General features: G+C 64.1%; 55 protein-coding genes (2 of these 55 only partly in view). 34 read left to right on the top strand and 21 right to left on the bottom strand.

Annotated features, from left to right (window positions below):
- The 7 genes from F3K02_RS18980 to F3K02_RS18950 all read right to left on the bottom strand — a co-directional run.
- Window positions 1-201 carry the 5' portion of a S24 family peptidase gene (locus F3K02_RS18980; RefSeq protein WP_177137181.1) on the bottom strand. The gene continues 132 nt to the left of window position 1, outside the view, so the window shows 201 of its 333 coding nt (coding positions 1-201); its start codon is at window positions 199-201; its stop codon lies beyond the left edge, outside the window.
- Window positions 202-262: 61 nt separating this feature from the next.
- Window positions 263-1,762: a 2Fe-2S iron-sulfur cluster-binding protein gene (locus tag F3K02_RS18975; RefSeq protein ID WP_177137180.1), complete on the bottom strand. Its 1,500-nt coding sequence runs from the start codon at window positions 1,760-1,762 to the stop codon at window positions 263-265.
- Window positions 1,759-2,712 (bottom strand): TauD/TfdA family dioxygenase, encoded by a 954-nt coding sequence (locus tag F3K02_RS18970; protein WP_177137179.1) that lies wholly within the window; start codon window positions 2,710-2,712, stop codon window positions 1,759-1,761. Before F3K02_RS18970 ends, F3K02_RS18975 begins: the two co-directional genes overlap by 4 nt.
- A gap of 2 nt (window positions 2,713-2,714) precedes the next feature.
- Entirely contained in the window at window positions 2,715-3,323 is a 609-nt protein-coding gene (locus tag F3K02_RS18965; RefSeq protein ID WP_177137178.1) for a hypothetical protein, read from the bottom strand.
- A 9-nt stretch (window positions 3,324-3,332) separates the two neighbouring features.
- Window positions 3,333-3,662 carry a TusE/DsrC/DsvC family sulfur relay protein gene (locus tag F3K02_RS18960; RefSeq protein WP_177137177.1) on the bottom strand — a complete coding sequence of 110 codons (330 nt, stop codon included), beginning with the start codon at window positions 3,660-3,662 and terminating at the stop codon, window positions 3,333-3,335.
- A gap of 37 nt (window positions 3,663-3,699) precedes the next feature.
- Entirely contained in the window at window positions 3,700-4,320 is a 621-nt protein-coding gene (cas6, locus tag F3K02_RS18955; RefSeq protein WP_177137176.1) for a type I-MYXAN CRISPR-associated protein Cas6/Cmx6, read from the bottom strand.
- Window positions 4,317-4,544: a DUF6967 family protein gene (locus F3K02_RS18950; protein ID WP_177137175.1), complete on the bottom strand. Its 228-nt coding sequence runs from the start codon at window positions 4,542-4,544 to the stop codon at window positions 4,317-4,319. Before F3K02_RS18950 ends, cas6 begins: the two co-directional genes overlap by 4 nt.
- Before the next feature lie 329 nt (window positions 4,545-4,873).
- Between F3K02_RS18950 and dsrA the strand changes: the two genes are divergently transcribed.
- The 16 genes from dsrA (at window position 4,874) to cobA (ending at window position 18,600) form a co-directional block, all read left to right on the top strand.
- Window positions 4,874-6,172, top strand: a complete 1,299-nt coding sequence (gene dsrA / locus F3K02_RS18945) for a dissimilatory-type sulfite reductase subunit alpha (protein WP_177137174.1) — start codon at window positions 4,874-4,876, stop codon at window positions 6,170-6,172.
- A gap of 63 nt (window positions 6,173-6,235) precedes the next feature.
- Window positions 6,236-7,306, top strand: a complete 1,071-nt coding sequence (gene dsrB, locus F3K02_RS18940) for a dissimilatory-type sulfite reductase subunit beta (RefSeq protein ID WP_177137173.1) — start codon at window positions 6,236-6,238, stop codon at window positions 7,304-7,306.
- A 22-nt stretch (window positions 7,307-7,328) separates the two neighbouring features.
- On the top strand, window positions 7,329-7,688 hold the full coding sequence (gene tusD, locus F3K02_RS18935; RefSeq protein ID WP_177137172.1) for a sulfurtransferase complex subunit TusD: 360 nt from the start codon (window positions 7,329-7,331) through the stop codon (window positions 7,686-7,688).
- Window position 7,689: 1 nt separating this feature from the next.
- Window positions 7,690-8,046 carry a sulfurtransferase complex subunit TusC gene (gene tusC / locus F3K02_RS18930; protein ID WP_177137171.1) on the top strand — a complete coding sequence of 119 codons (357 nt, stop codon included), beginning with the start codon at window positions 7,690-7,692 and terminating at the stop codon, window positions 8,044-8,046.
- Between the two features lie 10 nt (window positions 8,047-8,056).
- Window positions 8,057-8,356, top strand: a complete 300-nt coding sequence (gene tusB / locus F3K02_RS18925) for a sulfurtransferase complex subunit TusB (protein WP_177137170.1) — start codon at window positions 8,057-8,059, stop codon at window positions 8,354-8,356.
- 47 nt (window positions 8,357-8,403) lie between these two features.
- On the top strand, window positions 8,404-8,736 hold the full coding sequence (locus tag F3K02_RS18920; protein WP_177137169.1) for a TusE/DsrC/DsvC family sulfur relay protein: 333 nt from the start codon (window positions 8,404-8,406) through the stop codon (window positions 8,734-8,736).
- Window positions 8,737-8,812: 76 nt separating this feature from the next.
- Window positions 8,813-9,541, top strand: a complete 729-nt coding sequence (locus F3K02_RS18915) for a respiratory nitrate reductase subunit gamma (RefSeq protein ID WP_177137168.1) — start codon at window positions 8,813-8,815, stop codon at window positions 9,539-9,541.
- 18 nt (window positions 9,542-9,559) lie between these two features.
- Window positions 9,560-11,089: a sulfate reduction electron transfer complex DsrMKJOP subunit DsrK gene (dsrK, locus tag F3K02_RS18910; RefSeq protein WP_177137167.1), complete on the top strand. Its 1,530-nt coding sequence runs from the start codon at window positions 9,560-9,562 to the stop codon at window positions 11,087-11,089.
- A gap of 50 nt (window positions 11,090-11,139) precedes the next feature.
- Window positions 11,140-13,092: an NAD(P)-binding protein gene (locus F3K02_RS18905; protein ID WP_177137166.1), complete on the top strand. Its 1,953-nt coding sequence runs from the start codon at window positions 11,140-11,142 to the stop codon at window positions 13,090-13,092.
- Between the two features lie 5 nt (window positions 13,093-13,097).
- Window positions 13,098-13,589, top strand: coding sequence for a hypothetical protein (locus F3K02_RS18900; RefSeq protein WP_177137165.1), 492 nt, complete (start codon window positions 13,098-13,100; stop codon window positions 13,587-13,589).
- Window positions 13,586-14,359 carry a sulfate reduction electron transfer complex DsrMKJOP subunit DsrO gene (gene dsrO / locus F3K02_RS18895; protein WP_177137164.1) on the top strand — a complete coding sequence of 258 codons (774 nt, stop codon included), beginning with the start codon at window positions 13,586-13,588 and terminating at the stop codon, window positions 14,357-14,359. The genes F3K02_RS18900 and dsrO overlap by 4 nt, the downstream gene beginning before the upstream one ends.
- Window positions 14,360-14,376: 17 nt before the next feature.
- The gene (gene nrfD, locus F3K02_RS18890) at window positions 14,377-15,549 is read left to right on the top strand and encodes an NrfD/PsrC family molybdoenzyme membrane anchor subunit (protein ID WP_177137163.1); all 1,173 of its coding nucleotides are present in this window, start codon (window positions 14,377-14,379) and stop codon (window positions 15,547-15,549) included.
- Window positions 15,550-15,554: 5 nt separating this feature from the next.
- Window positions 15,555-16,967 carry a cobyrinic acid a,c-diamide synthase CobB gene (locus tag F3K02_RS18885; protein WP_177137162.1) on the top strand — a complete coding sequence of 471 codons (1,413 nt, stop codon included), beginning with the start codon at window positions 15,555-15,557 and terminating at the stop codon, window positions 16,965-16,967.
- Complete coding sequence (locus tag F3K02_RS18880; RefSeq protein WP_177137161.1) at window positions 16,964-17,338, top strand: TusE/DsrC/DsvC family sulfur relay protein; 375 nt, start codon at window positions 16,964-16,966, stop codon at window positions 17,336-17,338. Before F3K02_RS18885 ends, F3K02_RS18880 begins: the two co-directional genes overlap by 4 nt.
- Window positions 17,339-17,353: 15 nt before the next feature.
- Window positions 17,354-17,752 carry an iron-sulfur cluster assembly accessory protein gene (locus F3K02_RS18875; RefSeq protein WP_177137160.1) on the top strand — a complete coding sequence of 133 codons (399 nt, stop codon included), beginning with the start codon at window positions 17,354-17,356 and terminating at the stop codon, window positions 17,750-17,752.
- Entirely contained in the window at window positions 17,749-18,600 is an 852-nt protein-coding gene (gene cobA / locus F3K02_RS18870; protein ID WP_177137159.1) for a uroporphyrinogen-III C-methyltransferase, read from the top strand. Before F3K02_RS18875 ends, cobA begins: the two co-directional genes overlap by 4 nt.
- 13 nt (window positions 18,601-18,613) lie before the next feature.
- On the opposite strand, the gene F3K02_RS18865 is transcribed toward cobA, so the two are convergent.
- Window positions 18,614-19,339 (bottom strand): response regulator, encoded by a 726-nt coding sequence (locus F3K02_RS18865; RefSeq protein ID WP_177137158.1) that lies wholly within the window; start codon window positions 19,337-19,339, stop codon window positions 18,614-18,616.
- Entirely contained in the window at window positions 19,336-20,538 is a 1,203-nt protein-coding gene (locus F3K02_RS18860; RefSeq protein ID WP_177137157.1) for a sensor histidine kinase, read from the bottom strand. The genes F3K02_RS18865 and F3K02_RS18860 overlap by 4 nt, the downstream gene beginning before the upstream one ends.
- Window positions 20,539-20,840: 302 nt before the next feature.
- Here F3K02_RS18860 and F3K02_RS18855 point away from each other — a divergent pair, with 302 nt between their 5' ends.
- The 8 genes from F3K02_RS18855 to F3K02_RS18820 all read left to right on the top strand — a co-directional run bounded on the left by F3K02_RS18855 (window position 20,841) and on the right by F3K02_RS18820 (window position 30,215).
- On the top strand, window positions 20,841-23,762 hold the full coding sequence (locus tag F3K02_RS18855; RefSeq protein ID WP_177137156.1) for a molybdopterin oxidoreductase family protein: 2,922 nt from the start codon (window positions 20,841-20,843) through the stop codon (window positions 23,760-23,762).
- Entirely contained in the window at window positions 23,759-24,487 is a 729-nt protein-coding gene (gene soeB, locus F3K02_RS18850) for a sulfite dehydrogenase subunit SoeB (protein WP_177137155.1), read from the top strand. Before F3K02_RS18855 ends, soeB begins: the two co-directional genes overlap by 4 nt.
- Before the next feature lie 18 nt (window positions 24,488-24,505).
- Window positions 24,506-25,447 carry a dimethyl sulfoxide reductase anchor subunit family protein gene (locus F3K02_RS18845; RefSeq protein ID WP_177137154.1) on the top strand — a complete coding sequence of 314 codons (942 nt, stop codon included), beginning with the start codon at window positions 24,506-24,508 and terminating at the stop codon, window positions 25,445-25,447.
- 39 nt (window positions 25,448-25,486) lie between these two features.
- The gene (locus F3K02_RS18840) at window positions 25,487-26,425 is read left to right on the top strand and encodes a sulfite exporter TauE/SafE family protein (protein WP_218179495.1); all 939 of its coding nucleotides are present in this window, start codon (window positions 25,487-25,489) and stop codon (window positions 26,423-26,425) included.
- A 13-nt stretch (window positions 26,426-26,438) separates the two neighbouring features.
- On the top strand, window positions 26,439-26,867 hold the full coding sequence (locus F3K02_RS18835; RefSeq protein ID WP_177137152.1) for a hypothetical protein: 429 nt from the start codon (window positions 26,439-26,441) through the stop codon (window positions 26,865-26,867).
- Between the two features lie 143 nt (window positions 26,868-27,010).
- On the top strand, window positions 27,011-27,832 hold the full coding sequence (locus F3K02_RS18830; protein ID WP_177137151.1) for a universal stress protein: 822 nt from the start codon (window positions 27,011-27,013) through the stop codon (window positions 27,830-27,832).
- 19 nt (window positions 27,833-27,851) lie between these two features.
- On the top strand, window positions 27,852-28,478 hold the full coding sequence (locus tag F3K02_RS18825; protein WP_177137150.1) for a Rieske 2Fe-2S domain-containing protein: 627 nt from the start codon (window positions 27,852-27,854) through the stop codon (window positions 28,476-28,478).
- An 84-nt stretch (window positions 28,479-28,562) separates the two neighbouring features.
- Window positions 28,563-30,215 (top strand): SulP family inorganic anion transporter, encoded by a 1,653-nt coding sequence (locus tag F3K02_RS18820; protein ID WP_177137149.1) that lies wholly within the window; start codon window positions 28,563-28,565, stop codon window positions 30,213-30,215.
- A 16-nt stretch (window positions 30,216-30,231) separates the two neighbouring features.
- Here the strand turns inward: F3K02_RS18820 and F3K02_RS18815 are convergent, their stop codons facing one another.
- Entirely contained in the window at window positions 30,232-31,218 is a 987-nt protein-coding gene (locus F3K02_RS18815; protein WP_177137148.1) for a 3'-5' exonuclease, read from the bottom strand.
- Between the two features lie 675 nt (window positions 31,219-31,893).
- Between F3K02_RS18815 and F3K02_RS18810 the strand changes: the two genes are divergently transcribed.
- From F3K02_RS18810 to F3K02_RS18790, 5 genes are all read left to right on the top strand, one after another.
- Complete coding sequence (locus F3K02_RS18810; protein WP_177137147.1) at window positions 31,894-32,148, top strand: helix-turn-helix domain-containing protein; 255 nt, start codon at window positions 31,894-31,896, stop codon at window positions 32,146-32,148.
- The gene (locus F3K02_RS18805) at window positions 32,145-33,503 is read left to right on the top strand and encodes a HipA domain-containing protein (RefSeq protein ID WP_177137146.1); all 1,359 of its coding nucleotides are present in this window, start codon (window positions 32,145-32,147) and stop codon (window positions 33,501-33,503) included. The genes F3K02_RS18810 and F3K02_RS18805 overlap by 4 nt, the downstream gene beginning before the upstream one ends.
- A gap of 395 nt (window positions 33,504-33,898) precedes the next feature.
- A complete protein-coding gene (locus F3K02_RS18800) occupies window positions 33,899-38,824 on the top strand; it encodes a hypothetical protein (protein ID WP_177137145.1) in 4,926 nt (1,641 codons plus the stop codon).
- Between the two features lie 44 nt (window positions 38,825-38,868).
- Complete coding sequence (locus F3K02_RS18795) at window positions 38,869-39,795, top strand: hypothetical protein (RefSeq protein ID WP_177137144.1); 927 nt, start codon at window positions 38,869-38,871, stop codon at window positions 39,793-39,795.
- A gap of 121 nt (window positions 39,796-39,916) precedes the next feature.
- The gene (locus F3K02_RS18790) at window positions 39,917-40,336 is read left to right on the top strand and encodes an HD domain-containing protein (RefSeq protein WP_177137143.1); all 420 of its coding nucleotides are present in this window, start codon (window positions 39,917-39,919) and stop codon (window positions 40,334-40,336) included.
- A 98-nt stretch (window positions 40,337-40,434) separates the two neighbouring features.
- On the opposite strand, the gene F3K02_RS18785 is transcribed toward F3K02_RS18790, so the two are convergent.
- From F3K02_RS18785 to F3K02_RS18765, 5 genes are read right to left on the bottom strand one after another with little or no spacing between them, the layout of a single operon-like run.
- Entirely contained in the window at window positions 40,435-41,238 is an 804-nt protein-coding gene (locus F3K02_RS18785) for a TauD/TfdA dioxygenase family protein (RefSeq protein ID WP_177137142.1), read from the bottom strand.
- Window positions 41,235-42,266 (bottom strand): zinc-binding dehydrogenase, encoded by a 1,032-nt coding sequence (locus F3K02_RS18780; protein WP_177137141.1) that lies wholly within the window; start codon window positions 42,264-42,266, stop codon window positions 41,235-41,237. Before F3K02_RS18780 ends, F3K02_RS18785 begins: the two co-directional genes overlap by 4 nt.
- 33 nt (window positions 42,267-42,299) lie before the next feature.
- Window positions 42,300-43,274: a Bug family tripartite tricarboxylate transporter substrate binding protein gene (locus tag F3K02_RS18775; RefSeq protein WP_177137140.1), complete on the bottom strand. Its 975-nt coding sequence runs from the start codon at window positions 43,272-43,274 to the stop codon at window positions 42,300-42,302.
- 20 nt (window positions 43,275-43,294) lie between these two features.
- Window positions 43,295-43,906, bottom strand: coding sequence for an RBBP9/YdeN family alpha/beta hydrolase (locus F3K02_RS18770; RefSeq protein ID WP_177137139.1), 612 nt, complete (start codon window positions 43,904-43,906; stop codon window positions 43,295-43,297).
- On the bottom strand, window positions 43,903-44,964 hold the full coding sequence (locus tag F3K02_RS18765; RefSeq protein ID WP_177137138.1) for a beta-keto acid cleavage family enzyme: 1,062 nt from the start codon (window positions 44,962-44,964) through the stop codon (window positions 43,903-43,905). Before F3K02_RS18765 ends, F3K02_RS18770 begins: the two co-directional genes overlap by 4 nt.
- A 141-nt stretch (window positions 44,965-45,105) precedes the next feature.
- Here F3K02_RS18765 and F3K02_RS18760 point away from each other — a divergent pair, with 141 nt between their 5' ends.
- From F3K02_RS18760 to F3K02_RS18750, 3 genes are all read left to right on the top strand, one after another.
- Window positions 45,106-46,158, top strand: coding sequence for an AraC family transcriptional regulator ligand-binding domain-containing protein (locus F3K02_RS18760; RefSeq protein WP_177137137.1), 1,053 nt, complete (start codon window positions 45,106-45,108; stop codon window positions 46,156-46,158).
- Window positions 46,159-46,225: 67 nt separating this feature from the next.
- A complete protein-coding gene (locus tag F3K02_RS18755; RefSeq protein WP_177137136.1) occupies window positions 46,226-46,756 on the top strand; it encodes a carboxymuconolactone decarboxylase family protein in 531 nt (176 codons plus the stop codon).
- A 1-nt stretch (window position 46,757) separates the two neighbouring features.
- Window positions 46,758-47,804, top strand: coding sequence for a YeiH family protein (locus F3K02_RS18750; protein ID WP_177137135.1), 1,047 nt, complete (start codon window positions 46,758-46,760; stop codon window positions 47,802-47,804).
- A gap of 254 nt (window positions 47,805-48,058) precedes the next feature.
- Here the strand turns inward: F3K02_RS18750 and F3K02_RS18745 are convergent, their stop codons facing one another.
- Entirely contained in the window at window positions 48,059-49,162 is a 1,104-nt protein-coding gene (locus F3K02_RS18745) for a hypothetical protein (protein ID WP_177137134.1), read from the bottom strand.
- 261 nt (window positions 49,163-49,423) lie between these two features.
- Here F3K02_RS18745 and F3K02_RS18740 point away from each other — a divergent pair, with 261 nt between their 5' ends.
- Window positions 49,424-50,047 carry a hypothetical protein gene (locus tag F3K02_RS18740; RefSeq protein ID WP_177137133.1) on the top strand — a complete coding sequence of 208 codons (624 nt, stop codon included), beginning with the start codon at window positions 49,424-49,426 and terminating at the stop codon, window positions 50,045-50,047.
- A gap of 112 nt (window positions 50,048-50,159) precedes the next feature.
- On the opposite strand, the gene F3K02_RS18735 is transcribed toward F3K02_RS18740, so the two are convergent.
- Window positions 50,160-51,749, bottom strand: a complete 1,590-nt coding sequence (locus F3K02_RS18735) for an MFS transporter (RefSeq protein ID WP_281362835.1) — start codon at window positions 51,747-51,749, stop codon at window positions 50,160-50,162.
- Between the two features lie 279 nt (window positions 51,750-52,028).
- Between F3K02_RS18735 and F3K02_RS18730 the strand changes: the two genes are divergently transcribed.
- On the top strand, window positions 52,029-53,000 hold the full coding sequence (locus tag F3K02_RS18730; protein ID WP_177137132.1) for a tripartite tricarboxylate transporter substrate binding protein: 972 nt from the start codon (window positions 52,029-52,031) through the stop codon (window positions 52,998-53,000).
- Window positions 53,001-53,112: 112 nt separating this feature from the next.
- Here F3K02_RS18730 and F3K02_RS18725 read toward each other — a convergent pair whose 3' ends face one another.
- The 4 genes from F3K02_RS18725 to F3K02_RS18710 all read right to left on the bottom strand — a co-directional run.
- Window positions 53,113-53,742, bottom strand: coding sequence for a GntR family transcriptional regulator (locus F3K02_RS18725; RefSeq protein ID WP_177137131.1), 630 nt, complete (start codon window positions 53,740-53,742; stop codon window positions 53,113-53,115).
- A gap of 121 nt (window positions 53,743-53,863) precedes the next feature.
- Window positions 53,864-54,676 (bottom strand): HpcH/HpaI aldolase/citrate lyase family protein, encoded by an 813-nt coding sequence (locus F3K02_RS18720; protein WP_177137130.1) that lies wholly within the window; start codon window positions 54,674-54,676, stop codon window positions 53,864-53,866.
- Window positions 54,677-54,683: 7 nt separating this feature from the next.
- Window positions 54,684-55,265 (bottom strand): cysteine hydrolase family protein, encoded by a 582-nt coding sequence (locus tag F3K02_RS18715; protein ID WP_343067110.1) that lies wholly within the window; start codon window positions 55,263-55,265, stop codon window positions 54,684-54,686.
- A 46-nt stretch (window positions 55,266-55,311) separates the two neighbouring features.
- A protein-coding gene (locus F3K02_RS18710) for a CaiB/BaiF CoA transferase family protein (protein WP_218179494.1) crosses the window boundary here: on the bottom strand, window positions 55,312-56,173 show its 3' portion. The gene runs 341 nt beyond the window's last position; the window shows 862 of its 1,203 coding nt (coding positions 342-1,203); its start codon lies off the right edge, out of view; the stop codon is at window positions 55,312-55,314.

Here is a 56,173-nt window from a genome sequence, read left to right as displayed (position 1 = left end):
CGCCTGCTGGCAGAGCTGGCGGAAGATCCACTCGCCGCCATGCTGGGCCAGCACGAAACTGCCGTCGCGCAGCAGGCCCTCGGGCTCGATGAGGATGATTTCGCCCTCCAGGAATTCGGGCTCCATGCTGGTGCCGAGCACGCGCAGGGCAAAGGCCTCACTACCGCTGCAGGCGGACTCCGCGTGCAAGGACTCGCTCACTGGACTACCCTCCGTGCTGCGCACTGCGGGGCTGAGCGCCTTCGGAACGGCCGGGCGGCGCTCATGCCATCTCCCCCACCGGCTCGGCCAGCATCAGGGTGAGTATCTGCGCCGCCGGCACGCCGGCGGCGCGCAGTTCGGCGTCGAGCGCCTCCACGAAGGCCGCCGGTCCGGCGAGGTAGAAGTCGCAGTCGATCTCGAACAGGTCGGCGCGCATGGCTTGCGCCAGTTGCAGCGCACCAAAGGTCACGTCGGGATCGGCCAGCAGCTCGTATTCGAACAGGTCCAGGGCTTCCGACCAGGCCCGGCACTGGTTTGCCAGGAAGTGCCCGTCCGGCCGCGTGGCGAGCCAGAACAGCGACAGCGAGGGCGCGTTGTCGAGCGCCAGGGCGTGTTCGATCAGGCTCTTGACCGGCGCAAAGCCGGTGTCGCAGGCGGCGAAGACCAGCGGCCGGGCGCTGTCGGCCAGCACGAAGTCCCCCACCGGCCCCCACACCGTGACGCTGTCGCCGGGCTGGATACCGTCGGAAAACAGCTGGCGCGCAAACGGGTCCCGTGCATGGCGCTCGATGAAGAAGTGCAGGTTGCGGTCGTCGCACGGGCAGCTGGCAATCGGGTAGAGGGCGTGCACGTCGCTGCCGTCCGTGCGGTTCAGGCCCAGCGTCACCGACTGACCCGCCAGGAAGCGCAGGCGGTGGCTGCGTGGCGTCTGCAGGTGCAGCAGCCGGGTGCCCGGCGCCAGCGGCGTGACGGCGCGCACGGTGGTCACGATCTGCTGCTGCGGGATGTCCTGCGGACCGCTGGCCTCCAGCAGTTCCAGCGTCAGTTCGCTGCTGGCCGCGGTGTGCGCACACGCCAGCGTGTAGCCCTGCGCGCGCTCGGCCTCGGACAGCGGGTAGTCGCAGGGCCGGGTGCGCGCCACCTCGCCCGAGATCACGCGCACCTTGCACATGCCGCAGGTGCCGTTGCCGCAGCCGTAGTTGAGCTTGAGGCCGGCGAGCAGGCCGGCCTGCAACAGGGTGGCGTGCCCCTCGACACAGAACTGGTGTCCGCTGGGGCGCACAGTCACCTGGGCTGTCATGACTTTGAGCATGTCGTCCATCACCGTGAGCAGGTCGGCCTGTTCGGTCGCGAGCGCCTGCGCCAGACCCTGGTCGACAAAATCCTGCAGTTCCGACAGCGCCAGCGGCGTGGCGCCGTCGTCCTGCAGGGCATGGATGCGCGCCTGCAGCGCAATCACCAGCGCGTGGTAGCGCTGCAGCCACCGCCGCACGTCGGCCAGCTCCTGCGTCTGGTGGAAGAGCCGCTGCGCGAGCACCTCCTGGCTGGGCAGCAGCCGCTCGCGCAGGCGCTTGCCGAAGGCCTCGTCGCGGATGTGGGCCACCCGCTCCAGCAGGCCAGATTCTTCGAGCTGCACGCCGGGGTACAGCCGCAGCAGCTCGTCGGTGGACACCAGGCCCTCGGTCAGCACCATCGCGCCCGAGCGCACCTGCTGCTGCAGCGTGCCCCGCGACACGCCCACGAGCTGGGCGGCGCGCCAGATGGTCAGCCAGTGGCTCACACCAGTAGCTCCGGTTGGTCCACCCGAGGCACAGGGCAATGGGACACGGGCGGCGCACCAACACGGTCGAGGAAACGCGCCCGGTACAGCAGGCGCGGGCGCAGCGGGTCGTCGGTGAAAGCGCTGCGCTCGTGCGGCACGTTGTTGCAGACCAGGCCCATGCCCGGCTGCAGCCGCAGGCGAAAGATCCAGGGCGCGTCGCTGGACAGCCACTGCTCCAGGAAGGCGACCGCCGCGCGCGTGTCGGGTTCGTCCTTCCAGGCGATGCTGCGCGTGCGCGCGGTGTAGCGCATGTGCAGCGCGGGGCCTCCGTCAAGGCCCGGCAACACGCTGAAAACCGGGCCGCTCTGCGCGGGGCGGGCCACGCCGTGGTCGTCGGCCCGCTCGGGGATGGTCATGGCATCGGGCGCCATGAGCGCGCGCACCCACGCAGGGTTGGCGTCGCGCAGCGCGATGTAGACCCGGTCGTGGTCCACCAGCCCGCTGATGCCGCCCTCACCCGCCGCGCGCACGCAGTGCAGCACCATGCCTTCGATGCGGCGCGAGAGTGGGTGGTAGTAACCGTCGGTGTGCCAGCGGATGGGTTTATCGGTGTAGGGAATGAAGTCGGGGCGGGCGCCAGGCCGCTGCGTCGACACTGCTATCGGTGAGATGCCGTCTTCGTCGGCCAGCCAGTTGGCGTCGAGCCGGTGCAGGCCCAGCTGCGCCCCGAGCAGGCGCGGCAACGACTTGTCTTCATCGACAACCGGGCTGCGGTAGACCACCATGTTGGCGCGCGCGCAGGTGTGCAGCAGCGCCGCGCGCTCGTCCTCGCTCAGGCGACGCGGATCGGCCACGTCCACGATCAGGTCTTCCGCGCACGTGGGCTGGGTGGCCAGCTTGGCCGCCCGCCACCGCGCATACGCCTCGGGCTGATTGAGGTCAAACGGACTGGGAGGGTTGGCTGCCATGTCTAGTCTCCGCTCATCGTTGCCCGGCGTTTGGGCCGCGGTTCGGTGGACAGGGCGCCGTGCATGCCCCGGCGCACCATCTCCAGCGCCTCCGGCACCTCGACGGCCATCAGCTGGTCTTTGACCCAGTGCCGGTCCTTGGCCGGCATGACGCCCTCGATGCGGCTGCCCAGGTAGCGCACAAAACCGAAGTCCGGCCCGTCGGGGCCGTGCCCGTAGTCGGCATAGGCCTCGCCGAGTTCGTTGTGGAAATCGATGAACTGGTTGCGCCAGCTGTCCGCACCCTCGGGCGGCGGCCCCATCCATTCCTGCTCGCTTTCCTCCAGGATCTCGGCCACACGGCGCACCAGCGCACCGGTGAACTCGCCGCGCTGTTCCGCGCCCATGCGCTCGAACGCCATGCGGTCCACCACCTGCAGCAGAAAGCCCAGGATCTCGCGCATGAAGGCGAAATACTGCGGGCCCACGTCGATGTCGAAACGGGCCTCGCGCATCTGCTTGACCATGTTCTGCGTCACGCGCCAGACGATGAAGGCCACGACGCTCGCGGTCTCCTTCGCGGACTTCGGTCGACCGTTGTCAAACCACTGGTTCTTGATACGCAGGGCCATGCGAACGTCTCAATATCCGCCCTTGCCAAGCGGCTGCGGCAGCCCTGCGACCTTGGCCGCCTGTTTGGCCGGCCCGAGCGGAAACAGGTCGTACAGGTACTTGCTGTCCACTCCCTGGCGGATCTCGCTGTAGCCCTTGAGCATGTTGCGGAAGTTGGGTGTGTGGCCGTGCTCGCGGTACTGGTCGCGCATGTAGCCGATGACTTCCCAGTGTTCGTCCGTCAGCACGATGCCATCGGCCGCAGCGATCACCCGCACCGCCTCTTCGCTGTAGTCGGGTTCGAGCAGGTAGCCCTCGGCATCCGTCTCAAGTTCAACGCCATTGATGTGGTAGCCCATGCTGGTGTCTCCGTGTTGGGGGTTGAAGAAATTGAAGCTATTCACCGACCGCTGCGGCCGACTTGTGCGGCACGAAGATGCCGCAGCCCAGCAGGCGGTGGCGACCGAGCCCGAGCGTCTGCAGGCGCAGCGAATCGGACGCAGTGAGCCCGTGTAGCATCAGGCTGAAGGTGGTCAGCGCACCGGTGGGCCAGGCGTGCTGCTGGCGCTTGCCGCAGATCAGCTGCGAGCGGACTTCCAGGGCCTGCAACTCGCGGTTCATGGCCTGCATGAAGTCGATCTCGTCGTCGCCCTCGGCGGCCACGGCATACGCGTACAGGGTGCGGTGCGGCAGCAGTTCGCGCGCATGCGGTTGACCCAAAGTCACCGCATGGCCGCCGAGCTGCAGGGTGCGCCCGGTGAGCCCGGCCGCGTCGTCGAATCGCACACGCGGCAAGCGCAGCAACAGGCGCGTGCGCTGCGACAGCAGGGCTTCGGCGTCGGTGCCCGGCACCAGCTTGAGGGGGTGGATGCCGGCCAGCGGCGCCTGGTCCAGCCAGGGCATTTCCCGCTGCAACGCAGCCCGCAAGGCCGGTGATGCATCGCGCGGCAGGCTGTGACCTTCCAGCGGAAAGACCATGTCGATCATGGTCGCGCGCAGCGGTTCGTCAAGGCTCATGAAGCTTCCGGCTGGCCAGGCTGTTCGCGCGCCCATTGCAGCAACGCCCGACCCCAATGTTCGGCGGTCTGGGGATCGATGTCGAAGATCGTGAAGCGGCTGCCTTCGCGGATGCGCGTGCGCAGCAGGCTCATGCCACCGGCGTCGTGGACGTGCTGCTGCAACTCGATCTCCTGCCCACCGAGGGGCACCCGGAATCGGTCTAGCGGGGTGATCTGGCTCATGTCTCCGTCACTCCTGGGGTCGGCGCCGGCTGGCGGGCTTTGCTCAACCTGGAGACGGCCGTTGGACATGCCGGAATGGGCTGTCCAACTGCCGTCTCCAAGTTCGTTCGCTATTGGCGCAATTCCGGGGCCGGCAGTCTATAGCCGGGACGGGTGGGGCCGCATAACCCATCTGGGTAGTCCCGCCTAGCCAACGAGGGGGATAGCAAGAAGACCACCCCGGCTCCTACGATGCACCCCACACCGGAACACGGGCCGACAGAGCCCCCGCAATGCCCACGAAGCGAGACCGCCGTTGTCGAAAACGGCACCCCGACAGGAGACAAGACATGGCCAAGAAAATGCACGACACCCCGATGCTCGACGAGCTCGAGAGCGGTCCGTGGCCCAGCTTCGTGACCGGCCTCAAGCGGCTGGCCGGCGAGAAGGACTACATGGTGGACCTGATGGGTCAGCTCGAAACCTCCTACCGGACCCGCAAGGGCTACTGGAAGGGCGGCACGGTGGGGGTGTTCGGCTACGGCGGCGGCGTGATTCCGCGCTTCACCGAGCTCAAGGACGCCGACGGCAAGCCCCAGTTCCCCGACGCCGCCGAGTTCCACACGCTGCGTGTGCAGCCGCCGCCCGGCATGCACTACGACACCGACGTGCTGCGCAAGATGTGCGACATCTGGGAGAAACACGGCTCGGGCCTGATTGCCTTCCATGGCCAGTCGGGCGACATCATGTTCCAGGGTGCCAAGACCGACAAGGTGCAGGACGCCTTTGACGAACTCAATGAACTCGGCTTCGACCTCGGCGGCGCCGGGCCGGCCGTGCGCACCTCGATGAGCTGCGTCGGCGCGGCGCGCTGCGAGCAGTCCTGCTACGACGAGGCCAAAGCCCACCGCCAGGTGCTCAACACCTTCCTGGACGACATCCACCGCCCGGCCCTGCCCTACAAGTTCAAGTTCAAGTTCTCGGGTTGCTCCAACGACTGCATGAACTCGATCCAGCGCTCGGACATGGCCGTCATCGGCACCTGGCGCGACAACATGCGCACCGACGAGGCCCTGGCGCGCAAGTGGTTCGACAAACACGGCATGAACGAGCTGGTGAACGACGTCATCAACCGCTGCCCGACCAAGACCATCCTGCTCAAGGAGGTCAAGGACGTGGCCCAGGGCCCGAAGATCTCCAGCGTGAAGATCAACGACACGCAGTGCCTGGAGATCGACAACAGCAACTGCGTGCGCTGCATGCACTGCATCAACGTCATGACCGGTGCGCTGGCCCACGGCACCGACACCGGCGCCACGATCCTGGTCGGCGGCAAGCGCACGCTCAAGATCGGCGACCTGATGGGCACGGTGGTGGTGCCCTTCATGCAGCTCAAGACCGACGAGGACTACAAGGGCCTGGTCAAGCTGGCCCAGAAGATCATCGATTTCTTTGCCGAAAACGCGCTGGAACACGAACGCACCGGCGAGATGATCGAGCGCATCGGCCTGGTGAATTTCCTCGAAGGCATCGAGCTGGAAGTGGACCCCAACATGGTGTCCACCCCGCGCACCAACCCCTACGTGCGCACCGACGACTGGGACGAAGAAGCCGCCAAGTACATGGCGCGCAAGCAGGCTGCGGCCTGACCGGCGCAGCGCTCTTTTCCCCGCCCGATTTCTTCTCAACCGTCCAACCCGGGAAGGCAACCCATGGCCCAAATGCGTACACCCATCGAGAGCGGCGTGCCGGACAACAAGCGGTACCTGCATCCGACCCTGCTGAAAAACTACGGCAACTGGCGCTACCACGACCGGCCCCGGCCCGGCGTGCTGCACCACGTTTCACACAGTGGCGACGAGGTCTGGTCGGTGCGCGCCGGCACCCAGCGCCAGATGGACGTGCACACGATCCGCAAGCTCTGCGACATCGCCGACACCTACGCCGAAGGGCATGTGCGCTTCACCATCCGCTCGAACATCGAGTTCATGGTGGCCGACACGAACAAGGTGGCGCCGCTGATCTCGGCCCTCACCGAAAGCGGTTTCCCCGTGGGCGGCACCGGCAACTCGGTGTCGATGATCGCGCACACCCAGGGCTGGCTGCACTGCGACATCCCGGGCACCGACGCCTCGGGCGCCGTGAAGGCCCTGATGGACGAGCTCTACACCGAGTTCATCCGCGAGGAAATGCCCAACCGCGTGCACCTGTCCACCAGCTGCTGCGAGATCAACTGCGGCGGTCAGGCCGACATCGCGATCGTGATCCAGCACACCAAGCCACCCAAGATCAACCACGATCTGGTGGCCAATGCCTGCGAGCGCCCGGCTGTGGTGGCGCGCTGCCCGGTGGCCGCCATCCGCCCGGCGCTGGTCAACGGCAAACCGTCGCTGGAGGTGGACGAGAAGAAATGCATCTGCTGCGGCGCCTGCTTCCCGCCCTGCCCGCCGATGCAGATCAACGACCCCGAGCACTCCAAGTTCGCGATCTGGGTGGGTGGCAAAAACTCCAACGCGCGTGGCAAACCGACCTTCATGAAGATGGTCGCCTCGGGCATTCCGAACAACCCGCCGCGCTGGCCCGAGGTGTCGGAGATCGTGAAGAAGATCCTCTACACCTACAAGGCCGACGCCCGCCCCTGGGAGCGCCTGTCGGACTGGGTGGAGCGCATTGGCTGGCCGAACTTCTTCGAGAAGTGCGAGCTGCCCTTCACCAAGTACCTGATCGACGACTGGCGCGGTTCGCGCTCCAGCCTGAACGCATCGACCCACATCCGTTTCTGATCAACGCCGACGGACCCAGCACATGAAATTCGGACTACTCGTCAGCGAGGGGCCCTACACCCACCAGGCCTCCGACAGCGCCTACCAGTTCTGCATGGCCGCGATCGCGAAGGGACATGAGATCCAGCGCGTCTTTTTCTACCACGACGGTGTCAACAACGCCACGCGACTGACCGAGCCACCGCAGGACGATCGCCACATCGTCAACCGCTGGTCGGCGCTGAAGGCCGAACACAACGTGGACCTCGTGGTCTGCGTGGCCGCCGCGCTGCGCCGCGGCATCAAGGACGAGGTGCTGGCCCCGGGCTTTCGCATCTCGGGCCTGGGCCAGCTGGTGGACAGCGGCATCAAGGCCGACCGGTTGGTGACGTTTGGAGATTGAGATGAAGAAGTTCATTTTCGTCAACCGCAAGGCCCCCTACGGCACGATCTACGCGCTGGAGAGCCTGGAGGTGGTGCTGATCACCGCCACGCTGGATCAGGACGTCAGCCTGGTGTTCATGGACGACGGCGTCTACGAGCTGGTCAAGGGCCAGCAGACCAAGGACATCGGCATCAAGAACTTCTCGCCCAGCTACCGCGCGCTGGAAGGCTACGACGTGGAGAAGCTCTATGTCGACCAGGCTTCGCTGGCGCAGCGCGGCCTGAGCGAGGCCGACCTGCTGGTGCCGGTGGAGGTGCTGGACACGGCGCAGATGGCCGAGCTGATGGCGCAGCAGGACGTGGTCCTGAGTTTCTGAGGAGAACCCCATGCTGCACATCGTCAACAAATCCCACCACCAGACCAGCTCGCTGGCGAGCTGCCTGCGCATGGCCCTGCCCGGCCACGCCGTGTTGCTGATCGAGGACGGCGTCTACGCCGCCACCGCCGGCAGCCCGCTGGAGGCCCGCCTGCGCGAAGACGGTTCACAAGTCAGGTACTACGCCCTCAAGCCCGACATGGATGCGCGCGGCATGGCCTCGCGCGCCCTGGACGGCGTGACGCTGGTGGACTACGGCGGCTTCGTGGACCTGGTGGCCGAACACAGCGTTTCGAACAGCTGGCTCTGAACCTTGAGCCGACCGCATTTTCATTCCGACAACCTGAGGACATCACCATGAGCATCGCAATCAATGGCGCCACTTACGAAACCGACGAAGAGGGCTACCTGATCAACCTGGCCGACTGGAACAAGGAGATCGCCGAGCACATCGCCGAAGAAGAGAAAGTCCCTCTGACCGACAACCACTGGGAAGTCATCAACTTCCTGCGCGAGTACTACAACGAGTACCAGATCGCCCCGGCCGTGCGCGTGCTGACCAAGGCCATCGGCAAGCAGTTCGGCGAAGAAAAGGGCAACAGCAAGTACCTGTACGACCTGTTTCCCTACGGCCCCGCCAAGCAGGCCTGCAAGATCGCCGGCCTGCCCAAGCCGACCGGCTGCGTCTGAAGCTGCAGCATCCACTCGGCCTGCCGGGTTGACCTGACTTCCTGACCCCTTCGCCACCCCGACCCAGGTCCATGTGATGAGCGCTCTCTCGATCTTCTTCGCTGCGCTGTTTTACCTGGCCACCGCCATCTTCGTGGTCGGGTTGGCGTTGAAAATCCGGCAGTACGCGGTCACGCCCGCGCCGCTGAAGATCGCCCTCACACCCGCACCGCTCACGACCACCGGCGTGGGCTTTCGCCTGACGCGCGAGGTGGTGTTTTTCGAGAGCCTGTTCCGCTCCAGCAAATGGACCTGGGCTTTCGGTTGGATGTTCCATGCCGCGCTGCTGCTGGTGGTGCTGCGGCATGTGCGCTATTTCCAGGAGCCGGTCTGGCTGCCCATAGCGATGGTGCAACCCTTCGGCACCTACGCGGGTTTTGCCATGGTGGCCGGGCTGGCGGGCCTGTGGGCGCGGCGCTTCCTGGTGGACCGCGTGCGCTACATCTCCACCCCCTCGGACCACCTGATGCTGGCGCTGCTGATCGCCATCGGCCTCACGGGCCTGGCGATGCGCTTCGTCGCACACATCGACATCGTGGCGGTCAAGGTGTTCATGCTCGGCCTGATGCGCCTGAGCGTGCAGCCGCTGCCCACCGACCCGGTGCTGCTGGTGCACCTGTCGCTGGTGGCCCTGCTGATGATCATCTTCCCCATCAGCAAGCTGCTACATGCGCCCGGCCTGTTCTTCAGCCCCACGCGCAACATGACCGACAACCCGCGTGAAGCCCGCCACCTGGCCACCTGGGCCGCGGCCCTGGACAAATAAACGGAGCACCCATCCGCCATGGCCACCGCTGCATTCACCACCCCCAAGCTGAAGCCCTACCCGGTCATCCCGCTGGTGCAGGTGGGTGCCACCTCGCACCTCAAGCCCTTCGTGGCGTCGGAGGCGATCCAGAAGAACCTGGGCTTTCCGGGTGAGTTGGTGGAGGACTGGCAAGCCAAGGCGATCGCCAAGATGGGCGAACTGCTGGGCAAGTACCGCTCGCTGCGCGTCTACATGGACGCCTGCGTGCACTGCGGCGCCTGCTCCGACAAATGCCACTACTTCCTCGGCACCGAAGACCCGAAGAACATGCCGGTGGCGCGCCAGGATCTGATGCGTCAGGTCTACCGCCGCTACTTCACCTTTGCCGGCAAACATTTCCCCAGCCTGGTCGGCGCCAAGGACCTGACGCGCGAAGTGCTGGACGACTGGTACAGCTACTACCACCAGTGCTCCGAATGCCGGCGCTGTTCGGTGTTCTGCCCCTACGGCATCGACACCGCCGAAGTCACCATGGCCGCGCGCGAGATCATGGATTCGATCGGCATGGGCCAGAAATACGCCAACGAAATCATCGGCAAGGTGCACCGCATCGGCAACAACCTGGGCATTCCCGGACCAGCGCTGGAAGACACCCTTGAAGGCCTGGAGGAGGACACCAAGGACGAGACCGGTCTGGACGTGCGCTTCCCGCTCGACGTGAAGGGCGCCGAGGTGCTGCTGATCACACCGTCGGCCGATTTCTTCAGCGAACCGCACGTGGACAGCCTGATCGGCTACGCCAAGGTGTTCCATGCGGCGGGCGTCAGCTGGACGCTCTCCAGCATGGCCAGCGAAGCGGGCAACTTCGGCATGTTCATCGGCAACTACGAACAGCTGCGCAAGATCGCGCTGCGCATCCGCGAGGCCGCGCTGGAGCTGGGCGTGAAACGCATCGTGGTCGGTGAATGCGGCCACGCCTGGCGCGTGGCCTACAGCTTCTGGAACACGCTGGTGGGCATCGGTGCCGGCGGCAAGGACCCGTTCGCCATCGAGCTGCAGAACCAGCTCGACCACCGCTACAAGCAGCCCATGCACATCTGCGAGTTCACGCACGACCTGATCGTGCGCGGTGCGCTGCAGTTCGACAAGGAAAAGAACGACAACCGCATCATCACCTTCCACGACTCGTGCAACGTGGCGCGCGCTTCGCGCATGGGCGACTTTGCGGGCGGCCAGTTCACCATCCCGCGCGACATCATCAAAGCGGTGGCCAACAACTTTCACGACATGGCGCCCGGGACCATCCATGAAAGCACCTTCTGCTGCGGCGGCGGTGGAGGCCTGCTGACCGACGACCTGCTGGAGCTGCGCGTCAAGGGCGCCCTGCCCCGCATGGAAGCGCTGAAGAACGTGGTGGACGAACACGGCGTGAACTTCATGGCCACCATCTGCGCCATCTGCAAGGCGCAGTTCACCAAGGTGCTGCCGCAGTACGGTTTTGACATGAGCATGGTCGGTGGTGTGCACCAGCTCGTGAGCAAGGCCATCCGGCTCGGTGACAAGTAAGCGCGCGCGCCGAAGCCCCGCGACCAGACAACGATCCCAGGAGACAAGACATGTCAACCAACCCCGAATCCGCCAGCGTCCAGCCCCTCAACTTCCGGCGCTACAAGGATGGCGACCACAAGCCGGGGCCCTGGCAGAAGCAGATCTTCAACGCCGATCACTCGCACAAGTGCCCGACCTACATCCAGAGCACACCACCCTGCCAGGGCAGTTGCCCTTCGGGTGAAGACATTCGCGGCTACCTGAACATCGTGCGCGGCGTCGAGAAGCCGCCGGCCGGCATGCCCTGGCAGGAATACGCCTTCCGCCGGCTGACCGAAGCCAACCCCTTCCCCTCCGTCATGGGCCGGGTCTGCCCGGCGCCCTGCGAGTCGGGTTGCAACCGCAACCAGGTGGAAGACTTCGTCGGCATCAACTCGGTCGAGCACTTCCTGGGCGAGTACGCCATTGCCAACAACCTGGGCTTCAAGAAACCGGATTTCTCCAGCGGCAAGAAGGTGGCGGTCATCGGCGGCGGCCCGGCCGGCCTGTCAACGGCCTACCAGCTCGCGCTGCGTGGCCACGCCGTCACGCTGTTTGACGAACGCGCCGAGCTCGGCGGCATGATGCGCTACGGCATTCCCGGCTTTCGCACACCGCGCCAGGTGCTCGACGCCGAGATCCAGCGCATCCTGGACCTCGGTGTGGTGGCGCGCACGAACTGCCGCATCGGCACCGACATCACGATGGAGCAGATTCGCGCCGATTTCGACGCCGTGTTCCTCGGGCTCGGCGCCCAGTCCGGCCGCGGCCTGCCGGTCGAGGGCGCGGATGCGCCCAACTGCGTGACCGCGACCTCCTTCCTCAAGGCTTTCAACGATGGGCGCCTGCGCCATGTGGGCAAACGTGTGGTGGTGGTCGGTGGTGGCGACACATCGATCGACGTCGCCACCGTGGCGCGCCGCCTCGGCCACATCGACCAGATCCACGAGAGCGACCGACCCGAGCACGCGATCGCCGGCCACGTGGCACACGACGTGGCCGCGGTGTCGGCCAAGCAGGGCGCGGACGTGACGCTGACCTCCATCTTCGCGGTGGACAAGATGCAGGCCTCGCGCCACGAGGTCGAACACGCGCTGTCCGAAGGCATCGCCATCCGCGGCGGCCTGGCGCCGGTGGGCGTGGTGCGCGGGCCGGACGGGCGCGCCACCGCGCTGCGCGTGATCCGCTGTGAAGCGAAGATCGTGGGCGGCAAGCTGGAGATCAAGAACATCGAGGGCACAGAGGAGGACCTGCCTGCCGACCTGATCGTCTCGGCGATCGGTCAGGCGGTGGACTTCACCGGGCTGGAGGAATTCAACAACGGCAAAGGCGCGGTGCCGGCCGACAAGAACTACCAGGTGCAGCCGGGCGTGTTCGCCGGTGGCGACATCATCCGCCCGCACCTGCTGACCACGGCCATCGGCCACGGCGCCATCGCGGCCGAGGGCATTGACCGCTTCCTACAGGGCGAGGCACTGGAGAAACGACCCAAGATCGATGTGCACACCTTCGACCTCCAGCGCAAGATGATCGAGAAAGGCCTGAGCTTCAGCGAGGTGCACGAACCGATCCACGGCACCGACAAAAGCAATGTGGCGATCCACAACTTCGACAACCGCTCCGACCGCTACGTGATCTCGCACAAGGAGCTGTTCCTTGGCCACTTTGCGTACACCCCTCGCAACCGGCGCACCATCGTCAGCCTCACGGCCGAGGAGGCTCTGGGCAACTTCGACGAACGCCTGCAGGCGCTGGTGGAAGCCCAGGCGCAGGCCGAGGCCAAGCGCTGCATGAGTTGCGGCCAGTGCTTCGAGTGCGACAACTGCGTGGTCTATTGCCCGCAGACCGCGGTGTTCAAGGTGCCCAAGTCGAAATCGACCACCGGCCGCTACGTGGACACCGACTACAGCAAGTGCATCGGCTGCCACATCTGCCAGGACGTCTGCCCGACCGGCTACATCCAGATGGGCCTGGGCGAGTGACGCACATGGGCCGTCTGCTTCGCAACCTCCCTCGCGCTGCGGTCCTGTGGCTGCTGCTGGCCGGCGCTGCGGTGCTGGCCGCCGATGCGCCCGGAGCAACGCCGCGTGTGCCCAAGCCGGTCATTGAAGCGGCGCGCGGTGGCCAGTGCGTGGAAGACCCGGCCATCATGCGGCGCGACCACATGAAGTACCTCAAGCACCAGCGCGACGAGACCGTGCACGGCGGCCTGCGCGGTGCGAAATACAGCCTGAAGACCTGCATCGAGTGCCACGCCAGCCAGACCACCCAGAGCGTGGCGGCCACCAAGACCAACTTCTGCGTCAGCTGCCACAGCTTTGCCGCGGTGAAGATCGACTGCTTCGAGTGCCACGCCACCCAGCCCGCTGCGACCTCCGCCTTCCACCCGCTGGTCCATCCCTCCGGCACCACCGCCTTGCTGAGCCGACTGGTGCGCACGCTCGGCGTCGAGAGCCCCTCTGCGAGGTCCCAACCATGAACCCGGTGCCTCCCACCCCCTCGCAGGACGCTGCCCAGCCCGAGCGCCGCGGCTTCCTGGGCGTGGCCGCTGCGGGCCTGGCCGGCATCCTGCTGGCACCCGGCGTGCGCCTGATCGAGATCGCGCAGGCTGCGCCCGCCGCTGGTGCAGCCACGGCCGGTGCCGACCCCCAGGTGCGTTGGGGCATGCTGATCGACAGCACGAAGTGCAGCAGCGGCTGCACCGACTGCGTGACCGCCTGCCGCACCGAAAACGGCCTGCCCGAGAACCCTGGAACAACGGGTTCGCAGTGGATCCGCAAGATCGAGATCAAGGAAATCCGCACCGGCAAGACGCAGTCGCTGCCCGTGATGTGCCAGCACTGTGCCGAGCCACCCTGCGTTGACGTGTGCCCGACCGGTGCCTCGTTCAAACGCGCCGACGGCATCGTGCTGGTGGACAAGCACATCTGCATCGGCTGCCGCTACTGCGTGATGGCCTGCCCCTACAAGGCACGCTCCTTCGTGCACGAACCCCAGACGAAACAGAAGCCCGACGTGCCGCGCGGCATGGGCACGGTGGAGGGTTGCACGATGTGCGTGCACAAGGTGGACCGGGGCGAGCAGCCCGCCTGCGTGCAGGCCTGCAGCGCGGCCGGCCACGGCGCCATCGTCTTTGGCAACCTCAACGACCCGACCAGCGAGATCTCGAAGCGCGTCCGCGCGATCCAGACCTCGCAGCTGCGCGCCGACCTGAAGCTGGACCCTGGTGTCCGCTACCACGGCATCTAGTCCTAGAGAACCAGACCATGAGAACCCGCGAAGACATCCGCAACTTCTGGCTGGTCGCCGTCCTGGCTGGCGCGATCACGGCCGTCGGCCTGGGCGCCGCGCATTACATGGAGCTGCATGGCCACATCGTCACCGGCATGAACAACCAGGTCGTCTGGGGCCTTCCCCACGTGTTCGCGATCTTCATGATCGTCGCTGCCTCGGGGGTGCTCAACGTCGCGTCGATCGGATCGGTCTTCGGCCAGACGGTCTACAAGCCGCGCGCGCCGCTCTCGGGCCTGCTGTGCATCGCCCTGCTGATGGGCGGCCTGATGGTGCTGATGCTGGACCTGGGTCGGCCCGACCGCGTGATCGTCGCCGCCACGCACTACAACTTCAAATCGGTCTTCGCCTGGAACGTCTTCCTCTACTCGGGCATGACGGCCATCGTCGCGGTCTACCTGTGGACCATGTTCGAGCGGCGCATGAACGGGTATTCGAAACCCGCCGGCCTGGCGGCCCTGGTCTGGCGCTTCGTGCTGACCACCGGCACCGGCTCGATCTTTGCCTTTCTGGTCGCACGCCAGGCCTACCAGTCGGCGCTGCTGGCGCCGCTGTTCATCGTGCTGAGCTTCGGCTGGGGCCTGGCCGTCTTTCTGGTCACCCAGTCCACGATGTATGCGTGGGAGGGTCGCGTGCTCGACGGCGCGATCCGGCGCCGCATGGCCCGGCTGCTCGGTGTGTTCATCGCCGCATCGATGTACCTGGTGGCGGTCTACCACCTGACCAACCTGTACTACGCCAGGCAGGCCGCCTTCGAGCGCTTCCTGCTCGTCGACGGCGGCCTCTACCCGCTGCTGTTCTGGGGCGGTTATGTGCTGATCGGCTCGGTGCTGCCGCTGCTGCTGCTGTTCCACCCCAAGCTCTCGGGAGCGCGCTACACGTTCGCTGCTTCGGCCCTGGTCGTGGTCGGCGCGTTTGCTTTCCTCTATGTCTTCATCATCGGCGGCCAGGCCTTTCCGCTGGAAATCTTCCCCGGCCACGCGGTGAGCAGCAGCTTCGGTGACGGCGCCATCGCGAGCTACGTGCCCTCGCTGCCGGAGTTCCTGCTCGGTGTCGGCGGCCTGGGGGCGGCCTTGCTGCTCACGGTCGTCGGCGTGCGCGCTTTCGACTTCATGCCACAGGACGACTTCGTGTCGGCCAAGAACTGAACAACATGGACCGCCTGCTGATCTCCGCCGCCCACAAGTCTTCGGGCAAGACCACGGTCAGTCTGGGCCTGTGCGCGGCCCTCTCGGCGCGCGGGGTGGTTGTGCAGCCGTTCAAGAAAGGGCCGGATTTCATCGACCCGATGTGGCTGGGACGGGCCAGCGCCCGCGCCTGCCACAACCTCGACCCCTACCTCATGACCTCGGAGCAGATCGGCGCCGTGTTTGCCCGGCAGGCGGCTGGGGCCGACATCAGCATCGTCGAGGGCAACAAGGGTCTGTACGACGGACTCGCCCTCGACGGCAGCAACAGCAACGCCGCGCTGGCGCAGCTGCTGGACCTGCCGGTGTTGCTGGTGATCGATGCGCGTGGCATGACGCGCGGCATCGCGCCGCTGATCCTGGGCTACCAGGCCTTTGACCGCCGCATCCGCATAGGCGGCGTGATCCTGAACCGGCTGGGGGGCAGCCGGCACGAGGCCAAGCTGCGCGCCGTGATCGAACACTACACCGACGTGCCGGTGCTGGGGGCCATCGCCGAGGACTCCGACCTGGCGGTGGCCGAACGCCACCTCGGCCTGATGCCGAGCAACGAACACGCCGACGCCGCGCGGCAGATTGGCCTGATCGGCGAGCGCATCGCGGCCCAGGTGAACCTCGACCGGGTGCGCGCACTGGCCGCCAGTGCACCGGCGCTGAATCTTTCACCCATGCCGATGGCTCTGGTGGCCAGTCCGAATCCGCCCGTGCGCATCGCCCTGGCGCAGGACCGCGCCTTCGGCTTCTACTACCCGGACGACCTGCAAGCCTTGCGCGACGCGGGCGCCGAACTGCTGCCGTTCGACACCTTGAGCGACCCGTCGCTGCCCGAGGCCATCGACGGCCTGTTCATCGGCGGGGGATTCCCCGAACTGTTCATGCGCGAGCTGCAGGCCAATGTGTCGTTGCGCACGCAGATCGCCACGTCCATCGCGGATGGCCTGCCGACCTACGCTGAGTGTGGTGGCCTGATGTACCTGGCGCGGTCGCTGCAATGGCGCGGCGAGCGCTGCGAGATGGTGGGTGCGGTGGCGGGCGATGCCACACTGCATCCGAAGCCGGTGGGGCGCGGCTATGTGCACCTGGCCGCCACCGAAGACATGCCCTGGGCCGGTCTGCGGGGCCGGTCCGTGCGCGGCCACGAGTTCCACTATTCCAGCCTGGACGGGCTGCCGGCGGACACGCGTTACGCCTGGCGTGTCACGCGCGGCCACGGCATCGATGGGCAACACGATGGTGTCGTGATGCACAACCTGCTGGCCACCTATTCCCACCTGCGCAGCGTGGCGGGTACCGACTGGGCGCGGCATTTTGTCGACTTCGTGCGCGCCCGGCGTTCGCTGGGTGCTCGCTCAGAACACCTCGAGAGGCTGGCCGCATGAGCACTACTCTCACGCTCCCTGCGGACGCGTTCACCCGCATCCTGATGGTCAAGGGCCACCCGGTCGAAACCGACTCCGAAGGCTACCTGCGCGACCTCGGCGATTGGTCGGAAGATTTCGTGCGCGCGCTCGCCGCCCAGGAAGAACTGACGCTGACCGACGAACACTGGGAGCTGGTGCGCTACCTGCGCGCGTACTACGCCGAGCACGGCGTGCAGGCCCAGGTGCGCGCCATGATCAAACACTTCACGGTGGTCTGGGGTCCGGAGCGCGGCAGCAACCACCACCTGCACGACCTCTTCCCCCGTGGGGGCCCGCAGAAACAGGGCAACCGGCTGGCCGGCCTGTTGCGCACCAAAGGCGAACACTGAAAGGCGGCCCACAGCATGTTCAAACTCACAGCAACGGCAGCAGAACAGATACGACAGGCGGCCCGCGAGAGCGACGCCGAACAACTGGCCTTGCGCGTGGCCGCGCGGCGCGAGCCCGACGGCTCCATCGGCTACGGCATGGGTTTTGACGATGTCGCGGACAACGACACGCGCCTGATGCTGGAGGACGTGGCGGTGGTGATCGCCGCGGCGCACGCCGACCTGCTGGAAGACACCGTGCTCGATTTCGTCGAGCTGGAGCCGGGCCAGTTCAACTTCATTTTCGTGAGCCAGCAACTGGTGGCCCAGGCACCCGCCGCCAGCGGCTGCAGCACCGGAGGTGGCGGTGGTGGTTGCGGCAGCGGTGGCTGTGGCACGGGTGGCGGTTGTGGAACGGGGAGTCGATACCTATGAACATCCGACCTTTTGTCCAGCGGTCGCGCGGCTGTGTCTACCTGGTGGGCGCCGGGCCTGGCGACCCGGAACTGCTGACGCTCAAAGCGGTGCGCCTGCTGGAGCAGGCCGACGTCATCGTCTACGACAACCTGGTGTCTTCGGGCGTGCTCGACTTCGCTTCGCCCGGTGCGCAGCGCATCTTTGCCGGCAAGCGGCGCAACGAACACACCATGCGCCAGGAGCAGATCAACGGGCTGCTGGTGCAGCTCGCGCGCGAAGGCAAGCAGGTGGTCCGCCTCAAGGGGGGCGACCCCTTCGTCTTCGGTCGCGGCGGCGAAGAAATGCAGGAGCTCGCCGCCCACGGTGTGGACTTCGAGGTGATTCCCGGCGTGACCGCCGCCTGCGGCGTGGCCAGCTACGCCGGCATCCCGCTCACGCACCGCGACCACGCCCAGGGTTGCCTGTTCGTCACCGGCCACCTGAAGGACGGCAGCGCCGACCTGGACTGGGAAGCGCTGGTGCGCCCGAACCAGACGGTGGTGATCTACATGGGGCTGAACGCGCTGCCCGACATCTGCCGCCAGCTGATGGCGCACGGCGCCCCCGCCACGCGACCGATCGCCGCCGTGCAGCACGGCACGCTGTCCACGCAGCAGGTGCTCACCGGCACGCTGAGCGACCTGCCGGCCAAGGTGGCGGGCAGCGGCTTCACATCGCCCAGCCTGCTGATCGTGGGTGACGTGGTGAAACTGCACGGCACGCTGCACTGGTTCGACCCGCAGACCGGGGCCGCCAGCCAACTGTCACCCGCCCACCACGAGGTGGAGCAGCCCTTGCCGCCGCTCAACGCGGCAACATCCAACTGAAACGCAAGCGCCGTCAGGAAGATCGGCGCCCGGAGGGGTTCTCCGGCTCGCCGCCCTTGCCCGGATGTTCGGACGAGGTGCGGTGCTCGAACGCAAACACGGCCGCTTCCACGCGCGACCCCAGGTCGAGTTTGGCCATGATGTGGCGCACGTGCAGCTTGACGGTGTTGTGGCTGATGTCCAGCGCCTGCGCGATCACCTTGTTGCTCTTGCCGCGCGCCACCTGGTCCAGCACCTGGCGTTCGCGCTCGGTCAGCGTGTCCACCAGGTCGCGCTTGACCGAGCCCTTCTGTCCGCTCTGCCACATCTGGGCCAGCTTGACGGCCATGGTCGGCGCCACCACCAGCTCGCCGCGTGCGGCACGGCCGATGGATTCGATCACGTCGTCGGGGTCCATGTCCTTGAGCAGGTAGCCGCGCACGCCGGCCCGCAGCGCGGCGGACAGGTCTTCTTCGCTGTTGCTCATGGTCAGCACGACCACCGGCACCTCGATGCCTTCCGTGCGCACCATGCGCAGCACGCTCAAGCCGTCGACCGGACCCAGGCTCAGGTCCAGCACCATCAGTTCGGGCTGAAACTCGCGCAACAGAGGAATGACCTGCTCACGATCCCCGGTGGCCGCGACCACGACCATGCCGCTGCGGTTCTGCAGCAATTCAGACAATCCGCTGCGGCACATGGCGTGGTCGTCCACCAGCATCACCCGGGTCTGCATGGCCTGCGTGGCGGGCGTCGTCATTGTGTGTGTTCTGCGGTGGTGGCGGGTGGCGTGGGCAACAGCAGGCGCACGTGGGTACCACCCCCCGCGTTGTCGCCGACCTCCAGGCTCGCCCCCAGGCGCTGCGCCCGGCTCTGCATGATCTCCAGCCCGAAATGGGTGGGCGCTGCGAGCTCCTTGGCCGAGGTCACGATGGTGGAAACGCCCGGCGCGGCCATGCCCAGGCCATCGTCCTCGACCACGAACTCGAGGCCTGCGGGCGTCTTGTTGATGATGATTGCCGCGTGGCGGGCCATGGAGTGTTTGGCGATGTTGGCCAGCGCTTCCTGCACGATGAAAAACACCTGGACCTCCTGTGCATCGGACAGGTTCAGGTGCCGGACCGTGTTCCGGATCTCCAGCGCGATGCCGTTGCGACCGTAGAAGCCGTCGGCGATGCCCTGGAGCGCGTGCAGCAGACCCAGCGGGTCCATGCGGGTGCGGAAATAGGTCATGACCTCGCGCAGGTTGTCGTGCACCTCCCCCACCGCCTGCTTGACGTCCGAAAAATACTTGATGGCCCGGGTGTCGTCGTGGGCCAGCATGGCGTCGTTCAGCAGGGGCAGGCGCATGCGCGCGTAGGCCAGGGTCTGCGCGATCGAGTCGTGCACTTCGTTGACCATTTCCTGGCGTTCCTTCATCACGGTCACCCGCAGGCGCTCGCGCTCGATCCGGGCGTTGTGCAGCGAGAGGCCCAGCAACTGCCCGATCAGGCGCAGGATGGTCTGCGTCGCTGGCGGGATCTGGACCCTGGATTCAAAAAACAGGTTGTAGATACCCAGCACCTGATCGGCGTGCACCAGCGAGATGGCCAGCACGCCTTTGCACTGCCCGCCGAAATAGTGCCCGCCGCCTTGCCGGTCACAGGACCGCAGATCGTCCACCCAGCCCAGCCCGTCGGCGCCGCCCGCGGTGCCGCACATGCCGCATCCCCGGTCCACCAGCTGCTCGGCCTCCTGCACATGGGGGGGCAGGCCCTGCTGCGCAACCAGCCGCATGTGAAGCCCGTCGTCGGTCAGCACCCGCACAGCGCCCGCCTGGGCGCCCGCCAGCGCGGCGATGGACACCAGAAAGCGCTCCAGCAGCAACTCCAGATCGTCGTCGCCCGAAGTCCCGGACGGGACCACTCCCAAGATGGCGGCGGCACCATCCAGCGAAGGGTTGACTGTGAGCGTGGACATGTCGTGGGTGGAACCCGGTGGGGTATCGGATTGCGAACAAACCATAGTAGTGCACAAGCATGTACGGATACATGCTGAAAACCCCAAGTCGCCTGAGAGCAGTTCCCGCGGGTTCGCAGGCGGTTTTCCAGCGCACCCGGCACCGGCCACGCTACCCATCTGGGTGATGCCGGCTCACCCGTGTCGGTAATAGACGGGGCTGCGCCCCCTGTCTTTAATAAGACCCTACTGACAGTCCGGCCTGTGCGAAGCGAGGGTGGACGGTTGGCATGGCTCCATCTTTAGCGAAAAGACACCCACGCATGTCCGCCACACCGCTTCACGACCCCTGCAGCCCCCCACTGGCGGGCGCCACCACCGAGACGCGCAACACCACCTGTTACATGTGCGCCTGCCGCTGCGGCATCCGGGTGCACCTGCGCAACGGCGAGGTTCGTTACATCGAGGGCAACCCCGAGCACCCCCTGAACCAGGGCGTGATCTGCGCCAAGGGTTCGTCGGGCATCATGAAGCAGTACTCGCCGGCCCGCCTCACCAAGCCGCTGCTGCGCAAGCCCGGCAGCGAACGCGGCGATGGCGAGTTTGTCGAGATCGAGTGGGAAGAAGCCTTCTCGATGCTGGCGCAGCGGCTGCAGAAGATCCGCTCCACCGACCCCAAACAGTTCGCCCTCTTCACCGGGCGCGACCAGATGCAGGCCCTGACCGGCCTGTTCGCGCGCCAGTTCGGCACGCCCAACTACGCGGCGCACGGCGGCTTCTGCTCGGTCAATATGGCCGCCGGCATGATCTACACCATCGGCGGCTCGTTCTGGGAATTCGGCGGCCCGGACCTGGAGCGCGCCAAGCTGTTCGTGATGATCGGCACGGCCGAAGACCACCACTCCAACCCGATGAAGACGGCGCTGTCGAAGTTCAAGCGCAACGGCGGGCGCTTCGTGTCGATCAACCCGGTGCGCACCGGCTATTCCGCCATCGCCGACGAGTGGGTGCCCATCAAACCCGGCACCGATGGCGCCCTGTTGCTGGCGCTGATCCACGAACTCATCAAGCTCGGCCTGTACGACCGCGAGTTCCTGGCCCGCTACACCAACGCCGGCCAGCTGGTGAACCAGGACGATGCCAGCGACGACTTCGGCATGTTCCTGCGCAAGGCCGACGGCGACACCGTCAACCCGCTGCGACCCGCCAACTTCCACTGGTGGGACCGGCTGACCGACAGCCCGGTCGCCGATCACGCCGAGGGCGCAGACCCGGCGTTGCTGGGGCATTTCAAGATGCCCGACGGCACGGCCGCCGTGCCCGCCTTCCAGCTGCTGCAGGAGCGCGTGAAGCCCTACACACCGGAATGGGCCGAGGGCATCACCGGCATCCCGGCAGAGACCATCCGGCGCCTGGCCCACGAAATGGGCATCACCGCGCGCGACCAGAAGATCGAGCTGCCGATCGCCTGGACCGACAGCTGGGGCCAGCGGCACCCCTCGGTCAAGGGCAACCCGGTGGCCTTCCACGCCATGCGCGGGCTGGCGGCGCACTCCAACGGCTTCCAGACCATCCGCTCGCTGGCGATCCTGATGTCGCTGCTGGGCACCATCGACCGCCCGGGCGGCTTCCGGCACAAGGCCCCGTATCCGCGCGCCGTGCCGCCCAATGCCCGCCCGCCCAAGGGACCGCAGGCCGTCAAGCCCGACACGCCGCTCGATGGCGCGCCGCTGGGCTGGCCGGAGAGCCCGGACGACCTGTTCGTGGACGCCCAGGGCCAGCCGGTGCGGATCGACAAGGGCTTCTCCTGGGAACACCCGCTGTCGGCCCACGGCCTGATGCACAACGTCATCACCAACGCCTGGCGCGGGGACCCGTACCCGATCGACACCTTGCTGATCTTCATGGCGAACATGGCGTGGAACTCCACCATGAACACCGCCGAAGTGCGCCAGATGCTGAACGACAAGCACACCGAGGGCGAACACAGCGGGGAATACAAGATCCCGTTCCTGGTGGTCTGCGATGCCTTCCAGTCGGAGATGACGGCTTTTGCCGACCTCATCCTGCCCGACACCACCTACCTGGAGCGGCACGACTGCATGTCCATGCTGGACCGCCCGATCTCCGAGTTCGACGGACCGGTGGACGCGGTGCGCATCCCGGTGGTGCCGCCCAAGGGCGACTGCAAACCGTTCCAGGAAGTGCTGGTCGAACTGGCCGGCCGCCTCAAGCTGCCCGCGTTCACGCAGGCCGACGGCACGCGCAAGTTCCGCAACTACCCGGACTTCATCGTCAACTACGAAACCGCGCCCGGCTCGGGCATCGGCTTCCTCGCGGGCTGGCGGGGCAAGGCCGGTGAGAAGTCGATGCGGGGCGAGCCCAATCCCAAGCAATGGGAGATGTACGAGAAGAACAACTGCGTCTTCCACCACCAGATGCCGCCCGAACACCAGTACATGCGCAACTGGAACCGGGGCTACATGGAGTGGGCACAGCAGATGGGCCTGCGGCGCGACAAGGACCCGATCGTCATCCACATCTACTCGGAATTCCTGCAGGGCTTCCGGCGCGCGGCGCAGGGCAAACGCGCGGGCAAGCAGCCGCCTGAGCACCTGCGCAAACGCGTCGAGACCTACTTCGACCCGCTGCCGTTCTACTACGTGCCGCTGGAAGAACAGGCCACCGACACCGTCAGGTACCCGCTCAACGCCATCACCCAGCGCCCGATGGCGATGTACCACTCCTGGGACTCGCAGAACGCCTGGCTGCGCCAGATCCACACGCACAACTACCTGTTCGTCAATCCCAAAACCGCCAGCGCCGAAGGCATCGCCGATGGCGGCTGGATGTGGGTCGAGTCGCAGTGGGGCAAGGTGCGCTGCATGTGCCGCTATTCGGAGGCCGTGGAGCCCGGCACGGTCTGGACCTGGAACGCCATCGGCAAGTCCGCCGGCGCCTGGAACCTGACGCCGGACGCCAACGAAGCGCAGCGCGGATTTCTGCTCAACCACCTGATCTCGGAAGAACTGCCGCCATCGGGTGCCGGTGCGTCCCTGTCCAACTCGGACCCGATCACCGGTCAGGCCGCCTGGTACGACGTGCGCGTGCGCATCTACAAGGCGCAAGCCGGCGAGCCTGAACAGAGCTGGCCACAGTTCAAGGCCGTGCCCAGAGCGCCCGGGGTCGAGGCGGCCCCTGCCCGCTGGCAGGCCTGGTTTGCCGGCAAAGGGGGACGCAAATGACCCAGCTGGCTCTGGTGATCGACCTCAACGTGTGTGTGGGCTGCCACGCCTGCGTGACGAGCTGCAAACAGTGGAACACCTCGGGCACGGCGGGTGCGCTGACCGACCTGAATCCCTATGGGGCCGATCCGAACGGCACCTTCTTCAACCGGGTGCAGACCTTTGAAGTGGGCGAGTTTCCCATCACGCAGACGGTGCACTTCCCCAAGTCGTGCCTGCACTGCGAAGACCCGCCCTGCGTGCCGGTCTGCCCCACCGGCGCCAGCTACAAGCGGGCCGAAGACGGCATCGTGCTGGTCGACTACGACAAGTGCATCGGCTGCAAATACTGCACCTGGGCCTGCCCCTACGGTGCGCGCGAGTTCGATGAACAGCGCAAGGTCATGACCAAGTGCACCCTGTGTGTGGACCGGGTCACCGACCAGGCCCTGCCCGAGCGCGAACGCAAGCCGGCCTGCGTGCTGGCCTGTCCGTCCAACGCGCGCCTGTTCGGCGATGTGCACGACCCTGAGTCCGTGGTCTCCCAGGCCATCGCCGAGCGCGGCGGCTACCAGCTCATGCCCGAATGGGGCACCCGCCCGGCCAACCACTACCTGCCCCGGCGCAAGACGGAGATGCGGATCCATGCCGAAGATCTGGAGCGCGTGGACAACCCGCTGAAGATCGACAGCCGGCCCGCCGACGCCGCCCACCGCGACCCGGGACACGAAGATTTCGCCACCTGAACCGCAGCACCCCACACCATGAGACCCGCTTTTTCGGTCATTTTTTTGACGACGCTGATCGGTGCCGCGCAAGGGCTGTTTTTTGCGCTGTATGGCGCCGAACTGACCCTTCTGTCCCAGACCGACGCAGCCGCCGGCCGGCAGTTCCTGTTCCTGGGCAGCCTGGTGGCACTGGTGCTGACGGGGCTGGGACTGATCGCCTCGTTCTTCCACCTGGGACGCCCCGAGCGCGCCTGGCGCTCGGCCACGATGTGGCGCACATCCTGGTTGTCGCGCGAGGTCATCGCCCTGCCCTTCTTCATGCTGGGGCTGTTGGTGTACGGCAGCGCCCAGTATCTGGGCTGGACCCAGACCGTGCCGATCGGCGCCGTGACCGCCCTGCTCAGCCTGGCGCTGTTCGTCTGCACCGCGATGATCTACGCCTCGGTCCGCTTCCTGCAGGAGTGGGCCAGCCCCCTGACCCTGTTGAACTACCTGCTGCTGGGTTGTGCATCGGGCCTCACCCTGGCCACGCTGCTCGCGGCCCTGCTGGGCATGCCCGATCTGGTGCCCCCTTACGCGCTCGCGGCCATCGGGTTGACGCTGCTGGCCGCGGTCTCGCGCGGCGCCTCGCTGGTGCGCAACGCCCGCCTCAAACCCAAATCGTCCGTGCAGAGCGCCATCGGCATCAAGCACCCGCGCATCGTGCAGAAGGCACAGGGCTTCATGGGCGGTTCGTTCAACACACGGGAGTTCTTCCACGGCCAGAGCGCGGCATTGCTGCGCTCGGTGAAATGGATCTTCCTGCTGCTGGTGTTTCCCTTGCCGCTGATGTGTCTGGCGCTGGCCCTGTCCAGCGCCTCCACGGCCTGGCTGTTGGCGGCCTTTGCCCTGCAGTACCTGGGCTTGCTGGCCGAGCGCTGGTACTTTTTTGCGCAGGCGAACCACCCGCAAAACCTGTACTACCAGACCATCTCCTGAATGCGGTCCACCATGCCCCGGTTGACCCCTGCGTCGTTCATGCCCGTTTTGAAAGCCTGCGTGGCCTGGGGCTGGTTGTTCATGCTGCCCGACCTGGCGTTCGCCGGCGACAGCGCGGTGCCCGGGAGTGCGATGCCCTGGTGGTTCTGGCCACTGGCCCTGTTCGTCACCTGCTTCCTCATCGGCATCGTGGCGGTGCCTGCGGGCATCGGCGGCGGCACGCTCTTCGTTCCGATCATCGGCGGCTTCTTTCCCTTCCATCTGGATTTTGTGCGCGGCGCCGGGTTGCTGGTGGCGCTGGCGAGTGCCCTGGCCGCCGGGCCCTTCTTGCTGCGGGGTGGCCTGGCCAGCCTGCGCCTGGCGCTGCCGCTGGCCTTGCTGGCCTGCATGAGTTCCATTGCCGGTGCGTTGCTGGGCCTGGCCCTGCCTGCCGCGGCGATCCAGACCGCTCTGGGCGTGATCGTGCTGGGCATCGTGGTGCTGATGCTGGTATCGAAGAAATCGGAATTTCCTCACGTGCCGCAACCGGACCGTCTGTCGTCCGCCCTGGGCATACACGGCGTGTTCATTGACGGCGCATCGGGGCGCTCCATCGACTGGCAGGTCCACCGCACGCCCATCGGGCTGGTCCTGTTCCTGGCCATCGGCGTCATGGCCGGGATGTTCGGCATTGGCGCGGGCTGGGCCAATGTGCCGGCACTCAACCTGCTGATGGGCGCGCCCCTCAAGGTCTCTGCGGGCACGTCGGGACTGGTGCTGTCGCTGGTGGACTCCTCCGCCGCCTGGGTCTACCTGAACCGTGGCGCGGTGCTGCCCATGATCGCCGTACCATCGGTGGTGGGCATGATGCTGGGGGCACGCCTGGGCGCCCGGTTGCTGCATGTGCTCAAAGCGTCGATCATCCGCAGGATGGTCATTGCACTGCTGCTGTTTGCGGGCATCCGGGCCCTGCTCAAGGGTCTGGGCATCTGGGCCTGAAAGCGACACCGCCATGAACACCCCACCATCCACGAACGCCCTGCAACAACAAGCCGAGGCATCGCGCTATGCGCTGTTGCTCGACTGGGGCACACGCGTCGGCGTCGTGGCGCTGTTCCTCAGTTTTGCGGCCTACCTGACCGGACTGTTGTCACCCCATGTCCCGCTGGAGGATCTGCCCGGCCTGTGGAACCTGCCAGTGGGTGAATTCCTGCAGCGCACCGACACGCCCACGGGCTGGGGCTGGCTGGCGCTGGCCCACAAGGGCGACATGGCCAACCTCATCGGCATTGCCCTGTTGGCCGGCTGCTCACTGGCGCCCCTGCTGGGCCTGATCCCCCTGTACCTGAAACGGCGCGACCACGCCTATGCCGCGATCTGCTTTCTGGTGGCGGCGGTGGTCCTGCTGGCCGCTTCCGGTGTGCTGACGGGAGGGCACTAGGATGAAACACCCCCCGCGCCGCTTCGCGTCACCCCCCTCAAGGGGGGCGGCACTGGCCGTCCGGCAAAGCCGGCCCGGCGGTGCCTCTGGGTGGCGTTGTTTCATGCGTCCAGGGTGGCGCTCCGGCGCCGTGGAAAACTGACATGGGCCATCTCTTCACGCGCCTGCTGCTGGCCACCGAACACACGGCCTACGACACCGGCGCCGAAAGCGTGGCCTTCGGCATGGCCACGCGCTGCCAGCTGCCGCTGCAAACGGTCATGCCCCTGGTCAGCAACCCGGAGTACGAGGCCCTGGCGCCCCAGATCGCGGCCCGCGCCGAGAGCGAGGCGGCGAAGCGGATCGCCGATCTGCGCACGCTCGCCGGAGCGGCCGGCGTGACGATCGAGCTGCGCCTGCGCCGCGGGGAGGAGCCCTACGAGGAGATCGTGCAGGAAGCCCGGGAACAGGCCAGCGACCTGATCATCATCCGCCGGCGCGGCAAGCGCAGCTTCCTGGCCAATTTGCTGGTGGGCGAGATGGTCAGCAAGGTGGTGGCACACGCGCCCTGCCATGTGCTGATCGTGCCGCGCGGCGCCCGCATGTGGAGCCAGCGTGTGCTGGTGGCCGCCGAGCCCAGTCCACAAGGGCGCCAGGTGTTCGCCGTCGGGGTCGCGGTGGCGGCCCAGTGCAGCCTGCCGCTGCACCTGGTGACCGTGGTCGCCACGGAAGGCCTGCGTCCCCAGGCCGAGGCCTTCATCGCCGAGATGCAGGCGCTCGCCGGGCAAGGCGGCGTGGCGGCCCAGGGCGAAGTGCGCTGCGGCAAGCCCTTCACCGAGATTCTGGCCACGGCGTCCGAGAGCCGGTCCGACCTGATCGTGATGGGCAGCCGGGACGACGGCCGCATTGGCCGCGCCCTGGTGGGCGGCGTGGCGCAGAAGGTGATGGGCCTGACCGAACACCCGGTGCTGGTTTTGCATTGTTGACAACCGAAAGCGATTGACCATGAGTGACGCACTGAACTACCTGCTCAAGGCCCGGCCCGACGCGCTGAGCCACTACTTTGCCTTCCTGAAGGACGCGGGCAAACACCTGGACCCCAAGACCCGGAACCTGATCTCGGTCATCACCAAGGTCGATTCACAGACCGAACGCGGCTTCAAGCAGTACCTGGGCCGTGCGCTGCGCGAGGGCTGCACGCCCATGGAGGTGCTGGACGCGCTGCTGATGGCATTCCCCACGCTGGGGCTGGCCAAGATCGTCTGGGCGGTGGACATCATCCTGGCCATGAACATCCCCGAGTTCGATCCGGAGGTGCTCACCCGGACGGCCCGGTGGCACGACGTGATGGACAGCGCCGGGATCGAAGATGGCGCGGTGGTCCGCACGGAATGCGACGGCCGGGGGCTGTTCATCTACCGGGACCAGCAGACCTACAACGTGTTCGACAGCCGCTGCCCGCACCAGAGCACCGACATTCCCGAACTGGCCCTCCAGGACGGCACCCTGACCTGCCCCAAGCACCAGTGGGCTTTCGACGCCCACAGCGGTGCCTGCATCAAGAAAGGCAACAGCCCGCTCAAGCGCTACGAGTCCAGGGTGGTCGAAGGACGCATCCACGCGCACTGGTAGGCCCGCGCCTCTGGCGGGACAGATGCGCCCGTGAGCCGGGCGGGCGTGTCTGCCAGCGCACCCGAGCCCGGGTAGCATCCACACATGCCCCGCCTGCACCGCCTCTTCCCCTTTCTCAACTGGCCCCGGCCCGACGCCGCGTTGCTGCGCAGCGAAGCACTGGCGGGTTTGACGGTCGGGCTGATGGTGATTCCGCAGGGCGTGGCCTACGCCGCGCTGGCGGGCATGCCACTGGTGACGGGCATCTACGCGTCCATGCTGCCGGCGCTGATCGCGGTGCTGTTCAGTTCGTCGGTGCGGCTCTCGGTCGGCCCCACCGCACTCACCTGCCTGCTGGTGAGCGCCTCGCTCACCGGACTGGCCGAACCGGGCAGCGCGCGCTGGATCGAGCTGGCGGTGTGGCTGGCGTTGCTGAGCGGTGGCTTGCAGGTCGTGCTGGGTTTTGCGCGCTTTGGCTGGCTGCTCAACCTCGTGAACTCGCCGGTGCTGATGGCGTTCACGCAAGGCGCGGCGGTGCTGATCATCGGTTCACAGCTGCCGGCGATGCTGGGTTTTTCCGACGGCTGGGCCGCGTTGCTGACGCAGCCCCGGCTGCACTGGCCCACGCTGGCCTTCGGCCTCGGGGCGGCGGCGGTCCTGATGCTGGCGCGGCGCTGGCGGCCCGGCTTTCCCAGCGTGCTGCTGCTGGTGGTGGGCACCGCGGGCCTGAGCTACTGGACCGGTTTTCAGGCCTCGGGCGGCGCCTTGATCGGCGCCCTGCCGCAGGGCCTTCCCGCGCTCTACGCACCGGGCTGGCCAGGCTGGGAAACGCTGCGCCAGCTGTTGCTGCCCACGCTGGTGATCACGCTGGTGAGTTTTCTGGAAACCGCGTCGAGTGCCAAGGTCGACAGCGGCGACCGCGGCCAGCGCTGGGACCAGAACCAGGACCTGATCGGCCAGGGTCTGGCCAAGTTGTCCTCGGCGCTGGTGGGCGCGTTCCCCACCAGCTCCTCGTTCTCGCGTTCGGCGCTCAACCTGTACGCCGGCGCGCGCACCGGCTGGGCGACGGTGTTTTCGGTGGCGGTGGTGCTGCTCACGCTGTTGCTGCTCACGCCGCTGCTGGCGTATGTGCCACTGGCGGTGCTGGCGGCGATCGTGGTGGTGGCGGTGGCGGGCCTGATCCGGCCCAGGGCCTTCCTGCGGCTGTGGCGGCTGTCGCGGGTGGAGGCGGTCACGGCGGCGCTGACGTTTGCCATCACGGTGCTCGCCGCGCCCCAGCTCTACTGGGGCGTGCTCGCCGGCATGCTGATGGCGCTGTCGCACTTTCTCTACCTGCGGCTGCACCCCCGCATCATCGAGGTCGGGCTGCACACCGACGGCAGCCTGCGCGACCGCCACCTCTGGAAGCTGCCACCGCTGAACGATCACACCTGCGCGCTGCGCATGGACGCGGCGCTGGACTTCGCCACCGTCAACGGTTTCGAACTGGCCATCACGCAACACCTCACCCAGCACCCGGACACGCGCCACGTGATGCTGTTCGCGCACCCGATCAACTGGATCGACGCCACCGGCGTCGAAGCCTTTGGCCGCCTGCGCACGCAGCTGGCCAGCCAGGGCATCGCACTGCACCTGGTGGGTTTGAAACTGCCGGTGGAGGCGCTGCTGCGCAAGGCGGGCGAACTGCCCGAAGGCGAACTGCTGCGGCTGTACCGCACCGAGGCCGAGGCGCTGCGATCGAACTGGGAGTCGGCGTGAACACGCGGTTGCGGGCCTACAAGCCCTGTTCAACGGTGCGACCGTGCCTCGCTGAATAACGCACGGTGCTGTCCATCGCTTCGATGTCCAGCCGCGCGCTGCGCCGGCCATAGACCTCGGCCTTGAGCCATGCCAGCTCGGCATCCAGCAGCGCCTGGCTCGCCAGCGTGCAGGTCCAGACCCTGGCATCCGCATCCCACCGGTAGCCCCGGGCCTTCAGCTTGTCTTTGGACTCGAAGGGTGAACCCGTCGCCCGCAACTTGAAGCTGGGCAACGCAGCGGCTGTGATCAGTTGGCTCAGGCCCGTGGTGGCGGGGCCCACGGGTCGGCTCAGCACCTGCAGCAAGGCATGGCAATCCACCTGTGCACGGTGCGCGTCGTAGAACCAGCCCTGGTCGTTGGCCAGCGCACTCAACTTGGACGAGCCCGAACCGGCCGCTTTCCAGTCGATGTCCATGAACGAACAGGCCCAGGCTTTGGCAGCGAAGCAGGGAAAACGGGCCTCCACGAAGGGCCTGTCGAAGCCGGCGTTGTGCGCCACGATCAGATCGGCCTTCGACACCATGGCCGCGACCTGCTCGTCGTCCAGGCGCTGACCCCTGACCATGTCGTCGCTGATGCCCGTCACGGCCAGCGCCGCCGGCGGAATCGGCATGCCAGGGTCTTCAAAACCTTCAAAGACCTCAACCGGCCCCCACGGCAAACCCGTGGCGGCGTCCACCTGCACCAGCAACATGGCCAACTCGATGATCTTGTCGGTCTGGTGGGAGAGTCCGGTGGTTTCGGTGTCGAGCACCAGCACGCGCAGGCCGGCGCCCGGGTTGCCGGGATTCGGACCGAAGTCCATGCAGGGCACCAGTCGGCGCAGGACCCGGTAGTCGGCGTGCTGCTCCAGCAACTGCGCCATCTGCTCCAGATTCAGCGCCAGGGGTGCCACAACGGGTGCCGCGGCCGGCGGCTCCGTGGGCTTGGGCGGGTCAAATTCGAAACTGAACTGGGTCATCCGTGAAGGCTACCTGTCGCATGCGACCGAATGAACAGCTCAAGAGGAGCATGTTGGACTGTCGCGTGGGTCACGAGGAACCCACGTAAGTCGTTGTGATGGTGGTGCGGCTGGCGGGGATCGAACCCACGACCCTTGGCTTCGGAGGGCAAAAAACCATCTGGTTGTTGGATGGTTTTGATCGTTACCCGGTCGTTCTTATGAGGCACTTTTTGAGTGCTTTCATAGTGGGTACGGTGGTGGTTATTCTGCCGTGCAAATGGACAGATGGTTTCAACTGACACAGTTTAATGTCCAACTTCTTTTCGAGCCAAACGCACTCGCCTTCGCATTGTATTGACCCTTGGTCTCATGCGCTGGCTGCGCCAGAAGGCGGGCGCGACACCCTCTTTTGCATGACGCCTTGTCCTGAGACATCCTCGTCGAGCTGATCGGGAAGGTGCTCAAGCCTTACGCCCTCGTGGCTCTGTTGAGCTTCGGATTTTCAGAAACTTCTTCATTGTTTTCTGGCTTTTAGCTATGATTTCGGAATAGCAGAAATTATGTCTGATCTATCTTTTTCAGCGCGAACTTTCTGATACTCCGAAACATATGAAGCCCACTGCCCCCCGCACCGATCGCCCGCCCCGGACCCGCCAAGCGCCCTCGGTGCCGGCCGTCCAGGTTGTCCAAAACATGGTCGACGTCGGCCTGCAGGTGCGTGCGCAACGCATGAACCAGTCGCTGCGCATCGATGATGCGGCCGCCTTGACCGGCGTGTCGGTTGATCTGCTCTCGCGGCTGGAGAACGGCCAGGGCAGCGTGCGCACCGACAAATTGATGGGCGTGCTCGACGGCTTGGGCCTGGCACTGGTGCTGTTGCCCAAAGACCATCCGCAGATGCAAATGCTGCGCGAAGCATCCGCCGGTCATCGCGAGGCGTCCAAGTGAGCACCACCCACTTCCTGAGACTGTGGTCCTTGGACACGCCCGTGGCCGACATCCGCTACCAGGCTGAAGACGAGACCTGGGCCCTGGCCTACAGCCCCGAGTGGCTCGCATCACCCGAGGCTTACGGCCTTTCACCGGCATTGCCCCTGCAGGCACCGGCCGGTGGCTACACATCCGCATCGGTGCGGCGCTTCATCGAAAACCTGCTACCGGAAGGCCGCGCCCTCGACATCGTGGCAGCCAGCCAAGGGGTTGCTAAAAGCAATGTGTATGGGTTGATCCAGGCACTGGGAACCGAGACCACGGGCGCCTTCCGTTTTCTCACCCCCGATCAGGACGGTCGATCAAAGCCCGCTGCAGCACCCTGGCGCCGGGTTTCCCTGGATGAACTCGATCAACGCATCCAGGACCGTGACCACCGTCCGTTCATGGAGTGGGACGGCCAGGTGCGCCTGTCGGTAGCGGGTTACCAGGACAAATTGCTGGTCTATGTGGATGGCGACATGGGGGCGACGGGCAGCCTGGTCTTGCCTGAATACCCGCTCGCATCCACCCACATCCTGAAGCCTCAGCCGCTCGGCAACCAGCTGCCGCACATGGTGATCAACGAGCACTACTGCATGAGCCTGGCCCGGGCCTTGGGACTGCCCGCCGCAGAAGTGTCCATCCTTCGCACGCCCCGGCCGGTGCTGGCGATCCGTCGCTTCGACCGCGAAGTGGTGCAGGATGCAGGTGGCACCTGGGTCCTCCGGCTGCACATCATCGATGCCTGCCAGGCCTGCGACCTGCCCGTGAGCTTCAAGTACGAGCGCAACGTCGGCAGCGCCGGAGCCGCTGCGCAGTACCGTGACGGGGTGAGCTTTGAAAAGCTGTTCGGTCTCCTTCAGTACGTCAACAAAAAGGCGATCGACAAACTGAACCTGTTGCGCTGGGCCTTGTTCCAGTACGTGATCGGCAACTGCGATGCCCACGGCAAGAATTTTTCGTTTTTTGTGGGTCCATACGGACTGTCGGCAGCGCCTTGGTACGACCTGGTGAGCGTCAGCCAGTACCCGCAGATGTCGCAGGAAATGGCGATGGCCTTTGGCGATGCGTTCAGGTTCGAAGACGTGAAAGCCTTTCCGTTGGCCGACTTTGCCATCCGCTGTGACATTGACCGCCGCCTGCTGGCCAGGGAAACGCAGCGCCTGCAGAAAGGCGTGGAGCAACACGCCGTGGCACTCGCCCAATCAGGCGTCTATGAGGACGAAGAACGGGTGTTTGCGTCGGGCATAGCGCAACAAGCGCTGAGCGCCGGTGCCTTGCTGGCGACGATAGCCACTGAAGCGGCCAAATTGCCTTCAAAGTACCTTTGATACGGTTGCTGTCGCCCGAGGGGTTCACTCCGGCAGAAAGCGTCGAGGACCAAGGCGACTCTCTCAACCGCCAGCGCCTGGAGTCCATTGCCCGTGGGCTCGAAGCGGGCTTGATGTTGGTTCGCAAATTGGCGCAGAGCCTAGATCGGTCCCAAGACGCGAGATGCAGCCTGCTTGATGTGCTCAAGTACGGCTGACTACACGGAAGACCTGTCAGCGGTCATCAGTATGTCAGCGCCAACCAGCCCTCCGTTCTCGTCAGTCAGGACTCCACAATTCTGCCCGTCGGAAAAATCGGCGAAAAAAACAGAAATTGACATCCTTCCGGGAGATACCGGCCAAAAGGAGGGTTTTGTCTCCGGGAGTTGGGACAGCGCGCAGCGGATAAACAGGGCATGTCCACTAGTGCCCTCTCCATCGAAAATCCCTTTGATCATCCCCTGCTGACTGCAGCAGGTTGTCCTCCCAGTGGGAACGGTGCGCCGGTATATCTACAGCAGCTAGCCCGCTCGCTGGAAGCATGTCAGGCCTTGGGTGTTGGGGCCAGCACACAAGAGTGGCTGAGGATCGTTCGTCATCTTTCCAGGGCAGTCACAGTCGACGCGCGCAAGGCGTCCGCATCGCCCAAGGCAGCCGACCTCGAACATCAACCCTGGGGTGGGTTGCACGGGTGCATCGAAGCCCGCGGCCTGGTCAAAACCCAGTCGACCAAATACCTCGACACCTTGTTCGTGCACTTTGTGCTGGAAGCCGCTGCAAGCCGCCACCTACTGACCGACGCAGCACTTCAAGGTTTGAGAACCTGCTACATCGCACTCGCAGGCAGACGCAAGCTACATGCCGAGTGGTCTCTATTGACGACACCCGCTCTCATCGAGCGCTCACAGCTCGTCAACCTCCTTGAGGGTCTTGCCCATCCTCCGGTCCGCGCTCTTGGCAAACTGGTGCTGGGCCTCCTTGAGCGACCCATGCCGACGCCGGCTGGCATCGCCGAGTGGGGCGTTCAAAATCAGAAACCAAGCCTGGATTCTGCGAGTTGCGAAAACCCTGAGGAAGGCAAGTCGGATCCTGGCCTTTCGGCTACATCCAGTGGAGTCGATGCCATCGAAGGGCCGGAGAATCCGGAACCGTCACTTCCGAAGTTTGCTCGGGGAGACTCCATCATTGGTTGGCACATCAAGCGAGCCAGCAACGCCCCGCGCAACGACCGGCTTGCGCTCGAATCATGGACCTCGCTTCCGATCGAACAGACGTGTCAGATCGCAGCCAGGCTCCCTGCGCTGCTGACTGACGTCAGCTCCCCATGGCACCGCGCCGCTGTGATCGCTACAACCAGTCTGTTGACCTCAACACCGGGGCATGTGTTGCTGCATGCCAATGTCAATCGTGACGTTGACCTCAACATAGATCTCAATCATCTGCGGTTCAGCTGGACGATGCAGTCGCTTCGAGGCGAGCCCAACATGGCTGACCCGAATCGCAATTCCGCCAAAATTGCGGTCCCGTTTCCTATGCCCTTGGCGCAGGCAATCGCAGGATTGGCGCATGGTAAGAACGTCAATGCCCTTCGGCATTTCTCGGACGTTTTTGGAGTGGACGTCGATACGGCCGCCTGGGATGCGCTGCTCAGGCAGACGCATGACCTGCTCATGGAGCTCAGCGATCCTGCATTTCCAGCGTTCCCTGGCAGATGGGCCAACTCCCTTTCAAGGGTGTATCTCGATTCTTGTGGATCAGATTTGATGGCGAGCGTGTGCTCGCTGGATTTGGCTCTAACACCACAAGCCGCGCTTTACTACTTTCACCCATCAGAGCAGGACATCCGGCAATCGGTCGGTGAAGTCTACGAACGCTTGGGCGTTGGACCTTGCGTTTCTGCCATGGAAGTGGCACACGAGCGTGACATTCCATCGGATGAACACATTGCGGCGGGATTCGCTGAAATGGAAGCGCGTGCGGACGCGTTGCAGGCGATCATTTTCAACAGGCGAACCGACCTGACTTCATCAATTCACAACCTCAACGAACTCACTCAGTTGACGGCAGCACTGACCACATTTCTCGTAGGCGGTCGCGGCTCAAGGGTTGAAGAGATCACATGCGGCGCGCTGTACTGCGCACCAGATTGTTGGTGGCTGGAAGACAAAAAGGTTGAGCACGAAAACTCGTCGAGGATCCTGCCCAAACCAATACATCTGCGTCATGGATTGCACCGATGGTTTATTGCCCGCAAAGCCGTTGCGGAACGGCTTGCAAGCCGCCTGCGACGCGATCTTGCTGAACGATGGAAGGAGCTGGCTTCAGGTCAACTTCGATTTGATGCGCCGGCTTTTGAGTACCTCGATTTCAGCTCAGAGAAGGTCACGAGATCGGCTGTCACGGCCGCGGATATCGAAGCTGTTTCCCAACGCTACTTTTCAGCTGGAAAAAACTTCATGCGCCACGTGCTGATCACCCACTGGGCGCTTGATGGCGAGGACCCTCATCTCCTGCGGTTGATCACCGGGCATGCCACAGCTGGACTCGCGCTGCCTGCCGGAGGGGCCATGTACACGCCGGAATCAGCCACACAAGCTGCCGGCGTCCTACTCGAAAGTTTGCTGAAGAAGTGGCTTCCAGACATCGGCGCGAAAGCATCCTTTCCGGACCCCTATAAATTCGTTGTCACGCCTGGTAGCCGGGTACAAAAAGTTCACTACGCCTATCGTGTGCACATCGAGAAATGGGATGCACCGGTTTTCAGCCGCTGGCACCTGGCCGCCGTCCGGATCATGGATCGTGTCCGGGAGTTGCTGATGAATGGCCATGGACCAAACCACCCACACGCCCTGCTGTGGCTTCACCTGGTCAGCTTCGACGCGCTCAACGAGCCCATCGACCTGGAAGCAATATTTGAAGACATCAACGTGTCGTTCGAACTGGGGTCGGCGGGGTGGGTTGCAAAATTCAAGCGTTCCAATTCGAAACATGTGCTGGTCACGCCTGTTCAGCTACCGACCGCCATATTTCTATCCCGGCATGGTCAGAACGCAGAGATCAAACCAAGTGCTTACTCCGAGGTTCTCGAAGCAGCGGAGAAGTGGATCGGTGAGGCGACCCCTGACTGCTGGGGAGGAGAAAAAGTCGACGTGGCCAAGGCGTTGCTTGCATGCAGCCGGCTGTGGGCCGACTGGTGCCTACCCCCTGCAGTGCAACTCTGCTATTCCAACGACAGTCATGCTCCGGTTCTGGACAGCCGCTCAAATGCCGACCTATTTGGGCTGGAGGCATCACAGGGCGCCGAGCCCCCTGCCCGTCCGCGTCATGTACTTCGGACCACCACTGACTTGTTCAGCGCCTTCTACAAAGTGGTCAACCGCCTGGGGTCATCGCGCCACAAGTTGGGAGAGCAAAAGAAGCGCGCGCAACTTTTTGATCGCTGGGTGTCTTTGTCCAGGATTCCAACAGAAGGCGAACTCACATGCACCTTGGTTCGCGTGGTTTCCGTCAACGCCGCCCGCATCAGAGCAAGCAAACGAAATGCGATCGAATGGAGCAGCCAAGCCACCTATCTGAGTACGCTGCGCCCATTTCTGACTATGGCGAGGAATCTGGATCCTGACGCGTTTGACGCGCAAGAATGGGCTGAATTTTGCCGGGACCTTATGGCGTTTTCACACGCCGATGAAAAGCAAACGGTCACCGCGACCGAAGCGTCCGAGTGGCTCATGGAATGCCTCCGGGAGCTGGGACACCCGCTGCCGTCGCGCGCAGATCTCACTCAGATCAAACGGTACCCAGTAGCCACAGCCACGACAGCGATTGCGGCTTTTACACAAGAACAACTGGATCAAGCCGCTTCTCTGCTGATTTCATCGCAAGACGGCCCCTTACGTCAGGCACGCATTCAGCTCGCGATCAAGTTGCTCGGCAGTCTACCCATGCGATGGAGCGAGCTGGCCACGGCGGCCATCAGCGACGCCACTGCTGACGGCGCAATCTGTATTACATCGCGCGGATACGCACACCTCAAAAGCCACGCGGCTCGCCGAAGGCTGGCACTCACTGAAGAACACCTTCACGAACTCACTTCGCTCATTCAGCAGATCGAAGAACTGAAAACCCATGGCGTTCCTGAGGCCTTGATTTTTGGAAGCAGAACCCTGCACGACGGCACCTGGACCGTGGACTCTGCGTGGATCAGAAGTGCCATCACCGAAGCAATACAAAGTGTTGCCCGGAACCCGAATTTTCGAATTCATGCATTCCGCGCTCACGTCGTGTCTCATCTTCTGCTCCCGGATTGGAGATGGGCAACCAAACCACCTCAGCCAGGAGGGACGGGGCCGAGGGCTACCAGCGCACTGTTTGGGTATCAAAAGCACCGGGCATGGGCCACAGACGTTGTTCGACTATGCGCAGGTCACGCATCGGTTCGGACGACACTGAGCTACTACTTCCATGCTTGGATTCCGGTCAGGGCGCTTGCACTCCGAGCCACACTGATTCGACATCGTCCAACCGAGCATCTGCTCAACCAGCTCGGTGTCAGCACAGCCGCCTTGACCAAGGCCCGCTCACGGGATCAACGGTATCAAGATCCATGGGAGTACTTCCAAAGCAAACTGCCCGAGGGAACCACGAAGGACAAGAGTCAGACGTTGCCACCCATCGCCGCTGTATCACCTGTGCTCCCAGTGAGAACGTCTGCGTGGGGTAGTGCACCTACAAGCGCGGAATCTAATTTGTCGCTTCAGGTGATGTACTTGGGACTTCGCATGCTGGGTCAGGATCAGCGCACGGCAAACAACATGTTGAGCGGTCTGCAACGACAAGCCGTTGATGCCCTGGAATCAAGATTGGCCTTGTCAAATTTCAGTTCAGAGACTCTTCGAGGTCGAGTCAAGGGCGACATCACAGGTCGAGCCATGGCGGCCGACGTTCGGCAGTTGCAATCCCCGCAAGCTCACGATCTCATCACGGTACTTTCAGGCATCCCGACACAGCAATTGCAGATGCTCCTTCAACTGCTTCTGCCCAGGCATGAACTGGTCCACTGGGAAGACGAAATCATCGCCGTAGCACCTCGCTTAGAAAAGTCGCAGATCTGCCTGGAAGTGGTCAGCGATATCAGGAGAGTGGACCCAGCGCTCAATATCCAGCTGTCCAAACTGGATGCGGTGCTCATCGGGTCACCTGCGCACGATATCGGCTCATTGCCTCGCATCTTCATCCAACCCAGAGATCCATGGGCCCGCAACACCGTTGCAAAGGCACGTTGGACCACCCTGGTGAGAGTGCTCGCGAATGCATTGCTCATCCTTAGGACATCCCGGCAGTGATCTGGAAAGCAATCCATTCCTTTTCCCCAACCGCTTGAGTTTGTATGGCTTCTGCTCCACGAAAAACATCCACCCCCCTGACTCAGGCTGCTCGCGAAGGAAACGCCAGAAAGGGCTATTGCGCTTCGGCATTTTTTGCCAGTGCCAGTGATGTACCCGCTGCCGTCAGTGAGGCCTTACCAGACGATGAGTTCTGCACGCTGGACGACATGCTCAAAGCGATGCGCCGCGTCGAAAACCAGCTTTTGACCATGAACCCAACGCCCGGTCGCCATTTCGTGTTGATTCGCGTCAAGGACGCCAGAGACCTGATCCTGACACTGGTGTTGGCCAACACGTCGGTCGGCTTGATGCAAGAGCTGGACCCTACGCCGGAAATTGCTGCTGAACACGTGACGTTGAGAGAAACGGTACAGGCAATCAAGAAGGTGATTGCCGCTGCGCAGAGCGGCTCGATCAGTTTTGAGAGCATCCGAGACCAGTTGGACAAGCTCCCCAATCCAGCTCTGACGAACAGCGTCTTATCCCTGCTAGGTCAGCGAGTACCTACAGTTCAGTCGCTGGCCGGCCCCATTGATCTCAACATGGGAAAGCTTGCCGTCAAGCAAGTAGCGAGCCAGCGCGAGCACCATCTGCAAGGTCGTGTCACAGGGGGGTATGAAGAGCAGGCAGGCACCGTGATCATAGAAATATCTGCACTCGACGATGCCGACACGAGACTGTTCACCTTGGGCAGCCGCATCACACTCAAGGTCGTACAGGAAGAACACCGGGTGAGCCTTTTGTTGGCGCAGTTGGCCAAGGTACCCGTTCGAGTCCGAGTCAAAATTCCACGCATTCCGCTCACCCTGTCCGCGCCTGCAAAGGCAGACTTTCGTTGCGATCTGGAAGATATCGTGGTGCTGGAGCAAACACAGTCACTGGAGCAGATCAAAGAAGCTCTCATTCGCCAGCTGAACTTGGATCTGTGATTTTTCTCTCAGCCCCAAGTGTTCATGATTTCCCGCCACGCGATGACAACGGCGCCACCCCATAGTGGGGCAGATCAAGCATACGATCAGTTCATCTCACCACTGCGCAAAACAACTTCGCATGCCCACACTCGAAAAAGCTCTGGAACTCGCAGCCATTCACCACGCAGGTCAAATCGACAAGGCGGGAGAGCCGTACATCCTGCATGTGCTACGCGTGATGCACGCCGTGGAAGGCATCAAGGCGAAAACCGTGGCTGCAATGCACGACTTGCTGGAGGACACCAAGGTGACCGAGCAGGATTTGCGTGACGCGGGCTTCGATGCGGAAATCGTTGAAGCCGTACTGGCGCTGACCAAGGGACCAAAAGAGACACGCATTGAGGCCGCCAAGAGAGCCAAGATCAATTCGCTGGCACGGGAGGTCAAGTTGGCAGACAACGCCGACAACATGGACCTCACGCGTTTGGCGGACCCGACCGAGAAGGACATGCTACGCATGCACGAGTATGTCCTGGTGCGAAAGCTCTTGCTCAGCTGAAGTCGCTCGAATTTGGCTGATCACTGATAAATTGCATTGCTCAAGGGGACCCGACGCCCGCGCAAAGCGGCTGCCGTGTGGTCAGGCAACAGCGCTTATCAGGCGGGCGCTTCCCCCTTCAGAGTGACGCGGTTCAAAACCCGCTCTTGATCGCCATAGTCGTGCACCGCATAGTGCATGGTGCAACGGTTGTCCCACATGACCACATCGCCGACGCGCCACATGTGGCGGTAGACGTTGTCTGGCTGCGTGCTGTGCACATACAGAAAGTTCAGCAAGGGCCGGCCTTCGGCCTCCGTCATGCCCTCGATGCCCATCACGTTGTCAGGATGCCCGATGTATAGCGCCTTGCGGCCGGTCTCCGGATGCGTGCGCACGAGCGGGTGCACCGCCGAGGGCGCATCGGAGGCAGCTACGCCTTGGGAACGAGCCAGCCGCACGGCGCGGAAATGCACACGCAGACCCTGCAGCATGCGTTGCATGACGGGAGTCAGGCGCTCGTAGGCGAGGTATTGGTTGCTCCACATCGTGTCGCCACCCGCCGGCACCACCTGCGCGCTGAGCATAGTGACCTTTGGAGGAACGGGTGTGTGTGGGGCGTCGTAGTGCCAGGCCTCGGTCGAGACGAGCTCCTTTGACATCGTCCGGATTTGGACCAACTCGGGATACTCACCGAGTTGCAGCTTGGAGAGCAAGGCCGGAACCACCGGTTCGCCCCAGAGTCGGGCGAAAGCGAGTTGCGGTGCCGGAGCAAGATGTTGATCGCGGAACACCAGCACGCAGTGGCGCAGGAAAGCCTCGCGCAGTAGCTCGAACACTTCGCTGGTCAAGGGCTCCGAAAGGGAGATGCCCTCGACGGCGGCACCGACCGACCCGGTGAGCGGGGTTGTCTTGAGGTTCATGCTAACTCCTTGGTTGTGGCCAGTGAGGTCTGTGCACCGGTTTCCATCGCACCTTCATGGACGGCCAGCACGATCTTGCCGAAGTGCTGGTCGCTTGCCATGTAGGCGTGGGCCTGCGCGATGTCATCGAGTGCGAACATGCGGTCGACCGGCAGCTTGAGACGCCCCGCGCGCAGCAGCGGCAGCACATCGCGAGCGCACGCTTCAATCAGTGCAAGACGCTCTTCCTCGGTTCGGGTGCGGAAGGTGGTCCCGACCACCTTTAGGCGATTGATCCACAGGTGCTTGATGTCGACCTGGGCGGTATCGACGCCGCTCATGCGCGCGATGATGACGAGGCGGCCGCACACAGCCAGGCTTTTCAGATTGGCGTCCAACACCGCGCCGCCCAGTGAGTCGATGATCACGTCCACGCCGCGCCCGCCGGTGGCGTCCTTCACAGCCTGCACGGTGTCCTGCTGCGACGTATCGATAGTATGGGTCGCGCCATATTCGCGCAGCCGCGCCAGCTTGGCCGCCGAACGCGAGGTGGCAATGACTTGGCTGGCGCCGAGCTGGGCGGCCAGCTGGATGGCGGCCAGCCCCATGCCACCGGTGGCGGCATTCACCAGTACGGACTGGCCGGCGCGGAATTCGCCATTGGTGACCAGTGCGTCGTGCGCGCTGATAAACACATTGGGGAATGCAGCCGCCTCAGCCCAGGACAGCGTAGACGGCATCTCGATCAGCGCACGCGCTTCGGCCAGAACATACTCGGACTGGCCGCCCCAGCCGTGGCCGGCTACACGGTCACCTTCACAAACGCCGCGCACATCGGGTCCAACCTGGCTGACAATGCCGGCGAACTCGATCCCGGCCCGTATCGGGGCGCCGCTTTTCGCTTCACCCACCCGAATCAATTCACCCCGGTTAAGGCCCGAGGCCATCACCTGCACCACCACTTGGCCGGAACCTGGCGTCGGGCGGGGAATCTCCTGAATTTCCAGGCGGCCGCCTTGCGGGCCCGAAACAATCATGACTGCTTTCATGGCTGACTCATTTCTATCAAGGTTGATGAGATTTCACTTGTTCAGGGTCATCGTGCGGTTCAGTGCTTCGAAGTGGTCGTAGTCAGACTGCAGGCGCTGCGCGAACTGCTGCAACGAATCGGGCAGGATCGGCTCGAATCTCAGCTTGGCGATACTCTCGCGAAACGTCGCCTGACCGGCGATGCGGCGCGTAACGGCGTAGAGCTGTTCGACAACGGCGGCAGGCACCTTGGGTGACACCGCAATGCCCTGCCAGCTGCTGAAATCATTGAACTCCGGAAAACCCTGTTCGGCGAAAGTCGGAACCTGCGGCATTTCGGGATAGCGGGTGGTGCCCGCGATGGCCAGTGCCTTCAGCTTGCCGCCCTGCAGCAGGGGTCCCGAGGTCACGACGCTGTCCAGATACATCGTGATCTGGTTGGACATCACAGCGAGCAGTGCGGGAGGCGTACCCGAAAATGGCACGTGCAGCATGTTCACGCCAAGTTTTCGATTGAGGATCTCTCCCCCGCGTTGCGCAATCGTTCCGGGACTCGGTGACGCAAAGCTGCTCTTGTCCGGCGCTGCCTTGAGCTGCTTCACCATGCCGGCCAGGTCATTCGCGGGGTAGTCGGGCGCAACGACCAGAAGGTAACGGTACTGCGTGAGCGCCGCCACCGGCAGTACATCCTTCATCGGGTCGAAGGGTGGCTTCATCACGTGCGGTATTTCCGTGAGCACGTTGGAGCTGGTGTACAGGATGGTATGACCGTCGGCAGGTGCGGTCAGCATTGCCTGCACGCCGATGGCGCCACCCGCGCCCTTTTTGTTCTCGACGATGACAGGTTGGCCGACTTCCTTGGACAGAAAGTTGGCAAAGATGCGAGCCGGCACGTCCATGTTCCCGCCGGGCGGCGCGGGGACGATGAGCTTGATTGCCCGCTCGGGCCAGGCTTGGGCCAGCGATGAGCAGGCCAGCAACAGCGCGCCGAGCGCGAAACGACAAGACACTGGGATTGATGCTTTCATGATTGTCTCCTTGGTTTGTTTCACGCGATGCGGTCTTCTGCGGGCGATTGGACTTTCAACATCGACGTGTCTTGCGCCAGTTCGCGGACCAGTTGACTCGCAGCAGGCCAGGGGCCGAAGCCCGAGGCCGGATTCAGGTGGCCACTGTGACCGAGGTCGAACAGGCGAGCGCCCCAGGCTCGCGCCAGTTCGCAAACGCCCTCATACGAGCCCAGGGGGTCGTTGCGGCTCGCCGCCACGATGCTGGGAAACGGCAGTGGCGAGCGGGGTACCGGCGTCCAGCCGTGGCGCTGGAATTCGGCAAGGGCCGGAAACTCGGAGCCCAGGGGGCCCGCGAACAGCGGCGGCGTCGCCAGCAGGGCGCCGTGAATGGCAACTCGGGTGCGCTGGGCCCAATGCACCGTGGCAATGACTCCGCCACTGTGCGCGACCACCACCACGGGCCCCTTGATGGCCCGGACAGCCTCTTCGATCTGCGTCATGCGGATATCCAGGTCGATGTTGGTGCGCCCCAGCGCAGGGAGCGAGCGCACATTGGGCAGTTCGCTGGTCAGGATCGACTGCCAGTGCGCCGGTGTCTCCTCGCGCAACCCCGGCACCATGACAACGGTCACTTCATGCAGGTCTTTCATGCCGCCACCTTGCGTTCGGCCAGTGCCGGCCTGAGCGGCCGGTGCGCGGTTGGGTAGCGCAACTCGGCGAGCGTCTGCTCGGTCGTCTGGTACTGCGTGCCGATCTTGAAGATCGCACGGGCCTCTTTGGCCGATGCGACCCCTCGCCCCAATTCCCGCGAAATACGCACCAGTTGTTCGATCTGCTTCACGCTGCTGATGTGCTCCCCCTTGGGACCCCAGAGCGTGTCCTCGATACCGCAGCGCACGTGCAGGCCCATGGCGATCGCCATGGTGTTGATCGGCAGACAGGCGCGCATCAACGCTTCCAACGTGAGTGTCGACCCATCGGGGAGCAGGCGGATGAACTCCATCATGCTGTAAGGGTCAGGGTTGTCGAAACCACCGCTGAGCGCGACCCAGTTCACATTGAGTGGCCCCTTGTAGATGCCCTGCCGGATCAGGCGCTCAAGGGTGACGAGTCCCGACTTCATCGTGATCTGGAAGTGCGGCTGGATGCCATTGGCCGCCAGTTGCGCGAGATGCTCCCGCAGCCAGGCGGGGCCCGCTGGAACGACCATCTCCTCATAGGCGTCGTAGACCGCCTTGCGTTCGAACGAGGTTCCTGCGCGGTCCTCGGGGGTCATGATCTCCACCGTGTTCATCTGCCCGGTGTTGACGGCCACGGTGACCTGTTCGGGCGTCGGCTTCAGGCGCGCCAGCATGTGACGCTTCTCGTCGCTCAGCCACTCGGCGGGGGCGCCTTCCTCGACGGGCGCGAACGAGATTGAGCCACCGACCTGGATGATCATGTCGGGCACCGCCTGCTTCAGGCGCGAGAGAATCTCGTTGAAGCGGTCCAGGTTCTTGCAGCCAGAACCATCATCCTCGCGGGCATGAAAATGGAGCACCGTGGCGCCAGCGTTGTAACAATCCACTGCCTTTTGCACCTGCTCCTCGATCGTGACCGCGATGTCGGACGGAAAGTCGCCTGGCTCCCATTGCGGGCCGTACGGGGCGGCGGTGATGACAAGTTTTTCCTGGTTTTCGGGCAGCAGGGCTCCGTCGAGAAAGTGCATGGTGATCTCCTGTGTGGGCTGCGGTGTCTGCGATGGCAGGCCGTGACCGCGCTTGCAGATATGATGCGGGGCGCCGCCTCGACAGAATTGATCCGTTGTCGCGTAAAATTGATTATCTGTAGCAGGCGAAGGCTATCGAAAATGTCCATTGCCCAGATGCCCCACCTCATCCGCAGCGCCAGCCTGACGGGGTTCGCGGACTTGGCGCAGTCGGCAGGAATCGACCCTTTTGCGATGATGCGTAAGGTGGGCCTGCCTCGCCGCTGCCTCGACGACAACGAGACCTTGATCGGCATGGAGGCGTTGTGCCGCTTGCTGGACCACTGCGCCCAAGCCTCGGACATGGAGGCGTTCGGCCTCAGATTGGCCAGTCGCCGCCAAATCTGGGAACTCGGCCCCGTCAGCCTCGTGATCAAGCAGGAGCGCACGGCGCTGGGCGCGATCAAGACGCTGCTGGGTTACAACCGTGTGCTGAATGACGCACTGCTGGCGCGGGTTGATGAAGAGGAAGACGTCGTCGTCGTCCGCGAGGAATTGATACTGGGCAAATCGGTGCCGACGCGCCAGGCGATGGAACTGACGGTCGGCGTGATGTTTCATGTGCTGCGCGATCTTCTGGGCCCCAGCTGGGAGCCTCGACTGGTCTGCTTCACCCATCGGCCACCGCGGGACCTGCGTTTTCACCGTTCCTTTCTCGGCAAAAACCTCGAGTTCAACAGCGCCTTCAACGGAATCGTCTGCGCAGCAAGCGACATGGCCCGTGAGTTGACTTCGACGCAGGCCGGGCTCGCCAGTTTCGCGCGCCGTTTTATGGACTCCGCGCTCAACCAGCGCAAGCCGGCGCGCAGTGAGACAGTGCGCCACCTGATCGCGGCGTTATTGGACAGCGGCCGTTGCACGGTCGAGAAAGTGGCACAGCACTTGGGTGTCAGTCGCCAGACCTTGCACCGGCAACTGAGCCTGGAGGGCGAGCAGTTCAAGTCGGTGCTGGATTCCGTCCGCCGCGAAGTTGCGCTGAAGCTTCGCGACGACAGCGACCATTCACTGGAAGACGCGGCTTCGATGCTCGGCTTCTCCTCAGCCAGCGCCTTTGCGCACTGGTTCCAGGCCAGCTTTGGGACCAGCTTCATCAGATCTCGGCGGGCTCGCCAGCGTGAGACGGAAGAACAATTCCATGTGACAGGCGATCAATAGGTTCCGGCCGACCGATCGACATAATTTCTCTTGTCGCGGGAGACCGCTCACCGAAGGAGACAAGAGCATGGCACGCATGGAGATGGTCGATACGAATACCGTGGACCCGGAGCTGAAGGACGTCTTCGAGAAGATGAAGCAGCAAGGCACAGTGCTGAACGTCTGGCGAATGATGGCCTGGTCCCCGTCGCTGGCCAAGGTGTGGGCGCCTTTCTCGCGCGGCCTTCGCAACGACCTTTCTGTCTCTCGCAGGATTCGTGAGCTACTGATCGTGCAGATCGCCTTGCGGCACGAATCCAAGTACGAATACGGACACCATGTGAACATGGCTCAAGCCGAAGGCGTCACGCCGGCACAGCTGGCCTCATTGCCCGATTGGCGCGATAGCGCGCTGTTCGATGCGGACGAAGCCCTGGTGTTGCAGCTCGCGGACGACCTGACGCAGCCCAGCGGCGCGAGCGCGGCGACCATGAAGGCCTTGCTGGAGCGCTTCAAAGAGAAGCATCTGATTGAGCTGCTCGCAACCGGCGCGTTCTATTGCGCCGTGGCGCGCATCGTCAACTCGCTGGACTGCGAACTCGAACCTGGAGTAGGCTGACATGCTGGCCGCTTACGAGTTGAAGGTTTCCCGCTCCTTTGCCTGGATCGTTGCGCGCATGCCGGGCGCTTCGATCAGTGTCATCGTCGCGGTTGCGGCGATGTTCATGTCAGAACACTATGGCGCACCGGTCATGTTGATGGCTTTGCTCCTGGGAATGGCGCTCAACTTCCTGTCGCAAGACGGGACTTGCCAAGCCGGTGTCGACTTCGTCGCCAGGCAATTGTTGCGCTTCGGCGTTGGCTTGCTGGGCCTGCGCATCACGCTGGACCAATTCACAGCGTTGGGGTGGCAGCCGGTTCTGATGGTGGTGGTGACCGTAGCGCTCACCATCGGTATCGGGGTGGTTCTGGCCCGGGCAATGGGGTTCAGGGCTTCTTTCGGTGTGCTGACGGGTGGCGCGGTCGCGATCTGCGGCGCATCGGCTGCATTGGCCATTTCCGCCGCGCAGCCTGGCCATCCCTTGAAGGAAAAGGCCGCGTTGTTCACGGTGATCGGGGTCAGCGCGCTATCGACATTGGCGATGATGTTGTACCCGTTGATCACAAACAGCTTGCACATGACCGATGAGCAGGCGGGCATCTTCATCGGCGGCACCATTCACGATGTCGCGCAGGTCGTGGGGGCTGGCTACAGCATTTCGGACGAGGCCGGCGACACCGCGACCTTGATCAAGCTGCTGCGTGTCTCCCTGCTGCTGCCCATCATTGCGATCGTCGCCTGGGTTTCGAGCCGCCAGGCGGCATCCCAGGGCGAAGCAAATTCAGGCGAAAAGCGAGCGCCGCTGCTGCCGGGTTTCGCGGTGGCCTTCGCCGTTTTCGTGGTCGTCAACAGCGCAGGTTGGGTACCTGATGACCTGGTCAAGATCGGCCAGTCAGCTTCGCAATGGTGCCTGATCGCCGCCATGGCCGCGATCGGCATGAAAACCCACCTCAAGGAAGTACTCGCCGTCGGCTGGAAACCGGTCGCATTGATGCTGATCGAGACGGTGGCCCTTGCGCTGATGGTGTATGTCATCTTGCAGACGCTTGCGGCACGATCAATCTGACTCTCCCCCAGAACCGAAATTGTTTTTGGTTCTGACTCGCACTACGGAAACGTTCAGAGCAGGCATATTCGTCGCACAACGAATGAAAAGGACGTCCCTGTCCCGAGTGATCCACACAGTTGCGGGGTACGGCATCCATGTGCCTCGACGAGAAGTTCAATCTCCCCTCAGCTCACTCGCTCTTTGTGGAGGGGGGCATTCCACCGCCGGGAGGGCTGCGGCGATTTTGGACCACCAGGGCAACTGATCAGAGGTCACTCATGTTGCGTGCTTGTTTCCTTGTTGGTCAACGCGATGTGGTGGGCCATCTCGGACGCTTCACGCGTGTATCCCATTTCCATGATGTCGGCGAGGCACTCAAGTTCGCTGGCCCAGTGCCCTTGCGACTTCGATTCCCAGCGCGAGACGTCCAAGGGGAAACTGGTGACATGGATGGCAAGGGCAACGCGTTGATCCGGCTTGGCCTTGCGAAGCAACCCAGCGTCCAGGATTGACGCGATACGAGAGGGATCTCTGTCGACGCACAGGTCGAGGCGGGGAGGCGCCGTGATGTCAAGCTCTGGAAAGTGTTTGGCGGCACCGATGACCCCTCCGATGCGAACGGTTTGCGGGAGCTTGTCGGCTTCCCGAAGGCTGGCAAGGCGCTTGACCATCTGTTCGGGTGTGTTCTGGCCGGTTGGATCTGTGAACAGGTGTACCTTGCGCTGCCGGGCATGTTCACGGGCCAGCTCCATCCATTCCCCTGAGGTCAGATATCGCAGCCGGACACCACGCTCACCCGAGTCTTCCAACCATCCCAGGTCTGCAAGCTCCTTGAGCACTGCCGCCACGGTTGGATAGCTCACTCGGCAGGTCTCCTGCAGGTATTTGACCGTCACCGGGGAGGCATTCCAAAGACGCAACTGCGCCAGGGCTGCAACGACGATCTGCCGTGGAGGGAGTTGGTGGGCGTAAACATCCTGGCGCTCCTTGGCAACCAGTTCTTCCAACCAGTCATAGAACCCGGCTGGCGCGTTCTCCATCGAACCACTGAACGCGTTCACGATGTGTTCCTGCGGATTCCCCTTGCCAACGAGGAAGTGAATGCGGTCTGCAATCGCTGGGTGGATCACTTGCCGAAAACGCACCAGTTCTTCTTTCAGTCTCCCGGATGAGAGCCGCGTTTCAACGACAACGCACACGGCCTGGTTTTTCGAAGGCTCTTGTCCGATGATGAAAGCGAGCGTCAACAAGGCACCTCGAACGTCGCGCACGCTGTTGGTTTTCTTGACTTCAACATGTATGTGACCGTTGGAACCCTTCCAACAGCCATTCGCATTTGTGTCTGGCGCCCGTGATTTTCGAAGTTCATCGATCATGAAGTCGCAACCTTATCAAAGAGGTGGCAACTAAACAATCATGTGGCGACTTAAAGTTGAGGCTTTATTGGCGCAGTTCGAATAGACCGAGGTTCCCCACGCGCCTGCCGTATGGGCAAATTCAATCGCACCTGAAGTGAGGCCCACCAAGACGCCTTCTCTTAGTGTGCGAGCCGTAGCTACAGTCAACCGCCAGCCAAACCGGATGCCATAGACTGCGGAACTCCCACCAAACGGCATCTGCCCAGCAGATGAAGCCCCATGAGCTTGAACAACGACCACATCCTCCAATCGATCCAGAAATCCGGCAAGGCAATCCATGACAGCCGGGAGTTGCTCAAAGCCGAAGTGGCCCGCTACACCGAACACTTGATCAGTGTGATGGGCTCGCAGCCTTTGGGACCCATGGCGGACAGCGCGTTCGGGCAACTCAAACTGGTCGCACGGATGCACCAGGAAATGCAGGGACTGGAAGAACAGCTCCGCGGGATCTACCAGTCGGCCACGCATCTCAAGTCGAACGACGTACAGATTATCGAAGCCCTACCCCACCGTCGATCCTCCGAAGCCTCCTACGAGCGAGTGGAGGACGCGAAAGTCGTGGCGCCAGTTGTGCGCCGAAAGCCAGGCAGGAAGCTTTCGGCGAAGCCCGTTGCAGATGCAGCGCCCGTCCAACGCCGCGGTGGTCGTGTCAGCACCAACGACGACAAGGTGCTGGCCGCATTGCGCCGCCTGCTCAAGGTATTCAAGAACACCGCGCTGCCGCAGGCGCAAATCGCAGCCGAGGCGGGCATTCCCGTTGGTTCGATAGCCGCCTCCCTGCACCGCCTACAAGATGCTGGGAGGGTCGTGCAGAAAGCGCGGGGGCACTACCGTCTGAACTGACCCTTTGTCCCAGCCGGACTTCAAGGCCTCAGTCCCAGAACTAGCACTTGACTCTTCACATCTAGTGAGGAGATCCCAATTCGGAGCCGACCCATCGAACGCGTTTGACCGTTCAGGCGGAACCCGTCGTCGTCTCCATCAGGCTGCGGGTGACGCGCGGCGGCTCCTCACCGAGGTGAAAGGCCAGCTTGCGGTCGCGCAGCGCCACATCGGCGGCGGTGACGCGGTCGAAGCGCCGCAGGTGATCGGTCCAGGACTCGTCGACGATGACCTCGACAAAACGGCTGGGGTCGTGGATGTCGTGCAGCAACTCCCACGACAAGGCCCCGTGGCGCAAACGGCTGCGGCGCCCCTCGCCCAGCATCAGGTCGCGGAAGTCGGCCGAGCGTGCCGGATCGATGCGGTACTCGACCATCACCATCACATGGCCCCGGGGCGGTGGTGCTGTGATCTGTGGCGCCGGAAAAATGCGCTTGGGCGTGAGGTCGTCTTCCAGCCCGGAGTCGGGCATCAGGCGGTTGGCCAGAAACATGGAGAGCAGCCCAGTCACGGAAGCGATGCCCAGGCTGACCGGCACGCTGGTCCAGGTGGCCACCTGGCCCCAGATCGCGGCACCCAGGGCGCTGGAGCCCATGATCGCCATCTGGTACATGGACATGCCGCGCGCGCGCACCCAGTCGGGCAGGCCCATCTGGATCGAGACGCTGAGCGTGTTGGCGGAGGTGATCCAGGCCGCGCCGCCCAGAAACATCGCGGGAACCGCCACCCAGACCTGGTCGGTCAACGCCATGGTCGCCATGGCACCCGCCTGCAGGGCCGTGCCGCGCAGGACGAGACCGTCGCGCGGATAACGGCGGCGCAAGGCCGGCAGGAACGCCGCCGAAGCGATGGCGCCCGCGCCCATGGCCGCCAGAAACAGCGTGAAAGTGCCGGCACCGCCGCCCTGCATGCCGCGCGCCAGCAGGGCCAGCAGCGCCAGCAGCGCAGTCGAGTGAAAGAAGAAAATCGAGATGCGCAGCAGCACGCCCTTCAGGTGGTAGGACTGGGCCACGTACTGCAGGCCCACGCGCATCGCGGTGCCCAGGCGCTCGCGCCCCAGCGGATGCGGCTTGTGCTCGTGCTTCCAGCGGCTGATGATGACGGCGGCCACCACGGACAACACTGCGTTGAGCAGGAACACCCAGGCACTGCCGGCGCTGGCGATCAGCGCGCCGGCCACCAGCGGACCGATGATGCGCGAGGCATTCATCGACACCCCGTTGAGCGCCAGCGCCGCCGGCAACTGGTTCCGGGGCACGATCGTGGGCACGATGGCCGAGAACACCGGCCAGCGCATCGCCATGCCGATGCCGTTGACAAACGTCAGCGCCAGCAGCAGGGCCGGGGTCAACGCGCCCAGGAAGATGAAGGCACTCAGGATCGACGCCACCACCGCCACCCACAGCTGCGTGAAGAGGAAGAAGCGCTTGCGGTCCAGGCTGTCGGCCAGCGCGCCGCTGGGCAGGCCCAGCAGGAAAACCGGCAGGGTGGACGCCGTCTGCACCAGCGCGACCCAGAGCGGCGTCGTGGTGAGCGAGGTCATCATCCAGGCCGCCGCCACATCGCTCATCCACATGCACACGTTGGCCATGAGCCAGGTGGTCCACAACATGCGGAAGACCGGCTGGCGAAGCGGCGCGAGGGGAGACAGGTCGTGGTGCAAGAGTGCCTTACTGTGGAGAGAGCAGGCCCCTCCATGTTGAAACGTGTTGCATCACCCTATGGGGTGGAGCAAAGCTGATGACGGGGATCGCTCAACACTCACGTTTTCAAAGAGCGATGTGATCGGCTGGTTTCGGCCTCTAGCGCACCAATTGCATACGGTACAGGACGCTCAAGATCGCGGCTCAACATAGCCAGAGTGTGCAACATCGCTATACAACGCACAATATTTAATGCATTATCGTAGTTGTGCGTTCCATATTAAACAACGGAGACATCCATGCGCGCCCTTCAGAAGTTGCTGACCATCATTTACGCGGCTGCCCTGAGCAGTTCCCTTCCAAGTTTTGCGTCGACGGACTACCCCAACCGCCCGATCAAACTGATCGTCCCTGTTGCCGCCGGAGGAGGCACTGACTTCACCGCACGCTTGCTGGCAGAGAGACTGTCTGCCGCACTGGCACAGCCTGTGGTGGTCGAGAATCGTCCTGGAGCGTCGGGCAACTTGGGCGTCCAGCAAGTCGCCACAGCCACGCCGGATGGCTACACCCTGGTCATGCCGATCACCTCATTCCCGATCAACCCCAACCTCCAGAAGCTCCCTTTTGACACGGTCAAGGATTTTTCCCCTGTGATCCTTGTCGGCACATTGCCCCTGGTGCTGGTCACCCACCCAGGGGTTCCCGCGCGAAACGTTGGCGAACTGATCACCCTGGCCAAAAACTCGAAGCAGCCACTCAACTACGCCAATTCCGGCAACGGAACGACGGCACATCTCGCTGGCGAACTCTTCAACCGCATGTCGGGTATCAAGATGGTCAGCATCAACTACAAGGGCGGCGGCCCCGCTGTCACCGACCTCTTGGGCGGTCACGTTCAAGTCTACTTTTCCACCATTCCACCGGTGCAGCAGCACATCGAGTCTGGCAAGCTGAGCGCACTGGCCGTGACAGGCACGGAACGAAGCACCGAACTGCCCCAGGTGCCTACCGTTGCCGAATCGGGTCTGCCCGGCTTTGACGTGACGGCCTGGTTCGGCCTGTTCGCTCCTGCAGGCACCCCATTGGCCGCAATCAAACGGCTAAATACCGAACTCGTGAAGATCCTTGCGATGCCTGATGTGCAGCAGAAAATGACCAACCATGGCGTACAGCCCGCTGGCGGAACGCCCGATGCGCTGGGCGCATACCTGGTCAGGGACATCGACAAGTGGGGGAAAGTCATTCGAGAAGCGGGTATCCGGGCAGAGTGAAACCGCTCTCGCATCTTTTTCCCGGACCGGGCGTGTCCGGGGACCCTGCCAAGAAAGGCTTCACCCGAACCCGGCGGCTGGTGGGCGCAGGTATCCCCATTGCCCGGCGGACCTACTGCTTCGACTTCAAGATGGACCAGCCGGACTCGATGTGTTTACGCATCGCAAGCATCGAAGCCGAAGGATCGCCAGATGTGAGCGCTCGCAGAATCTCATCGTGCTCTTTGACCGCGTCCTTGCCCCGCTCCTCGACCGCGTTGATCAGATCAAACGGGTAGCGCGCCCACAGGATCTGAACAAAGTGCAAGGTCTGCGGCATTTTCGCGATGTCGTAGAGCCGGCGGTGAAAACGGTAATTGACGCCACGGGCGATCGCACGGTCACCGGCTTCGAACGCCTTCTCAAACTCTTCACCGAGCGCCCGCAGGTCGCTGATGTCTTGCGCAGTGACATGCTCCACCGCCCCGCGGACCAACTGTGCTTCAAGCAACAGCCGCAAATTCAGGATCTCTCCGGATGCGGATGCGTCGAAAGGCACAACCCGAGCACCGCGGTAAGAGTCACCGCTGACATAGCCCTCCGCCGCCAACAGCTTCAGGGCTTCCCGCACCGGCGTGATACTCAGGTGCAGCTCTTTGGCGATCTCCGCCTGTTTGAGACGAGATCCGCGAGGGAACACCCCCGAGATGATCCGTTCGCGCAGGTAGTCAGCCACCTGCTCTTCTTTTGTTCGGTAGTCCATTCGCGGCGGGCTGACAGGCCGTGCCAGGCCGTTAGCAAATTCCAGGTTAGTCCCCAAAACGGCTGGCCCCTCTGATAGCCGTCCTAAGACGCCAATGGGAAGGGCCAGGGCTTGCCGGATTCTAATCGGTGCCGTGCAACGCGGCCTCGGCCAGAATACGCCGGGCCCGGTCAACCACCGGCTTGTCGATCATCTTTCCGTCCACCGCCGTCGCTGCGCCGCCGCTCGCTTCGAATGCAGATTGCACGCGCTGCGCCCATTCAATCTCCTCGCGGCTCGGCCGGAACGCCGCGTTAGTCGCCGCCACCTGGCCCGGATGGATGCACAGCTTTCCACCGAAACCGAGCTGGCGCGAACGCAGGGCGTCGGCCCGCATGCGATCGTTGTCATTGAAGTTCACGCTGACGCCGTCAACCGGCGCCGCCAGTCCCGCATACCGCGATACCAGAACGATCTGGGTGCGCACAGCGGTCATGGCCTCACCCTCGTCCGCGATCCCGCTTTCAGCCGAAAAGTCCACGCTGCCGAATGCGATCCGCTCCACACCATGGACAGCCGCCACCTCCCTCAGGTCCATGTACCCGTCCACGGTCTCCAGCAACGCAATGAGCCTGCGTCCGTTCAGACGGCTGACTGTGCGCGCCAGCGAGTCCGGGTCTGCCTTGGGCAGCATCACGTTGGCGCTTGCGACCGACTGGAGCATCCGGATATCGTCCTCGTACCACGCTGTCTGTGCCGCATTGATGCGCACGAAAGCCTGCCGTCCGGTCGCGAGCCAGGACGCCACGTGGCCTCGTGCCTCTGCCTTGGCCGCCGGCGCGACCGCGTCCTCCAGGTCCAGCACCACCTCATGGGCGCCACTGGCGGCGGCCTTGTCGAAGCGGTCCGGTCGGTGCCCTGGGACGAAAAGCAGGCTGTGTGCAACTCGACTCATTTGCTTCTCACCCGAAGACCACGTCTTGCGACGTGGTGATGCGGCAAAAACGCTGCAGACCCTTGATCGCGTTGTCGTGCTCCTCATCGGACAGTCCACAACAGCCATCCTCTAGAACCACCATCTCGTAGTCCCGGTCATGGCCTTCGCGCACCGTGGCCTGCACCACGGCGTTGGTTGATATGCCCGAACAATAGATTGTCCGGATACCGTGCGCACGCAGGATCGCCTCCAGACTGGTGCTGTAGAACGGGCTCACGCGGTGTTTGACGATGTCGAAGTCGCTGGTCTGCTGGCCCAGGTCCGGATGCACCTCGGTGCCCCAGGTGCCCAGCTTGAAGATGCCGTTCTTACGGGCTCCGGAGAAAATCGGCGAACTGGGCGGGCACTCGCGGTAGTCGGCAGAAAAGCCAACACGGACGAAGCCGACCGGTAGGCCGGCAGCACGCGCCTTGTCCAGGGCCACGCGCGTGTTTTCAAGCACACGGCGGCTGCGCACCTGCTCGCCGTAGGCGCCCTTGCCGTTGGGACCGTCGGCGTGGACCAAATCGTTCATCATGTCCAGCACCAGGTAAATGGCATCTTTCACAGGGCAATCCTTTCTTGGGTTTGTTGAATGTGGGTTCGCGGTGCGCTCAGTAGATGATCTCGCGTGCTTCGAGATCCGAGCGCTGCGCGCTGCTCAGGCCCAGCAACTCGCCGAACACGTAATCCTCATCCTGTCCCAGCGTGGGGGTCAACCGACGGATGCCGACGTCGTCGGTGCCGCCAAACCGTCCCGGAGCCCCCACCGCCAGCCGCGGAGGAATGTCCGGCGAACGCACCTCGACCAGCGCCTGTCGTGCGAGCAGGTGCGGATCGCTGGCGATGTCTTGCATGTTCCACGACACGTGAGCGCACAGACCCGCTTCCTGCATGCGGCCCGCCATGGCATCGGCATCACAGGTGGCCAGCCAGTACGACACCAGTCGGTCCAGGTCTTCGCGGTGTTTCAGGCGACCCTGGGCCGTTGCAAAGCGGACATCGCTGCACTCGCGGCACAACACCTGCAGGAGCTTGCCCCACTCATCATCGTTGCGCACCGCAAGCGTGAGCCACCGATCCGGCTTGGCCGTGCGGTACACCCCGTGGGGCGCCATCCCCAGGTCAGCGTTGCCAGGGCGAACGGGCGTCATGCCGGCGCTCGCCTGGACCAGGGCATCACCGATCATGGCCGAGGCGACTTCGCGAGCTGCCAGATCCACGTGCTGCGCCAGCCCGGTTCTGCGACGCTGGTGCATCGCGGCCACCGTGGCCACAGCCGCGTGCAAGCCGGCCGAATGGTCCATCACATGGCGCATTTCCACGGGAGGTCCATCGCTGTAGCCACTCATCCAGCCCAGGCCCCCCCAGGCACCGAACAGGGGCGCATAGCCGGCGAAGTGCGAGTCCGGTCCGCTCTGTCCACACGAGGAAAGCGAGAGCAGCACGATGTCGGACTTGACCTCGCGCAGCGCC

The sequence above is a fragment of the Hydrogenophaga aromaticivorans genome (assembly GCF_013387465.1).
Classification (GTDB): domain Bacteria; phylum Pseudomonadota; class Gammaproteobacteria; order Burkholderiales; family Burkholderiaceae_C; genus Hydrogenophaga; species Hydrogenophaga aromaticivorans.
This window is presented reverse-complemented; position numbering and strand designations above follow the sequence as displayed.

Excerpts from the sequence above, each read along its gene's own strand:
- F3K02_RS18970 (WP_177137179.1), bottom strand. The coding sequence starts at position 2,712 with ATGGCAGCCAACCCTCCCAGTCCGTTTGACCTCAATCAGCCCGAGGCG.
- F3K02_RS18965 (WP_177137178.1), bottom strand. The coding sequence starts at position 3,323 with ATGGCCCTGCGTATCAAGAACCAGTGGTTTGACAACGGTCGACCGAAG.
- F3K02_RS18960 (WP_177137177.1), bottom strand. The coding sequence starts at position 3,662 with ATGGGCTACCACATCAATGGCGTTGAACTTGAGACGGATGCCGAGGGC.
- cas6 (WP_177137176.1), bottom strand. The coding sequence starts at position 4,320 with ATGAGCCTTGACGAACCGCTGCGCGCGACCATGATCGACATGGTCTTT.
- F3K02_RS18950 (WP_177137175.1), bottom strand. The coding sequence starts at position 4,544 with ATGAGCCAGATCACCCCGCTAGACCGATTCCGGGTGCCCCTCGGTGGG.
- dsrA (WP_177137174.1), top strand. The coding sequence starts at position 4,874 with ATGGCCAAGAAAATGCACGACACCCCGATGCTCGACGAGCTCGAGAGC.
- dsrB (WP_177137173.1), top strand. The coding sequence starts at position 6,236 with ATGGCCCAAATGCGTACACCCATCGAGAGCGGCGTGCCGGACAACAAG.
- tusD (WP_177137172.1), top strand. The coding sequence starts at position 7,329 with ATGAAATTCGGACTACTCGTCAGCGAGGGGCCCTACACCCACCAGGCC.
- tusC (WP_177137171.1), top strand. The coding sequence starts at position 7,690 with ATGAAGAAGTTCATTTTCGTCAACCGCAAGGCCCCCTACGGCACGATC.
- tusB (WP_177137170.1), top strand. The coding sequence starts at position 8,057 with ATGCTGCACATCGTCAACAAATCCCACCACCAGACCAGCTCGCTGGCG.
- F3K02_RS18920 (WP_177137169.1), top strand. The coding sequence starts at position 8,404 with ATGAGCATCGCAATCAATGGCGCCACTTACGAAACCGACGAAGAGGGC.
- F3K02_RS18915 (WP_177137168.1), top strand. The coding sequence starts at position 8,813 with ATGAGCGCTCTCTCGATCTTCTTCGCTGCGCTGTTTTACCTGGCCACC.
- dsrK (WP_177137167.1), top strand. The coding sequence starts at position 9,560 with ATGGCCACCGCTGCATTCACCACCCCCAAGCTGAAGCCCTACCCGGTC.
- F3K02_RS18905 (WP_177137166.1), top strand. The coding sequence starts at position 11,140 with ATGTCAACCAACCCCGAATCCGCCAGCGTCCAGCCCCTCAACTTCCGG.
- F3K02_RS18900 (WP_177137165.1), top strand. The coding sequence starts at position 13,098 with ATGGGCCGTCTGCTTCGCAACCTCCCTCGCGCTGCGGTCCTGTGGCTG.
- dsrO (WP_177137164.1), top strand. The coding sequence starts at position 13,586 with ATGAACCCGGTGCCTCCCACCCCCTCGCAGGACGCTGCCCAGCCCGAG.
- nrfD (WP_177137163.1), top strand. The coding sequence starts at position 14,377 with ATGAGAACCCGCGAAGACATCCGCAACTTCTGGCTGGTCGCCGTCCTG.
- F3K02_RS18885 (WP_177137162.1), top strand. The coding sequence starts at position 15,555 with ATGGACCGCCTGCTGATCTCCGCCGCCCACAAGTCTTCGGGCAAGACC.
- F3K02_RS18880 (WP_177137161.1), top strand. The coding sequence starts at position 16,964 with ATGAGCACTACTCTCACGCTCCCTGCGGACGCGTTCACCCGCATCCTG.
- F3K02_RS18875 (WP_177137160.1), top strand. The coding sequence starts at position 17,354 with ATGTTCAAACTCACAGCAACGGCAGCAGAACAGATACGACAGGCGGCC.
- cobA (WP_177137159.1), top strand. The coding sequence starts at position 17,749 with ATGAACATCCGACCTTTTGTCCAGCGGTCGCGCGGCTGTGTCTACCTG.
- F3K02_RS18865 (WP_177137158.1), bottom strand. The coding sequence starts at position 19,339 with ATGACGACGCCCGCCACGCAGGCCATGCAGACCCGGGTGATGCTGGTG.
- F3K02_RS18860 (WP_177137157.1), bottom strand. The coding sequence starts at position 20,538 with ATGTCCACGCTCACAGTCAACCCTTCGCTGGATGGTGCCGCCGCCATC.
- F3K02_RS18855 (WP_177137156.1), top strand. The coding sequence starts at position 20,841 with ATGTCCGCCACACCGCTTCACGACCCCTGCAGCCCCCCACTGGCGGGC.
- soeB (WP_177137155.1), top strand. The coding sequence starts at position 23,759 with ATGACCCAGCTGGCTCTGGTGATCGACCTCAACGTGTGTGTGGGCTGC.
- F3K02_RS18845 (WP_177137154.1), top strand. The coding sequence starts at position 24,506 with ATGAGACCCGCTTTTTCGGTCATTTTTTTGACGACGCTGATCGGTGCC.
- F3K02_RS18840 (WP_218179495.1), top strand. The coding sequence starts at position 25,487 with ATGCCCGTTTTGAAAGCCTGCGTGGCCTGGGGCTGGTTGTTCATGCTG.
- F3K02_RS18835 (WP_177137152.1), top strand. The coding sequence starts at position 26,439 with ATGAACACCCCACCATCCACGAACGCCCTGCAACAACAAGCCGAGGCA.
- F3K02_RS18830 (WP_177137151.1), top strand. The coding sequence starts at position 27,011 with ATGGGCCATCTCTTCACGCGCCTGCTGCTGGCCACCGAACACACGGCC.
- F3K02_RS18825 (WP_177137150.1), top strand. The coding sequence starts at position 27,852 with ATGAGTGACGCACTGAACTACCTGCTCAAGGCCCGGCCCGACGCGCTG.
- F3K02_RS18820 (WP_177137149.1), top strand. The coding sequence starts at position 28,563 with ATGCCCCGCCTGCACCGCCTCTTCCCCTTTCTCAACTGGCCCCGGCCC.
- F3K02_RS18815 (WP_177137148.1), bottom strand. The coding sequence starts at position 31,218 with ATGACCCAGTTCAGTTTCGAATTTGACCCGCCCAAGCCCACGGAGCCG.
- F3K02_RS18810 (WP_177137147.1), top strand. The coding sequence starts at position 31,894 with ATGGTCGACGTCGGCCTGCAGGTGCGTGCGCAACGCATGAACCAGTCG.
- F3K02_RS18800 (WP_177137145.1), top strand. The coding sequence starts at position 33,899 with ATGTCCACTAGTGCCCTCTCCATCGAAAATCCCTTTGATCATCCCCTG.
- F3K02_RS18795 (WP_177137144.1), top strand. The coding sequence starts at position 38,869 with ATGGCTTCTGCTCCACGAAAAACATCCACCCCCCTGACTCAGGCTGCT.
- F3K02_RS18790 (WP_177137143.1), top strand. The coding sequence starts at position 39,917 with ATGCCCACACTCGAAAAAGCTCTGGAACTCGCAGCCATTCACCACGCA.
- F3K02_RS18785 (WP_177137142.1), bottom strand. The coding sequence starts at position 41,238 with ATGAACCTCAAGACAACCCCGCTCACCGGGTCGGTCGGTGCCGCCGTC.
- F3K02_RS18780 (WP_177137141.1), bottom strand. The coding sequence starts at position 42,266 with ATGAAAGCAGTCATGATTGTTTCGGGCCCGCAAGGCGGCCGCCTGGAA.
- F3K02_RS18775 (WP_177137140.1), bottom strand. The coding sequence starts at position 43,274 with ATGAAAGCATCAATCCCAGTGTCTTGTCGTTTCGCGCTCGGCGCGCTG.
- F3K02_RS18770 (WP_177137139.1), bottom strand. The coding sequence starts at position 43,906 with ATGAAAGACCTGCATGAAGTGACCGTTGTCATGGTGCCGGGGTTGCGC.
- F3K02_RS18765 (WP_177137138.1), bottom strand. The coding sequence starts at position 44,964 with ATGCACTTTCTCGACGGAGCCCTGCTGCCCGAAAACCAGGAAAAACTT.
- F3K02_RS18760 (WP_177137137.1), top strand. The coding sequence starts at position 45,106 with ATGTCCATTGCCCAGATGCCCCACCTCATCCGCAGCGCCAGCCTGACG.
- F3K02_RS18755 (WP_177137136.1), top strand. The coding sequence starts at position 46,226 with ATGGCACGCATGGAGATGGTCGATACGAATACCGTGGACCCGGAGCTG.
- F3K02_RS18750 (WP_177137135.1), top strand. The coding sequence starts at position 46,758 with ATGCTGGCCGCTTACGAGTTGAAGGTTTCCCGCTCCTTTGCCTGGATC.
- F3K02_RS18745 (WP_177137134.1), bottom strand. The coding sequence starts at position 49,162 with ATGATCGATGAACTTCGAAAATCACGGGCGCCAGACACAAATGCGAAT.
- F3K02_RS18740 (WP_177137133.1), top strand. The coding sequence starts at position 49,424 with ATGAGCTTGAACAACGACCACATCCTCCAATCGATCCAGAAATCCGGC.
- F3K02_RS18730 (WP_177137132.1), top strand. The coding sequence starts at position 52,029 with ATGCGCGCCCTTCAGAAGTTGCTGACCATCATTTACGCGGCTGCCCTG.
- F3K02_RS18725 (WP_177137131.1), bottom strand. The coding sequence starts at position 53,742 with ATGGACTACCGAACAAAAGAAGAGCAGGTGGCTGACTACCTGCGCGAA.
- F3K02_RS18720 (WP_177137130.1), bottom strand. The coding sequence starts at position 54,676 with ATGAGTCGAGTTGCACACAGCCTGCTTTTCGTCCCAGGGCACCGACCG.